51 protein-coding genes (1 of these 51 running past the window's edge) are annotated in these 57,245 nt (G+C 58.6%); 32 read left to right on the forward strand and 19 right to left on the reverse strand.

Translation table 11 applies throughout. The features are described from left to right. The first annotated feature begins 136 nt into the window (after nt 1-136). From MF6394_RS24465 to MF6394_RS24515, 11 genes are all read left to right on the forward strand, one after another. Nucleotides 137-1,570 (forward strand): ATP-binding protein, encoded by a 1,434-nt coding sequence (locus MF6394_RS24465; RefSeq protein ID WP_078467725.1) that lies wholly within the window; start codon nt 137-139, stop codon nt 1,568-1,570. A gap of 220 nt (nt 1,571-1,790) precedes the next feature. Further along, nucleotides 1,791-2,429, forward strand: coding sequence for a DUF1120 domain-containing protein (locus tag MF6394_RS35250; protein ID WP_078467726.1), 639 nt, complete (start codon nt 1,791-1,793; stop codon nt 2,427-2,429). A gap of 163 nt (nt 2,430-2,592) precedes the next feature. Then, on the forward strand, nt 2,593-3,306 hold the full coding sequence (locus tag MF6394_RS24475; protein ID WP_238597312.1) for a fimbria/pilus chaperone family protein: 714 nt from the start codon (nt 2,593-2,595) through the stop codon (nt 3,304-3,306). A 30-nt stretch (nt 3,307-3,336) separates the two neighbouring features. Further along, nucleotides 3,337-5,907, forward strand: a complete 2,571-nt coding sequence (locus tag MF6394_RS24480) for a fimbrial biogenesis usher protein (RefSeq protein ID WP_078467727.1) — start codon at nt 3,337-3,339, stop codon at nt 5,905-5,907. A 32-nt stretch (nt 5,908-5,939) separates the two neighbouring features. Continuing rightward, entirely contained in the window at nt 5,940-6,512 is a 573-nt protein-coding gene (locus MF6394_RS24485) for a hypothetical protein (RefSeq protein WP_153046036.1), read from the forward strand. A gap of 190 nt (nt 6,513-6,702) precedes the next feature. Further along, nucleotides 6,703-9,579 carry an autotransporter outer membrane beta-barrel domain-containing protein gene (locus MF6394_RS24490; RefSeq protein ID WP_161952180.1) on the forward strand — a complete coding sequence of 959 codons (2,877 nt, stop codon included), beginning with the start codon at nt 6,703-6,705 and terminating at the stop codon, nt 9,577-9,579. Nucleotides 9,580-9,761: 182 nt separating this feature from the next. Beyond that, nucleotides 9,762-10,967, forward strand: coding sequence for an EAL domain-containing response regulator (locus tag MF6394_RS24495; protein WP_078467730.1), 1,206 nt, complete (start codon nt 9,762-9,764; stop codon nt 10,965-10,967). Further along, the gene (locus tag MF6394_RS24500) at nt 10,964-11,425 is read left to right on the forward strand and encodes a hypothetical protein (RefSeq protein WP_003190409.1); all 462 of its coding nucleotides are present in this window, start codon (nt 10,964-10,966) and stop codon (nt 11,423-11,425) included. The genes MF6394_RS24495 and MF6394_RS24500 overlap by 4 nt, the downstream gene beginning before the upstream one ends. A 56-nt stretch (nt 11,426-11,481) precedes the next feature. Next, nucleotides 11,482-12,177, forward strand: coding sequence for an outer membrane protein (locus tag MF6394_RS24505; RefSeq protein WP_078467731.1), 696 nt, complete (start codon nt 11,482-11,484; stop codon nt 12,175-12,177). A gap of 70 nt (nt 12,178-12,247) precedes the next feature. Then, the gene (locus MF6394_RS24510) at nt 12,248-12,739 is read left to right on the forward strand and encodes a DUF3757 domain-containing protein (protein WP_078467732.1); all 492 of its coding nucleotides are present in this window, start codon (nt 12,248-12,250) and stop codon (nt 12,737-12,739) included. Nucleotides 12,740-12,943: 204 nt separating this feature from the next. Then, entirely contained in the window at nt 12,944-14,653 is a 1,710-nt protein-coding gene (locus MF6394_RS24515) for a polyurethane esterase (RefSeq protein WP_078467733.1), read from the forward strand. Nucleotides 14,654-15,026: 373 nt separating this feature from the next. On the opposite strand, the gene MF6394_RS24525 is transcribed toward MF6394_RS24515, so the two are convergent. Then, nucleotides 15,027-16,301: a glycoside hydrolase family 68 protein gene (locus MF6394_RS24525; RefSeq protein WP_078467735.1), complete on the reverse strand. Its 1,275-nt coding sequence runs from the start codon at nt 16,299-16,301 to the stop codon at nt 15,027-15,029. 288 nt (nt 16,302-16,589) lie between these two features. On the opposite strand from MF6394_RS24525, the gene MF6394_RS24530 reads away from it, so the two are divergent. Both MF6394_RS24530 and MF6394_RS24535 read left to right on the forward strand, forming a co-directional pair. Continuing rightward, a complete protein-coding gene (locus MF6394_RS24530; RefSeq protein ID WP_078467736.1) occupies nt 16,590-16,811 on the forward strand; it encodes a PLDc N-terminal domain-containing protein in 222 nt (73 codons plus the stop codon). A 14-nt stretch (nt 16,812-16,825) separates the two neighbouring features. Beyond that, nucleotides 16,826-17,341 (forward strand): hypothetical protein, encoded by a 516-nt coding sequence (locus tag MF6394_RS24535; RefSeq protein WP_069558960.1) that lies wholly within the window; start codon nt 16,826-16,828, stop codon nt 17,339-17,341. 15 nt (nt 17,342-17,356) lie between these two features. Here the strand turns inward: MF6394_RS24535 and MF6394_RS24540 are convergent, their stop codons facing one another. Continuing rightward, the gene (locus MF6394_RS24540; protein ID WP_078467737.1) at nt 17,357-21,502 is read right to left on the reverse strand and encodes a CheR family methyltransferase; all 4,146 of its coding nucleotides are present in this window, start codon (nt 21,500-21,502) and stop codon (nt 17,357-17,359) included. A 308-nt stretch (nt 21,503-21,810) separates the two neighbouring features. Between MF6394_RS24540 and MF6394_RS24545 the strand changes: the two genes are divergently transcribed. After that, nucleotides 21,811-22,668 (forward strand): SDR family oxidoreductase, encoded by an 858-nt coding sequence (locus MF6394_RS24545; protein ID WP_069558962.1) that lies wholly within the window; start codon nt 21,811-21,813, stop codon nt 22,666-22,668. Between the two features lie 706 nt (nt 22,669-23,374). Here the strand turns inward: MF6394_RS24545 and MF6394_RS24555 are convergent. The 6 genes from MF6394_RS24555 to MF6394_RS24585 all read right to left on the reverse strand — a co-directional run bounded on the left by MF6394_RS24555 (nt 23,375) and on the right by MF6394_RS24585 (nt 27,455). Then, nucleotides 23,375-23,614: a hypothetical protein gene (locus tag MF6394_RS24555; RefSeq protein ID WP_078467738.1), complete on the reverse strand. Its 240-nt coding sequence runs from the start codon at nt 23,612-23,614 to the stop codon at nt 23,375-23,377. Beyond that, a complete protein-coding gene (locus tag MF6394_RS24560) occupies nt 23,611-23,868 on the reverse strand; it encodes a DUF6555 family protein (RefSeq protein WP_003190423.1) in 258 nt (85 codons plus the stop codon). Before MF6394_RS24560 ends, MF6394_RS24555 begins: the two co-directional genes overlap by 4 nt. A gap of 102 nt (nt 23,869-23,970) precedes the next feature. Then, nucleotides 23,971-24,252, reverse strand: coding sequence for a hypothetical protein (locus tag MF6394_RS24565; RefSeq protein ID WP_044273258.1), 282 nt, complete (start codon nt 24,250-24,252; stop codon nt 23,971-23,973). A 171-nt stretch (nt 24,253-24,423) separates the two neighbouring features. Continuing rightward, entirely contained in the window at nt 24,424-25,713 is a 1,290-nt protein-coding gene (locus MF6394_RS24570) for an SDR family oxidoreductase (protein WP_078467768.1), read from the reverse strand. 80 nt (nt 25,714-25,793) lie between these two features. Next, nucleotides 25,794-26,546 (reverse strand): OBAP family protein, encoded by a 753-nt coding sequence (locus MF6394_RS24575; protein WP_078467739.1) that lies wholly within the window; start codon nt 26,544-26,546, stop codon nt 25,794-25,796. 501 nt (nt 26,547-27,047) lie between these two features. Next, nucleotides 27,048-27,455, reverse strand: a complete 408-nt coding sequence (locus MF6394_RS24585) for a low affinity iron permease family protein (RefSeq protein WP_069558776.1) — start codon at nt 27,453-27,455, stop codon at nt 27,048-27,050. 122 nt (nt 27,456-27,577) lie between these two features. On the opposite strand from MF6394_RS24585, the gene MF6394_RS24590 reads away from it, so the two are divergent. Next, nucleotides 27,578-28,078 carry a CinA family protein gene (locus tag MF6394_RS24590; protein ID WP_078467740.1) on the forward strand — a complete coding sequence of 167 codons (501 nt, stop codon included), beginning with the start codon at nt 27,578-27,580 and terminating at the stop codon, nt 28,076-28,078. Nucleotides 28,079-28,095: 17 nt separating this feature from the next. Here MF6394_RS24590 and MF6394_RS24595 read toward each other — a convergent pair whose 3' ends face one another. Together MF6394_RS24595 and MF6394_RS24600 are read right to left on the reverse strand one after the other, a co-directional pair. Further along, the gene (locus MF6394_RS24595; RefSeq protein WP_078467741.1) at nt 28,096-28,374 is read right to left on the reverse strand and encodes a hypothetical protein; all 279 of its coding nucleotides are present in this window, start codon (nt 28,372-28,374) and stop codon (nt 28,096-28,098) included. A 5-nt stretch (nt 28,375-28,379) separates the two neighbouring features. Then, a complete protein-coding gene (locus MF6394_RS24600; protein WP_003190434.1) occupies nt 28,380-28,634 on the reverse strand; it encodes a hypothetical protein in 255 nt (84 codons plus the stop codon). Nucleotides 28,635-28,870: 236 nt separating this feature from the next. On the opposite strand from MF6394_RS24600, the gene MF6394_RS24605 reads away from it, so the two are divergent. The 11 genes from MF6394_RS24605 to MF6394_RS24660 all read left to right on the forward strand — a co-directional run bounded on the left by MF6394_RS24605 (nt 28,871) and on the right by MF6394_RS24660 (nt 44,560). Beyond that, complete coding sequence (locus tag MF6394_RS24605) at nt 28,871-30,085, forward strand: EAL domain-containing response regulator (protein ID WP_078467742.1); 1,215 nt, start codon at nt 28,871-28,873, stop codon at nt 30,083-30,085. A gap of 20 nt (nt 30,086-30,105) precedes the next feature. Continuing rightward, entirely contained in the window at nt 30,106-30,528 is a 423-nt protein-coding gene (locus tag MF6394_RS24610; protein WP_044273265.1) for a hypothetical protein, read from the forward strand. 137 nt (nt 30,529-30,665) lie between these two features. Continuing rightward, the gene (locus MF6394_RS24615) at nt 30,666-32,000 is read left to right on the forward strand and encodes an EAL domain-containing protein (RefSeq protein ID WP_078467743.1); all 1,335 of its coding nucleotides are present in this window, start codon (nt 30,666-30,668) and stop codon (nt 31,998-32,000) included. 324 nt (nt 32,001-32,324) lie between these two features. Further along, the gene (locus tag MF6394_RS24620; protein WP_032892352.1) at nt 32,325-32,990 is read left to right on the forward strand and encodes a response regulator transcription factor; all 666 of its coding nucleotides are present in this window, start codon (nt 32,325-32,327) and stop codon (nt 32,988-32,990) included. A 151-nt stretch (nt 32,991-33,141) separates the two neighbouring features. Further along, nucleotides 33,142-33,807: a response regulator transcription factor gene (locus tag MF6394_RS24625; protein ID WP_044273267.1), complete on the forward strand. Its 666-nt coding sequence runs from the start codon at nt 33,142-33,144 to the stop codon at nt 33,805-33,807. A gap of 29 nt (nt 33,808-33,836) precedes the next feature. Beyond that, nucleotides 33,837-36,197, forward strand: coding sequence for an ATP-binding protein (locus tag MF6394_RS24630; RefSeq protein WP_078467744.1), 2,361 nt, complete (start codon nt 33,837-33,839; stop codon nt 36,195-36,197). Then, nucleotides 36,194-38,530: an ATP-binding protein gene (locus MF6394_RS24635; RefSeq protein ID WP_078467745.1), complete on the forward strand. Its 2,337-nt coding sequence runs from the start codon at nt 36,194-36,196 to the stop codon at nt 38,528-38,530. Before MF6394_RS24630 ends, MF6394_RS24635 begins: the two co-directional genes overlap by 4 nt. Nucleotides 38,531-39,441: 911 nt before the next feature. After that, complete coding sequence (locus MF6394_RS24645; RefSeq protein WP_003190448.1) at nt 39,442-39,990, forward strand: fimbrial protein; 549 nt, start codon at nt 39,442-39,444, stop codon at nt 39,988-39,990. A gap of 71 nt (nt 39,991-40,061) precedes the next feature. Then, nucleotides 40,062-40,808, forward strand: a complete 747-nt coding sequence (locus MF6394_RS24650; protein WP_032892349.1) for a fimbrial biogenesis chaperone — start codon at nt 40,062-40,064, stop codon at nt 40,806-40,808. Between the two features lie 33 nt (nt 40,809-40,841). Next, nucleotides 40,842-43,439 (forward strand): fimbria/pilus outer membrane usher protein, encoded by a 2,598-nt coding sequence (locus MF6394_RS24655; protein WP_078467747.1) that lies wholly within the window; start codon nt 40,842-40,844, stop codon nt 43,437-43,439. After that, entirely contained in the window at nt 43,436-44,560 is a 1,125-nt protein-coding gene (locus MF6394_RS24660) for a fimbrial protein (RefSeq protein WP_032892348.1), read from the forward strand. The genes MF6394_RS24655 and MF6394_RS24660 overlap by 4 nt, the downstream gene beginning before the upstream one ends. A 68-nt stretch (nt 44,561-44,628) precedes the next feature. On the opposite strand, the gene MF6394_RS24665 is transcribed toward MF6394_RS24660, so the two are convergent. Continuing rightward, nucleotides 44,629-44,811 carry a general stress protein gene (locus MF6394_RS24665; RefSeq protein WP_003190457.1) on the reverse strand — a complete coding sequence of 61 codons (183 nt, stop codon included), beginning with the start codon at nt 44,809-44,811 and terminating at the stop codon, nt 44,629-44,631. A gap of 319 nt (nt 44,812-45,130) precedes the next feature. On the opposite strand from MF6394_RS24665, the gene MF6394_RS24670 reads away from it, so the two are divergent. The 3 genes from MF6394_RS24670 to MF6394_RS24680 all read left to right on the forward strand — a co-directional run bounded on the left by MF6394_RS24670 (nt 45,131) and on the right by MF6394_RS24680 (nt 48,101). After that, complete coding sequence (locus tag MF6394_RS24670; protein ID WP_003190458.1) at nt 45,131-45,361, forward strand: hypothetical protein; 231 nt, start codon at nt 45,131-45,133, stop codon at nt 45,359-45,361. Nucleotides 45,362-45,527: 166 nt separating this feature from the next. Then, nucleotides 45,528-46,412, forward strand: coding sequence for a manganese catalase family protein (locus MF6394_RS24675; RefSeq protein WP_078467748.1), 885 nt, complete (start codon nt 45,528-45,530; stop codon nt 46,410-46,412). A 111-nt stretch (nt 46,413-46,523) separates the two neighbouring features. After that, nucleotides 46,524-48,101 carry a histidine kinase famiy protein gene (locus MF6394_RS24680; protein WP_177345154.1) on the forward strand — a complete coding sequence of 526 codons (1,578 nt, stop codon included), beginning with the start codon at nt 46,524-46,526 and terminating at the stop codon, nt 48,099-48,101. A 220-nt stretch (nt 48,102-48,321) separates the two neighbouring features. Here the strand turns inward: MF6394_RS24680 and cyoD are convergent, their stop codons facing one another. Genes cyoD through cyoA form a run of 4 tightly spaced genes read right to left on the reverse strand, consistent with a single transcriptional unit; the run spans nt 48,322 to nt 52,179 of the window. Then, nucleotides 48,322-48,660, reverse strand: coding sequence for a cytochrome o ubiquinol oxidase subunit IV (cyoD, locus tag MF6394_RS24685; protein WP_047710578.1), 339 nt, complete (start codon nt 48,658-48,660; stop codon nt 48,322-48,324). A 1-nt stretch (nt 48,661) separates the two neighbouring features. Continuing rightward, the gene (cyoC, locus tag MF6394_RS24690) at nt 48,662-49,276 is read right to left on the reverse strand and encodes a cytochrome o ubiquinol oxidase subunit III (RefSeq protein WP_020303216.1); all 615 of its coding nucleotides are present in this window, start codon (nt 49,274-49,276) and stop codon (nt 48,662-48,664) included. 3 nt (nt 49,277-49,279) lie between these two features. After that, nucleotides 49,280-51,253, reverse strand: a complete 1,974-nt coding sequence (cyoB, locus tag MF6394_RS24695; protein WP_078467750.1) for a cytochrome o ubiquinol oxidase subunit I — start codon at nt 51,251-51,253, stop codon at nt 49,280-49,282. Nucleotides 51,254-51,255: 2 nt separating this feature from the next. Beyond that, nucleotides 51,256-52,179 carry a ubiquinol oxidase subunit II gene (gene cyoA / locus MF6394_RS24700; protein WP_078467751.1) on the reverse strand — a complete coding sequence of 308 codons (924 nt, stop codon included), beginning with the start codon at nt 52,177-52,179 and terminating at the stop codon, nt 51,256-51,258. Nucleotides 52,180-52,576: 397 nt separating this feature from the next. On the opposite strand from cyoA, the gene MF6394_RS24705 reads away from it, so the two are divergent. Together MF6394_RS24705 and MF6394_RS24715 are read left to right on the forward strand one after the other, a co-directional pair. Continuing rightward, nucleotides 52,577-52,891 carry a hypothetical protein gene (locus tag MF6394_RS24705; RefSeq protein WP_047710581.1) on the forward strand — a complete coding sequence of 105 codons (315 nt, stop codon included), beginning with the start codon at nt 52,577-52,579 and terminating at the stop codon, nt 52,889-52,891. Between the two features lie 827 nt (nt 52,892-53,718). Next, nucleotides 53,719-53,988 carry a DUF6555 family protein gene (locus MF6394_RS24715; protein ID WP_003190473.1) on the forward strand — a complete coding sequence of 90 codons (270 nt, stop codon included), beginning with the start codon at nt 53,719-53,721 and terminating at the stop codon, nt 53,986-53,988. A gap of 55 nt (nt 53,989-54,043) precedes the next feature. Here the strand turns inward: MF6394_RS24715 and MF6394_RS24720 are convergent, their stop codons facing one another. From MF6394_RS24720 to MF6394_RS24735, 4 genes are all read right to left on the reverse strand, one after another. After that, nucleotides 54,044-54,253, reverse strand: coding sequence for a hypothetical protein (locus MF6394_RS24720; protein WP_078467752.1), 210 nt, complete (start codon nt 54,251-54,253; stop codon nt 54,044-54,046). Between the two features lie 220 nt (nt 54,254-54,473). Continuing rightward, on the reverse strand, nt 54,474-55,025 hold the full coding sequence (locus tag MF6394_RS24725) for an ATP-dependent Clp protease proteolytic subunit (protein WP_019821492.1): 552 nt from the start codon (nt 55,023-55,025) through the stop codon (nt 54,474-54,476). A 53-nt stretch (nt 55,026-55,078) separates the two neighbouring features. After that, a complete protein-coding gene (locus tag MF6394_RS24730; protein ID WP_078467753.1) occupies nt 55,079-55,363 on the reverse strand; it encodes a general stress protein in 285 nt (94 codons plus the stop codon). Between the two features lie 328 nt (nt 55,364-55,691). After that, nucleotides 55,692-55,868, reverse strand: coding sequence for a general stress protein (locus tag MF6394_RS24735; RefSeq protein WP_003190478.1), 177 nt, complete (start codon nt 55,866-55,868; stop codon nt 55,692-55,694). Nucleotides 55,869-56,284: 416 nt separating this feature from the next. Here MF6394_RS24735 and MF6394_RS24740 point away from each other — a divergent pair, with 416 nt between their 5' ends. After that, a protein-coding gene (locus MF6394_RS24740) for a sensor domain-containing diguanylate cyclase (protein WP_078467754.1) crosses the window boundary here: on the forward strand, nt 56,285-57,245 show its 5' portion. Its footprint extends 575 nt past the window's final position; the window shows 961 of its 1,536 coding nt (coding positions 1-961); it begins with the start codon at nt 56,285-56,287; its stop codon lies beyond the right edge, outside the window.

Below are 57,245 nucleotides of genomic sequence, written 5' to 3' on the forward strand. Positions count from 1 at the left end.
TACCATTTTAGCATCATCAGGTTGCAATGGTTTCGCATGTCTTCTACGTCTGGACAAGCATAGTAACTGGTCAGAACACGCCCAGAGCGGCACGTCATATTTTCTTCAAATACCTCCACTCATTGCGGTGATCGGCATGCTGGAACTGGCCCTGAAAAAATCCGAGCAGGGTGTGCTCGATCGTTTCGCGATCGAAGTTGCGTCGGGGGCTGCTCACGGTCTGCTCGACCTGATCGGCGACATTCTCGACATCTCCCGGATCGAGTCCGGCAAGCTGTCGTTGACCCCTGGTCGGGCCAATCTCAGCGAGTTGGTCAGGTCAGTGGCGCGGATCTTCGAAGGTTTGGCGCAGCAAAAACACCTGAAGCTGGAGCTGGTGCTGGATGACCGCGCAGATTGTGATGTGTCGATTGATCCGCTGCGCTTCAAGCAAGTCATTTCCAACCTGCTCAGTAACGCGATCAAGTTCACCACTGAGGGCGAGGTTCGCCTGCTGGTCGAAGTGCTGGCGGATACACCGGGCGAACCATTGTCGGTCCGCGTGCGGGTGGAGGACAGCGGCCAGGGCATCTCTGACGAAGATCAGCAACGTCTGTTCTCACCCTTCACCCAGGCCAGCAACAATAATCAGTCGGGTCGCAGTGGCTCGGGCCTGGGGCTGGTTATCAGCCGCACACTCTGCGAAATGATGGGGGGCCAGCTGCACTTGAACAGTGTGCTGGGAGAGGGCACACAGGTTGAAGTGTTGCTGCAAGTGCCCGTACTCGAGCCAGCGCCGATTGAAGAGGGCGACACGCTTGAGTCAAGCCAGCGGCGCCTGAAGATATTGGTGGTCGACGACTACCCGGCCAATCGTCTGCTGCTGTCCAAGCAGTTGAGCTACCTGGGCCATGAAATGGCGGAGGCCCAGGACGGTGCTCATGGGTTGCGTGCCTGGCGCAAGCAGCGTTTCGATGTCGTCATCACCGACTGCAACATGCCCATCCTGGACGGCTACGCGTTGTCTCGTGCCATTCGCGCCGGCGAAGCGGAGCAAGGGTTGGAGCGCTGCCTGATCATCGGTTTTACCGCCAACGCGCAACCGGATGAAAAGGCCCGTTGCCTGGAGGCGGGGATGGACGACTGCCTGTTCAAACCGATCAGCCTGGAGTCGCTGAAGAAACGCCTGGACAGCTTCGAGGGCGGCGACGTGGAGTTGCCGGCAGAGCAGCAAGCACCTTCACAGTCTGACGACATCGACTTTTCCTCCCTGGACAAACTGGTACGCGGCGATCACGCGGCGCTGCGCGAGTTGCTCAATGATCTGGCCATCAGCAATGAGCAGGATATGGCCCGGTTATCGGAGGAGGGGGCTGGGCAGGACTGGCAAGGGCTGTCGAACCTGGCGCATAAGATCAAAGGCGGAGCACGTATCGTCAAAGCAAGAAAGCTGATCGCCGCGTGTGAGCAAGTCGAAGCTGTGTGTGAAGCGAAGGACAATGAGCAGGTGCTGGCTCAGGCGGTTGCCGGGTTAGAACTGGAGATGTCCAAGTTAGCACTATCTTTGAAACAGTACTCATTAAACGCGTGAGGGCTGTCCGGCAGCAGCCGAAAGGCACAGTCTCCAGACCTTACATGGGGAAGATTGGGTTTGTAGGAAAATCCCTACACGGTCTTGGGCAGCTGTCACTGTTTCGACTACGGCCACCTATTTATCCTAGTTGCAGGTGAACGGGTATAAGGTAAAGCACGATCAACCTTGACCTCAATAACCTTTTCTTTGGATGCAAGTTTATTTATAGGTGGTATTGATGAGCTTTTCTAGAAAATTGCTGTTGGGTTCATTGTTGGCGGTCAGTGCTAATAGTGCGTTTGCTGTGGACACGGCTGAGTTGCGTGTCATCGGTACTATTGCACCCACGGCATGTACTCCAAACTTTGCAGGTGGTGGTGTTATCGACTATGGCGTCATCCCTACTGCATCGCTTAGTCCTACTGTTGCAACGCCTCTTCAAGTTCGCACCATGTCGTATACCATCACCTGCGATGCGCCTATCGCTATTGGTACGTCCTGGCAGGATAGTCGGGTCAGCAGCGCAGTCGGTGGTGGGCCTACTGGTTTTGGCCTTGGCCTTCAAGGTACCGCCAGCATTGGGCGTTACACCCTTGCCCAGCGACCTGGCAGCGGTGCCACTGGTGACGGAGCGCCTGTAGACCTCATCTCCCGGAATGGCACTGCTCCATGGATCGCGGTCGTAGCGGGGGGGCAGAATAATGCTGGTGCCGTTGTTCAGGCATATGCTGCGCCTGGCACGTTGATTCCAGCAGCCTACTCAATTTACACGGGGACCTTTGAAGTGGCCCCTAGTATCTCCCCCACAAGCACTCTGGATATGAGCAACTCTATTACTCTGGATGGCTTGGCTACCATGACCGTTCGCTACTTGTAACTGTCAGGGATCGCTATTGCGCACGTTCATCGTGCGCAATATTTAAAGTGGGTTGTTTTTTATGTGTGTTTTGCATGCAGGGCGTAGCTTTGCCTGTTTTTTTTGAAGTTTGTATGTTGGATTTGTTTTTTTTTTTTTGATTTTAATGAGTGGAGTGTTCGATATGAATATTTTAAATAAATTAATCTTGCTGGCGCTTTCTATTCTGTTGATGGCTTTTCTTAGTCCGACGTCCCAGGCCGCCGGTATGCTCCCAGAGACTTCCGTGGTGTTGGTTAATGTCGCTGAAGGTGAAGGCACCATGAATGTGACCAATACCGATAACCAAGCGGCACTGTTGTACACCTCACTGGAAAATGTGCCGGAGGATAAAGAAAGCCTTTTGGTGGTGAGCCCACCAGTTGCGCGGGTTGAGGCCGGTGAAAAGCAACTGGTGCGGTTTATCGTTCAATCGCAACGCCCTATCACCACCCAGCGGCTTAAGCGGGTAACGTTTGAGGGCATCCCGCAAAAAGACCCCAACGCTCAAGCGAAAATTGGTGTGACGGTGCGCCAGGATCTGCCGGTGCTGATCAGCCCGGCCGATTTGCCGGCCAAGACCGATCCCTGGACCTTGCTGGAGTGGAGCCTCACTGGCCGTGATCTGACGGTGAAGAATGACAGCCGGTACGTAGTGCGGCTTAACCAGGCGTTCAACGTCATGCCGGCCAACCTCACGCTGGAGCTGCCTGCCAGCTACATCCTGCCGGGCAAGACTCATCACTTCGAGCTGCCTGCAGGCACCACCTTGGGGGCTGATGCCTCGGTGCGCCTCTATCCGGTCACCCTCTACGGCTTCGCCACCCAGCCTTTTGACGCCCCACTGAAGAAGCACTGATCCCGTCCCAACTCTCCAAGTGGTGTGCCCATGATTGCTCAACCAACGATGGTGTATTCCCCTCCAGGGAATACGCGCGAACTCCCTTTGCCGATGCCAGCCTGGCGGGTCAAGTCGTTGCTGGCGATGATCGCCGGCCTGATCGCCTGTGACATGCAGATGGTCAACGCCGCCTCGCCTGTCGCAACCCGCGGCACGGCACTCCAGGATGCGCCGGCCCTGGCGTCCTTTGATCTGGACATGCTGAAAAGCCGCAGCCTCGATCCGAAGGTGGCGGAGTACTTCAGCCAGGCACCCCGGTTTTCCGAGGGGCGCCGCCGGGTGGGTTTGCAGGTCAACGGCAGCAATCGCGGCAGCGTTGAAGCGCAGTTCGATGCGCAGGGCTCTTTGTGTTTCGACCGGGCGCTGCTGGACCAGGCCAACCTGCGGGTTCCCGCGGACAAGTTTCGGTTGAACAATGATCAAGCGTCGACGGATGGCTGCTACGACTTTGCCGCAGCCTACCCACAGACCGAAGTGCAACTGCGCCCGAACCGCGAAGAAGTCGCCTTGCTGGTCAGCGGGGATGCCCTTCGCCCGGCCAGCGAAGACCTGGGCATTTATCAAGGCGGCGGTAGCGCCGGGCTGTTCAACTATGAAGTGCTGGGGCAGAACAACCAGTTCTCAGGTGGGCAGAGCAGCTATTACGCGACCAATACCGAACTGGGTTTCAACGCCGGTGACTGGATCGTGCGCAGCCGTCAGGCGTACTCGATGCAGAACGAAGTCAGCCGCTTCCAGTCGCTCTATACCTATGCGCAAAAAACCTTCGTGCCGCTTAAATCCACACTGCAGGCGGGGCAGATCAACATCCGCAACTCGGTGTTCCAGGGCGCGGCAATCACCGGTGTGCAGGTTATCCCCGAGGCAGCATTGCAAGGGCGCGGGCTGGGTGGTGCGACTGTCGAGGGCATTGCCCAGAGTGCGGCGCGGGTAGAGGTGCGCCAGGCCGGTGCGCTGATTCATACCAGCCTGGTACCTGCGGGCCCGTTCAAACTGCCGAATGTCCAGCTGTTGAACGGTCGTACAGACCTGGACGTGCGAGTGATCGAAGCGGACGGCTCCCAGCGCAGCTTTACTATTGCCGCAGCGTCGCTGGCCCAGGTTGCGCTCAGCGAGCCAGGCTATTCAGTGGCTGCCGGTAAGGTGCGTACCTTCGATGCCCGAGACATGCAATCGCCGATGGTTGTCACGGGCTCGGGTGGCTGGCTGTTGAATCAGAGCAATAAAGTGTCCACGGGGCTGATGCTCAGCGACAACGACTACCGTGCCGCGGCCTGGACCCTGGATTCGAGCCTGACCCCCACTACTTCGTTGAATGTGCAGAACACGTTTGCCAACGCTGGTCAGGAAGGCAAGAGCGGCGCCCAGGCGAGTATCTCGCTGAACACCAGCCTGACTCCGAGGATCAGTGCGGGCGTCAATGCCACCCGGCAGACTGCGGGTTATCGCGATCTGCTCGACACTGCGCGTAAACACACCCCAGGTTATCTCGAAGGGCTTACCCGTGAGCAGTACGGTATGTCCTTGGGCTGGAACGATGATGTCCTGGGGGGATTGACCGCCAGTTACTCCACCGGCACCACGTTCGACGGGCAAAACACCCGGCACCTGAATGCGTCCTGGACGAAGACCTTCAAGCAGGCGACGGTCAGCCTGAACGTCGAGCGCTCTCTGGGTGGCAATCGTGAGGAGGCGCTTTTCGGCGGGCGGCGCTCTTCCAGCGACGACGGCAATGCCATGTACCTGACCGTCAGTGTGCCCCTGGGTGGCAAGCGCAATGTGCGGGCGTACGCTAACAAACGCGATGGCAGTACCCGTTTTGGTACCACCTACGATGACAATAGCAATGATTTTGCGACCTATCGTCTGAGCGCGGAGCGTGATACCGAACGCAAACAACAGGACTTCTCCGGCAACGTCAACCTGAAGCCACGTTATGCACAGGTCAACCTGGGTTACGCGCGCAATGGTGCCGACAGCACCAGCTATAGCGGCCAATTGCGTGGCGGCATGGCGTTGCATGAAAACGGCGTGACGCTGTCGCCCTACGCGTTGACCGATACCTTCGGCGTGGTCAAGGTCGGCGATGTTGGCGGCGTCAAATTGACCACGCCAAGTGGCCCAGTATGGACCGACCCGTGGGGCAATGCAGTGATCCCGCAACTCAATGCCTACCAGAACACCCGGGTGGAAATCGAGACCAAGAGTCTGCCGCGCAACGTTGATATCCAGAACGGTTTCAAGTCGGTTTCGGCCGGCCGTGGTTCGGTACAGAAGCTCGACTTTTCGGTGGTCAAATCACGTCGGGCCTTGTTGCGGGTGGTCGATGTCAGCGGCAAACCGATGGGCAAAGGCCTGGCCGTGTTCGATGCCAAGGGCCATTTCGTCACCACGGTGGTGGATGACGGCCAGGTGTTCTTGACCAACGGGCAGTTGAGTGAGGCCCTGAACATTCACACCACCGATAGCACGTCCTGCGCGCTTGAGTTCAGCCTTGCGCAAGAGCCGGATCTGAACGTCTATTTTGAAACAGCCAACGCCACGTGCGCGGCCGGCTGATGGTCGACCCCGTGTCGGGGCGAGGAACGCTTATGAAAACGTCTATGTTGGGCCTTAAAGCACTCTCTCTCGGTGTACTGCTGATGGGGGGCGCGGCAATGAGCGGGCAGGCTTTGGCCGATGACTGCAAGATCAACCTGAGCCAGTCGCAGATGGATTTCGGGCAGGTCATAGCGCCCAACGCCAATGCTGCCTTGAATGCCGGCAACCAGCACAACCTGGGCAATCGGGTCATCAGCCTCAACGCCAGTTGCCCACAGCCCTCGAAGTTGCTGTTGGTGCTGCACGGCGAGCAGCTTGGAGCGAACTTCAAGTTCGCCAAGCAGGGGCAGACTCGCGTGGCCTTGAGCAACGCCTTGCTCGATGGGCGCAGCGTTGACCTGGCCCAGGTCAAGTCGCTTGGTGCGGTGGCCGGTGCCTACAGCTCGGTAGTCAACGTGGTGCCGGGGGACATGATCATTCCGGTGAGCGGTGGTGTGCCGGCGACGGGTTCGGTGTTATCGGTGCAGGTGGACGTCCAGCCGATAGTGCCGGTCGCCGAATTGCGTACCCGCGACGCCAAGACCCTGGAGGCCAATCTTTCCTTTCAGGTAAGGACCTACTGAGCGGAGTACAGACCGCTCGGTTTCACGGCGAATAAGCACCAGGAACTGATGCGGTGGTTTCAAGCGTGAGGAACAGCCTTCGGGGCTAATCCTTGTTTCTAAGAAGAAGGGCAAAAGTCTGAACGAGCGTTGCAATCCAAGTATTGCGATGCGGGTTCGTGCGAGCTTAAAAAAATAAGGGATGTGTTTTATGCCTGCTAAACCGAAGTATCGCCTGGTCTGTGTTGTAGGGGGCGTGGCGCTGGAAGTCATGGGCATGGGGAGCGCGCATGCCATAGCCGCGCCTGGCCTGGTACTGGATGGCGCGACCATCACCGTGAGCGGGAACAACTTGCCCGGTGTGCGTGATGGCGGGAATGATTTCCCGATCAACATCCGTGACAGCGTCATTACCGCCAATGGGCAGTTCAGCCATGGGGTGCTGCTGACGGGTACCCACAGCTCTGTGCAGGCCAGTGATTCACGGGTATCGACCCTGGGTGAGGCGAGCCATGGTTTTAGTTTTGCCGGCGTGAATCAGACGGGCATGTTGGACCAAACGCAGGTGAGCACGGTGGGCGAGAGCGCCTTTGCCTTGAACCTGAGGCAGGGCGCACAGGTGCAGGTTATCGGCGTGAGCCTGGAGACGCAGGGGCGGTTCTCCTCGGCCGCTGATTTGGCGGGTGCCAGCCTGCTCAGTGCCAGCAGCAGTCGTTTCCAGACCTCTGGCGACAATGCTCACGGGCTGTATCTGCTGGGTGCCGACGCCGGTCAACGGGCGCGGGCTAATCTCACCGACAGTGACATCCTCACCACGGGCGACAACGCTATCGGGGTCAACGTCAATCGCAACGCCATCGCGCCCCTGGATGACACTCGAATTTCTACCCGCGGCGCGAACGCCTTTGGCGTCTGGGTGCCGGATGCAGACAGTCAACTGCTGGCAAACAACCTCAGCATCGACACCCAGGGTGATGGCGCCATCGGCGTCTTTACCCAGTTGGGCGGCAAAGCCAGCATCGACGGTGGCAGCGTGCACACCCAGGGCAACCAGGCCTATGGCCTGTATGCTGGCAACGTGTCGTCCATGGAGGCGCGCCATTTGTCGTTACAGGTCGGGGCCAACAGTGTCGGAGCTTTTGCCAGCGATCGTTCACTCATCACTCTTGAGAACATCGACCTGAGCAGCGACCAGACGGCAATCGGCCTGGCGGCCTATTCCGGCTCGACCATCGAGGCTGCCGATTCGTCGATCACCCTCAGTGGCAATGGCGCGCGGGCGGCCCAGGCCAACAACGGTGGGACCTTGCGCCTCGACAGCCTGAACATCCAGGCCGCAGGATCCGACAGCATGGGCCTGCAATCGCTGGCCAGTGCTGGCGTCAGTAATACATTCGAGGTGAACAACACCCAGCTTGACGTCGCCAATGGCCGCGCCATCAGCGTCCAGGGCGGCAGTGCGCAGATCGATCTAAGTGGCTCGACGCTGAGCGCGGACACTCTGTTGGCGGTGGATCAACGTACCCTCGCCGATGGTCGCGTGATCGACAGTGAAGATGTACTGGTCAAGGCCAGCCAATCGAGCCTGAGCGGCACCGTCCAGGCCAACGCGCACAACGCACAATTGCTGCTGGAGGAGGGATCCCACCTGTCTGGCACGGCCCATGGTTTGAATGTGCTGACAGTCAATCAAAGCACCTGGGACATGACGGGCAGTTCGCAGATCGGGCAGTTGAACCTTGATCGAGGGTCGGTGCGTTTCAGCAATCCTTCGCGCAGTGTGTTGGCCATTGATGGCAACCTCACCGGTAGCGGCACCTTCATGATGAGCACCGACCTTGCCAGCGAGCAGGGCGACCTGATTACGGTTGGCGGTTCGATCGAAGGCGCCCACACCCTGGTGGTGGAAGACTCCGGCCATGAACCGGCGGCGGCCAACGGTAAGCTGATGCTGGTGGATGGCAATGGTGGCGCGGGGGGCTTCAACCTGTATGGCGAGCATGTGGACGCCGGCGCCTTCCGCTACACCCTTGAGCAGCAGGCGGACGACTGGTACCTGGTCAACACCGCAGGTGTCACGCCCGTTGATCCTCCGGTTGACCCCGTTGATCCCCCAGTGAATCCGGTCAGTCCGATTGATCCCCCCGTCACTCCATTGAACCCGGCGCCAGCGCATCTCTCTGCGGGTGCCAACGCTGCGATTGCCTCGCAGACCGCTGCTGCCACCTTGTGGAATGCTCAGATGAACACCCTGGTCAAACGCTTGGGTGAGCTGCGTCTGGGCAAGGACGAAGGCGGTGTCTGGACCCGGGCCATCGGCAGTCGCTACAACGTTGCCGAGCACTCCAGTCGGGCCTTCAGCCAGAACAACAGCGGGATCGAGATCGGCGCGGACAAGGCGATCGGCCTGGCCAGTGGCAAGGTATATGTCGGCGGCATGTTCGGTACCGCCAAGTCCGAGCTGAACTTTGGCGAGGGCGCATCCGGGCAGATCGACAGCCGGATGCTGGGGGCCTATGCCACCTACCTGAACGACAATGGCGTGTACGTCGACAGCGTTATCAAGTACAGCCGTTTCGACAATGACCTCAAGCTGCCAACCAACCTGGGCAACGCGGTCAAAGGGTCTTACAGCGCTAACGGTTATGGCATGGATGTGGAGGTAGGCAAGCACATCAAGCTCAAGGATGGCTGGTTCGTCGAGCCGCAGGTTGAACTCAGTGCCACCCGCACCACGGGCGCGCGTTACACCGCTAGCAACGGCTTGCGGGTCGAATCGGCGGCTGTGGATTCACTGCAAAGCCGCGTCGGCTCGTTGTTCGGTCGCAACTTGGCGCTGAGCAATGGCATGCAGGCCCAACCTTATGCCAAGGCGTCCTTCATCGCCGAACATGCCGGTGACAGCCATGTACAGGTCAATGGCTACAAGCTCAAGTCCGAGTTGCCGGGCAATAGGGTCGAGTTGGGTTTTGGCGCAATCGTGCAAGTCAGCGAGCGCAGCAAGCTCTCCCTCGATACGGAGTTCGCCAAGGGCAATGACGTTGAACAGCCATGGGGCGTGACACTTGGCTATCGCTATACCTGGTAATTTCTGACTTCCCTCCTTTGCCCAGCGTTTGCTGGGTTTTTTTTGCCCGGCATTTTTAGTTCCGCTCCTTTTTCCATGAGCCAGCCCTTGGGAAATTTCATACAAAAACTAAGGCATCTGTACCGGTTGTTTACCGGGTCGCTGAAGCAAGATGAGTGACAGTACTTCTCATGGGGGTCCACATGACCGTTTCTCCGTTGCGCGTCATCGTTCTTGAAGATCATTCGTTCCAGCGTGCCATTGCTGTCAGCATGTTGCAGCAATTGGGCTGCACAGAGGTGTTTCAGGCGGCGGACGGGGCAGAGGCTCTGACGGTGTTGGCGAGGGTTGGTCCGGTGGATATCGCATTGTGTGACCTGCGCATGGAGGGCATGGACGGCCTTGAGTTTTTACAGGCGGTCGGCCATGCAGGGCTGGTGGGTTCGGTGATCATCAGCAGTTCGCTGTCCGAGCAATTGCGTCGCACCGTGCGGCAGATCATTTCCCTGTTGGACTTGGAGTTGCTTGGCGATATCGGCAAACCACTGCACTACGAAACCCTGGAGCGCTTGCTAAAAAAGCAGCGCAGTCTGCCGCGTACTGGAGCACCGCCAGAGCCACAGGAGGTCTTGCCGGATGAGGCCCAGGTTCGGCAGGCGTTGGTGGCGCACGAGCTGTGTGGTTTTTTTCAACCGAAATTCATCCTGGAAACCGGAGAAATCACGGGCGTCGAAGTGCTGGCGCGCTGGCGCCACGCGTCCGGAAAAACCTTGCCCCCCACTAGCTTTTTGCCAGTCCTGGAGCGTTGCGGCTTGCTTGATGAGTTGCTGTGCCAGCAATTGCACGAGGGACTTGCACTGCAACGGCAATTGCGGGGGCAGGGGCATGACCTTGATTTCGCCTTCAATCTTCACGCTGTGCAGTTGGCCAATAGCAGTTTTGCGTCGCATATCGGCACGTTGCTCAGTGAGTACGACGCGCGGGGTTCGAGCCTGACCTTCGAGTTGACCGAGAGCGGCTTGCTGCAAGCGCCGCAAACCAGTCTGGAGTGTCTGTTTCGCTTACAGATGATGGGGTGCCGATTGTCGATCGACGATTTCGGTACCGGTTTTTCTTCACTTCAACGTTTGTTCCAACTGCCTTTCAATGAGATCAAGCTGGACGCCGGGTTTATCCAGGCATTGGCGCAAGAGCCGCGTTGCCACGCAGTGATCAGCAGCACTCTGGCGCTGGGGGAGTCGCTGGGGATGACAGTGGTGGCGGAGGGCATCGAAACCGACGAGCAGCACCAATATCTACTGAACATGGGCTGCACCCAAGGGCAGGGTTACTGGTTTGCCAAGCCCATGAGTGGTGGCGACCTGCTGCGCTGGTTTCAGGGCGAGCAACAGCGGAGCCAGCGCGCATGACCAACAAAGCCCTGCGCATCCTGATCGCCGATGCTCGTCACGAGCAATGGCTGCACATCGAGAAATTGCTCAATCGCCTTGGCTATCACCGTATCGCGCCGATCGCCAGCTTCGACGAACTGGAGTTGCTCACCAGCGACCCGCAGCAACCGTTCGATCTGTTGATCGTCAGCAAGGCCTTGGTCGTGCCGGATGGTACGGATATCCAACAGTTCTGCAGCGTCCGTTCGCACATTCGTCATGTGCTGTTCTATGACAGCCCGGCACCGTCGTTGGAGCTGACTTGGCGCAGTCCTCAGCAGCTGGTCCGGTTGAGCCTCGCCGAGATACCGCAAGCCGACTCGTTGAGCAGGCTGATGAATTTCATTGATCCAGACATGAACTGCGCGATGACCCAGGGCTACGGCAGGGACTATCCGGTGGCCGACGACGCAACAGCGCAATCACACAGGCATTGAGTACGTCACTCAGCTCAAGCGTGATGCTTTCCATTTAAACCGTAAGAGAAAAAATAATGCATATGTTCAAGAGCGTTCCCTTATTGCTGCTTGCCAGTTCGACCCTCTACATGTCACACGCTGTTGCCGCCCCGGCCGACGAGGAGGGCTACTACGGGGTGGTCCGTGTGATCAGCGCTGAACGCAAAGCCCGCAACATGGATTCCAGTGCCCGTCCCGGTATTGGTTCGTTCGTGTCCGGTGACGACAGTCAGAAGGACATGACGGGGTCTGTGGGCGTGGGTTACCGATTCGGCAATGGCTGGCGTGTGGAGGGCGAGTTGACCCTGCCGCAACGGGATAAATTCACCAGTGGCTCGACCACCTTCCCAACCAGTCTCAATGAGCACCATATTGACTCCAAGCGTGTGATGCTCAATGCCTATCGCGACTGGCGTATCAGCGAGAAGGTATCGATTTATGGTTCGGCCGGCCTGGGTCTGGCTCGCCTTGAGTCGAAGGGCTGGCAGGGCAACGAGTCGCGCCAGTATGGCGCCTCCACCCAAACCAATCTGGCGTGGTCGGTCGGCGCAGGCGTCGCCTACGACGTAACGGATCGCCTGGCCTTGGACCTGGGCTATCGCTACGTTGACATGGGCGATACCGAAAGTGGCTGGAACAACTTCCCGAATGCCCGTGGACTGCAGGATGAAAAGATGAAGGCTCACCTGGTCTCAAGCGAGTTCTCGCTGGGTATGCGTTGGTTTTTCTAAGGTGTTGCAGCTAGGCACGGGGCTGCGCAATTACCTGTAGATAGATGTTTGTGCACATAACGGTTCCTGCATGAAGTCCAGAGGTAGCGGTGTGATTGTTTTTATTCGTTGGGGGGTTCTGTGCGCGCAGATACTTATGTTTGCTCATGCAGAAGCGAGTTATTTTGACGCTCCTGAATCGTCCAATTCTTCAGAGTCATGCCCGCTACCTATGGATATTGAAAACAAAGACGGCGTTTTCATGTCTGCCGCAAAAAGAACTGGAGTGGCCTGGGTTGGGGTTGTAGTGGGCGCTGCTGTGGAGGAGGTCATACGGTTTAATAAAGCTATTTTTGTTTTGACTAATAGCGCAATTGATCGTGAGGGGTTCATCAGTGGGTGTGTTTATAGCCTTTCGGGCGGTCGGTTTCTGAGTTTGCGGCTCGCGTCTGTTGATGGCCGTGAGCACGTGATGTCTGTCGGAGCGTTCCCATCATGGCGGGTATCGCTGGATTATTATTCGCCAGCGCTTCTTGAGTGTAACGATCAGTTTAGAGATGCGTGTAGCGTCATCTTGAAGTGAGTAAACAGTTCCTGCGGGAGGCTCTAAGACAATACGGTGTTGAAGGCAATACCGATGTGCCCTGCCTACGTGCAGACGCTCGGTTAAACGAGCACTATTGAATTTCTAGGTAACCCTTGACACTCCCCCGCGCCACGCACTCAATCGACCCCGGTCGTGCGAGCTGATGGCCATCTGATAGTCATTTAAAAGGGGACCAAGGATATGGGCGTTTTCGATTACAAGAGCATGAAGGGCGAGCACGCCAAGGCGCTGCTGAACAATGCCTTGGTTTTATCCGAGTACGCGTATGACTCCACTGGCAAACCCCTGGCGACGGGTGGCTGGGCGCCTATTGGGGCGCAGGCACTGGGCGTGACGCAGAAGGTCGACACGCAAGGCACCTTTTGGGGCGAGACCGCCTTGGCCCCATCAGCCAACGTTGAGATTCTCGGGCAGTACGATGGGGGCGGCAGGCTGATTGTCATGGGCATCGCCTTTCGCGGCACGTCCTTTGGCTTGACCTGGGATGGCGCGGGTGATGTGGCCAGCGACCTGGCGGCCGCAGCACTGCCTGGATACGCCGCCAATTACGCCAAGTTCGCCTTCAGCGCCCTGCTCGAAAACGTCGCTCGTTACGCCGCGAGCCAGGGCTTGAGCGGCAAGGACATCCTGGTCACCGGCCATAGCCTCGGCGCACTGGGCGCCAACAGCGTGGCGACTTTGAGCCACGATCACTGGGGCGGTTTTTATCAGGACGCCAACTACGTAACCTTTGCCTCACCCACTCAACGTTCGGGTGACGCCCAGGTGTTGAATATCGGCTACGAGAACGACCCGGTGTTCAAAGCCATTGATGGCAAAGGCATCAATACCTCGGCACTCTTCTGGGGTAACGACCGGGGCTGGGATTCGGCCGCCAACAACCTCGTCATCTTTACGGATAATTACGCGTCGTTCTCGGCACATTTACCCAATACGCTGAATTGGGGCGTTGCCAAGGCTCACTCCTTGAGCGGTTATATCGAAGGCTTGGGGCGTATCGCGTCCTCCGAGTTCTACGACCTGACGAGCAAGGATTCGACCATCGTGGTCTCCAGCCTCACAGAGGCTGCGCGTGAAACCACCTGGGTAGAAGACCTGAACCGCTACGCTGAAAAACACACCGGTAACACCTTTATCCTCGGCACCGAGGGCAACGACCTGCTCAAGGGCGGAGCCGGCAATGACTTCCTGGAAGGCGGCGGCGGCAATGATCGTTTTCGCGATGATGGCGGCTACAACATCCTGCTGGGCGGGCAGGGCGATAACGTCTTCGAACTGCACAAACCACTGGCCAGCTTCGGCTTTGCCAACGATGGCGATGGCACGCTCTATATCAACGACGCCTATGGCGGCATCAGTATGACCCGGGATATTGGTGCGCTGGTGAGCCAAGAGAAGTCCTACATATTGTGGAATTCAGTCCCCTGGAGCACCTACGACGTCACCTATAACGTAACCGGCCAAGGCCTGCTGGCCGGCACAGCCTTGACGCCCTACACGGCCTCTGCCAACGGCGATGCGCAGGACAATATCCTCACCGCTCATGCTGCTGGGGAATGGTTATTCGGTTTGGGCGGTGACGATCATTTGATCGGTGGCCAGGGCAATAATGTGTTCGTCGGCGGGGAGGGCAATGACCTGATGGTGTCGGGTGGTGGCAGCAATACTTTGCTGTTCAACGGCCTCTTTGGTAATGACCGGGTCGAGGGGTACCAGGCCAGCGATAAGCTGGTGTTCATGGGTATTCCTGACTTGGGACAGCAATACGATTATCGCTCCCATGTCTCGATGGTCGAGGACAACGCGCTGCTGTCCTTCGGGGACAATTCTGTGACGTTGGTTGGCGTGAATATGACTGAGTTGAATGGGGCGGGGATTTATATTTCCTGAATCTCCAAGCAACGGTGATGTGACGCTGGACCTATGGCGAGGGAGCTTGCTCCCGTGACGGCTTGTCAGCCTAGGCGTATCTACCTGACTCCCCGCAGTACAAATGTGGGAGCTGGCTTGCCTGCGAAGACGGCCTGGCAGCCCACTGGCAGGTTGAATCAGACCGCGTGCCTATCCGTTATTCAGGTAAGGGTGTCGGCTGTCAGACCGCTACGGTAGCAAGCTCCCTCGCCACAGGCACAGCGCGCACCCACCTCACTGGCTACATCCTTAAAGCCAGTGAGGTGGGGTAAGTTGCATCAGACGGGATATCTCGATGCTATCCACTACGGGTTTGTCATCGAATTCAAACCCGTTGTCTTACAGCCTCCGTTTACTTGAGCGTAACGTCGAGCATCGGCGGGATGTAGCCGTAGTCATACTCGGCGACCACGAACGTTTGCTGCCCTTTGATCTTGATGCCCACCGTCGGTGCTTCGGTGCCACCGATACGGATCTGCGTGCCGGTGTCGTCGGTCGGTACGCTGTCGATGAAGGAGGTCACCAGGCCGTTGGGCATGACGCAGTGCGAGTAGGTCTGGAACGGTTGGGAAGACGGGTTGCCCAGTACCAACCCAGAGCCGTTCAACGGCACATACGGGCCGAACAGCGAATCGGCGACGAAGCCGTACACGCCGTCCGGGCCGGTTACGCCGTCGGCGTAGGTGAAGGTGTGGCTGATGGTGAACAGGTAGTACTTGCCGTCCTGGAACACGAAGTGCGGGCGTTCGGTCTGGTCGTTGACGCCGACCGCAGTCAGCAGCGGTGGCAGCATTTCCCAGTCGTCGCCGTCTTCGTCACGGGCCACGGCGATACCGACGCAGGCGGTCTGAAAGCGCGAATTACCGACGTCTTCATAGCCTGGCGGCACGTCGCCGATTTCGGCTTTACCGACCCTGTGCGAGCCGCGTTCGCCGGCCACGTTGCCTTCGAACAGCATGTACAGCTTGCCGTCTTTCGGGTCGCGGAATGGCCATGGATCGCGAAAGCCCCAGAAGGCGTTTTGCGCTTCGGTCTGGTACATCTTGCCGTCCGCCTCGAACAGCGGCTTGACCTTCTCAAAGCCCACCAGGCTGACGCCATGCTCGGTGGTCACCACGCGACCACGCACCTTGACGATGGTCGCGCCGGGCGTGACGGCGGTGTAGTACAGGTCTACGTCGCCTTGCTCATTCAACAGGATCGGCGTGCCGGCCCATTCGCGCACGGTGGGCGAAACTCCTTCGGCCATTACCCGGCCGCCGAGCTTCCAGTCTTTGCCGGTGCGGGAGAACCAGTAGTACATCTTTGCCCGGCCATGGCGATCATTCCAGTCGCGGATGACGTCGTAGTTGCCATTCTGATCGAGGTATTGCGGGTCGTTCGGGTGGCGATCCGCGGTGAGGGTGAAGATCACCGACCAGCCGTCGACGGAGGTGATGTTGCCGTCGATATCACGCAGCGGCATGGTGTCCCAGATAAACACCTCGTCACTCAATACCGGGAAGTTTGCGCTGACCAGTGGCTGGGTGGTGGTGGGGTCGTCTGCGTGCACTTTGAGCGCATCGGCGCGGGTCCACAGGCTGGGTTGATGGGGTGTTTTACCAAATGTCGAAGGGGTGCTTTTCATAGTAAGCCTCGTCCATGAAGGGAGTCAAAATACTGTATTCATATACAGTGATTTGACTTTAGAAGACTCGATTCCCGAGGTCAAGGCAAAAAATGCATTTGTGCATAATTAGGCTTTCTCTTTGAGCTGAGACGTTTCAGCTCGTCTTGTTCGCAGATGTTTGTTCATAAACAGATCGGCGAAATTACCTGCATGATGGCGGCAAAGCAGGTTCCAGGCAGAGAGCCTAAAAATAATGAACCCTGCCCGCACCCGCGCACCAAAAGTTACATAACCTGGAGGTGCATCATGCAAACCACTTACTTCTGGATAGGCCTGGCAGTGATCCTCGTACTGCTCGACGCGTGGGTCATCAACAGCATTTGGCGCAGCGATAACGCCTCGGCCAGCAAGGCGGGCTGGAGCGCGGTAGTCGTGGTGCTGCCGTTTCTGGGCGCTGCGATATGGGCGATTGCCGGCCCACGGGGTGTCACCAAGGGGCCGTCTTCTCCCGAGCACAGCAAGGGTTGAGTCCGGGCCCCGCTATGAACAACCCCGACCCTGACGACTTACACAGCCGCAATTATCCGGTGCAGGAAAACATGGCCTTGCAGCGCAAGGTCTGGCGCTTTGAGCGGGTGGGTTGGTACGCGCTGCTGGCGCTGATCGGCTTGAGCTTGGCAGGCTTGTTTTCCAGCGGGCCGCTGAGCACCCGCGAGGTGCGCAGTGCCGATGGGCAGTTGCGCGTGGAGTACCAACGCTTTTTGCGCAATGGCGCCTCCGATGGGCTGGTGATTCATGTGCAAGGTAAGGCCCAGGAACCCCTGGAGGTCGAGTTGAGCGGTGAGCTGCTACGCGGTTTCAATATCGAGATGCTGCAGCCTCAGCCGCTCAAGGCCAGGGCGGCCGGGGAGGGTGTAAGCGTCTGGATGCTGAGTGACAGCGCCGGCCAGGCCGTGTTGTACCTGACCTTGCGCAGCGACACGGTGGGCAGCGTGGATACCCAGGTGTCGCGACCCACAGGGGCGTCCGTGCGCTTCTCTCAGTTCATCTACCCTTGACCGTCAGCCCAAACCCTAACGGCGTGAGCGGCACAGTTTTTCGATCAAGGAGATCAACGAGTCATGGCCCACGGGTTTGCTGACATGCGCATTAAAGCCCGATTCAGTCGCCTTTTTCTGGTCATTGCCAGCGCCATAGCCCGTTAAGGCGATGGCGGGAGCCTGTCGAAGGTGGCTTACTTTGCGCAGCTTCTGCATCAGCTCATGGCCATTCATTTTCGGCATGCCGATGTCCGAAATAATCACGTCGTACTGGGCATCCCGGGCTGTTTCAAGTGCGCTTAAAGGGTCGCTGAAGGCGCTCACTTGGGCGCCTTCCATTTCCAGCAGCATGTTCAGTACCTCGAGCACCTCCGCTGAATCATCGACCAGTAATACCTTGAGGCCATTGAGGCGCTGATCTTCGTTCTGGGTAGCGCCGCTATCCAGCAGATAGTCCTGTTGTTCGCACAGCGGCAACCAGATCGAAAAGGTGCAACCGAAGCCCAGCCCTCGCGAATACACGCTTACCGAACCGCCGTGGGCCTCCACCAGCTGCCGCACCAACGACAAACCAATCCCCAGGCCTTCGCGCTGGTGAGTCTGGTGCTGGTTTTCCGCTTGCCCGAACAGGTCGAAGATTTCTTCCAGGCTGTCTGCGGCCAGGCCTGCGCCGCTGTCGATGACGTCCAGTTGCGCACGCCCGTCCGAGCGGCTGACCACCAACTGCACCTGGCCGTCCTCGGGGGTGAATTTCAGGGCGTTGTTGACCAGGTTCCAGATCACTTGCTCGATGCGCGTGGGGTCTACGTCAACGATCAGTGGGCCCGGCACCGAAGGAGTTTGAAGGCTGACCTGGCGACGGTGGCCGTCGGCGAGCACCACGCTATGAATGTCCTTGAGGGTGCGAATCAGGTCGATCGGTTGCTTTTTCAGCTTCAGCTTGCCCGTGCGAACCCGGGCGACGTCCAGCAGGTCGTCAATGATCCGCGCCTGGCTGGACACCGCTTCGCAGATGGTATTGACCGCCTTGATGGCCGGGCCCGCAACCTTGGTGGCGGGCAAGCGCCGCAACAGTTCGGCGTTCAGCTGGATCAGGTTCAACGGATGCTTGAGTTCGTGGGACATCACGGCGAAGAACTCATCCTTGAGGTGGCTGTTGGTCTGGGTTTCCTTCAAGCGCTGATTCTGTTCATCCTGGGTGCGCTTGTGGCCGGTAAGGTCGCGGGCAATCTTGACGTAGCCGCGCAAACTGTTGCTCTTGAGCTGGGTGACCTCGCCACTGCAATAGAAGCGGCTGCCGTCCTTGCGCACGTGCCAGCGTTCATCTTCGCCACGCCCATGTTCGCGGGCGGTGCGCAGTTCGCTCTCCGGCACGCCAGCGGAGCGGTCTTCCGGGGAGAAAATCAGGTCGTAATAAGCGCCCAGCACCTCGTCCTTGGTGTAGCCGAAGATCAGTTCGGCACCGGTGTTCCAGTCGGTGATGGCGCCATGATCATCGAGGATGATGATGGCAAAGTCATGGGTGCTCTCGGCGACCAGGCGCATGCGTTCCTCGCCCAGGCGCAGTTCCTCTTCGGCCTGGCGCCGCTTGGTGATATCAATGAAGGTCAGCACGGTGCCGTCAATGTGATCTTCGCTGGAGCGGTACGGCAGTAACCGCGCAATGTACCAGCGGTCGTCGTTGCTGCTGATTTCCCGCTCGATCATGCTCAGCGACTCAAACACGGTGGTGGCGTCTTCGGTCATTTGCGGGTAATCGAGGCGGTGGGTGATGTCCAGCAGCGAACGCCCGGTGTCCACGGGCAGCATGCTGAAAATATCCGTGGCCCGCGGCGTGAACCAGCGAATGCGCATGTTGCGGTCGACGAAGACCGTGGCGATGTCCGTGGACGCGATCAGGTTGGTCAGGTAGTCGTTGACCTTGTCCGTCTCTTCCACCTTGGTCTTGAGCTCGAAATTGACGGTCAGCAGTTCTTCGTTGATCGACTGCAGTTCTTCCTTGCTGGTTTCCAGTTCCTCGGTGGCCGAGCGCAGTTCTTCGTTGACGGCCTGCATTTCTTCGTTGGAGGCCTTGAGTTCCTCGCTGGAGACTTCCGCCTGTTCGATGGTGTCCTGCAGGTGCAACTTGGTGCGTTGCAGCTCGCGCTCCAGGTTGCTCATGATCGCGTTTTCGGCCTGGCTGACGGCGTCGATGTCGGGCAGCAACGGGTCGACGGCGGTTTCCTGGAAGATCACCAGCACGTAGTCGTTTTCGGTCGCTTCATCGCGGTAGGGGCGGGCGCTGATGTCCACCAGGAAGGGGCCTTGCTCGCGTTGGATGCGGATCTTGCGCGAAGACACCGGGTTATTCGATTGCTGGACCTGGAACAGCGTGGTGCGAATATCCAGGCGCAAATCGGGGTGCACCAGCGTCAGCAGGTTGTGCGTCACCTCGCCGGCCACGTAGCGCAGGAATCGCCCGGCGCCTTCGCTCATGTGCAGGATATCGGCCTGCATATTCACGATGACGCTGGGCGGCGCGGCTTTTTCCAGGGCGCGCAGGTGGATATCCGCGAACGAGACCTTGTTGGGCGCCTTGGTTTCAATCGTCAGCGTCGTGGTGCTGGGGCGCAGGTAGCCGCCACGTGGCATGGTCGGGGCGCGGCGTACGGCGGATGAGCCGGCACGCACCCTGAAAATGCGGTTGCGCTTGTCCACCGGTACGAACAGGTCCAGGCAGCCGTCGGCCGACTCCGAAGAGCCGAGGAACAGGTAGCCACCGGGGCGCAACGCGAAGTGGAACATTTGCAGGATGTCGCGCTGCACTTCGCGGTCCAGGTAGATCAACAGGTTGCGGCACACGATCAGGTCGATCTGCGAGAACGGTGGGTCGGCCAGCAGGCTGTGTTTGGCGAACAGCACCTTCTCGCGAATTTCCTTGCGCACCCGGTAGTGCTGATTCTTCTCCTTGGCAAAGTACTGGCGCAACCGTTGAGGCGGTACGTCGGTGATGATCGCTTCGGGGTACACACCATTGCGGCCATGGGTAATGGCCCGCTCATCAATATCGGTGGCAAACACCTGCATCTTTGCGCCGCTGGCATCCAGCGCCAGTTGCTCGGCCACCAGCATCGCCAGGCTGTAGGCCTCCTCGCCGGTTGAGCAACCCGCCGACCAGATACGCACCTCCTCACGGTGCGGCACGCTGTCTTCCAGTGACTTCACCAGGTTGGGGATCACGTCTCGCTCAAGCGCTTCGAAGGCCTCGCGGTCGCGGAAGAAGTTGGTCACGCCAATCAGCATGTCGCCCAGCAACGCCTTGGTTTCGTCCGGGTTGGCCTGGAGGAAGTTGTAATAGGTGGCCAGGTCGGGTTGAGCGGTGACCTGCAAGCGCCGCTCGATACGCCGTAACACCGTGGCGCGTTTGTAATGCTTGAAGTCATGCCCGGTACTGGCGCGCAGCTGGATCAAAATATCCAGCAACAGCTGCTCGGCCACGGCGGCATCGCGTTCGGAGCTGGGTGGGGTGGTCTTGATCTCCGGGTCGTTGGCGGTGGGCAGCACAATCGACTGGGCATTGCGCCACAGTTCCAGCAGCTTCTGCGGCATTTCCACCACAGGCAACACCAGGTCGACCATCTGGGTTTCGATGGCCGCCAGCGGCATGCCGTCGTACTCGGCGTCTTCCGGCGCTTGCACCAGCGTGATGCCGCCTTGCTCTTTGATCCGTGACAGCCCCACCGCGCCGTCTGAGCCGGTACCGGACAGGATCAGGCAAAACGCGCGTTCTTTATGGGTGTCTGCCAGGTCGCGAAAAAACAGGTCGATAGCAATGTGCGATCCACCATCGCGCACGGCAGGCGAGACCGCGAGGTAGCCATCGTTCATCTTCAACAACTGCGCCGGTGAGATGACGTACACGTGGTTCTTTTCGATGGGCGTGGCGTCATTGACCTGCGACACCGGCATGCGGGTCGTTTCCTGCATGATCTTGTCTGCCACGCTTTGATGGTCGGGCGAAAGATGCAGGACCACCACGAAGGCCATGCCGCAGTCTTTGGGCATGTGCTCAAAAAACGCTTTGACGGCCTGCAGCCCGCCCGCCGACGCACCGATACCCACCACCGGGAAACTCAGGTTACTGGGGGTCAGATCTTTGCGTTGCGGTACGTTGGGGGACCGCGGGGGGGCAGACTTCATAAATACCAACCTTGGTTAACGGCGCACAGGAAGACGGGGTGTAGAGGGAAGAACTTGAACAACGAGGGCGAGGGCTGAACCGACGATGAAATATAGCTGAAAACCTGCTGCCAACAAAAATGCCTTGAGGCCACCCGGTCATTCGACGGACCACTACGCCCCGGTTGAGACGCGTAACCGTCGGAAGGTTTAATCAAACTGACGAGTGGCCAACGTCGGTGCACGGTTATCCGATTTTCTGAAAATCCGTCTGAACTTCGCTTGCTGGCAAACCCTCGCAAAGAGAAACCCACCCAGGAGAAGCTCTGATGAACAGCTATCCAAAACCACCGTTCCAACCCCAGCAACAGTCCGTACCCGGTGAGCAGCGCAAGATGGACCCGATGCCCGATTGCGGTGAGCAGTCGTACCAAGGCTCGGGCCGGCTCGCGAATAAAATCGCCTTGATCACCGGCGCCGACAGCGGCATCGGGCGGGCCGTGGCCATTGCCTTCGCACGTGAAGGCGCAGACGTGGCGGTGTCGTATCTGGATGAACATGAAGACGCCAAGGAAACCGCACGCTGGGTCGAGGCGGCGGGCCGTCAATGCCTGTTACTGCCCGGCGACCTGGGCAATGCGGATCACTGCACGGCAATCGTCAACGACACCGTGGAGAAGTTCGGCCGCATCGATGTGCTGGTCAACAACGCAGCGTTCCAGATGACCTATCAATCGCTGGAAGACATCCCCGACGAGGACTGGGTGAAAACCTTCAACGTCAACATCACCGCGATGTTCCGCATCTGCAAGGCCGCGCTGCCGCACATGGCCGAGGGCAGTTCGATCATCAATACCAGCTCGGTCAACTCCGACATGCCCAACCCTAGCCTGTTGCCCTATGCGGCCACCAAAGGCGCGATTGCCAACTTCACCGCCGGCCTGGCGCAGATGCTCGGCGAGCGCGGTATTCGCGTCAACAGCGTGGCGCCCGGGCCCATCTGGACACCGTTGATCGTCTCGACGATGACGCCGGACATGGTGAAAAACTTTGGCGGCAACACCCCACTGGGACGCCCCGGCCAGCCGGTGGAAGTGGCGCCGATCTATGTGCTGCTGGCGTCGGATGAAGGTAGCTATATTTCCGGCGAACGCTACGGTGTGACGGGTGGTAAGCCGATACTTTGATCAGTGAGGAAGGAGGGGGATATGAGCGAAGCCTCGAAGCGCCACGAACCGAATCCTTCTGAGCGCAAGGTGCGCCCGCCGGCGGCTAAGCGAAACGATAAATCGCAGGCACCGGCAGGCGGACAACACGGGAAGGAGCAAGGCGGTGTCGCCCCTGGAGGGCCTTCGAAAGATCCCGAGTCAGGGGCATGAACGCGAGGGGTATTCGCCGGGCCTGACATCCTGAGCGGCTGTCAGGCCGCTATCGCAGCATAGGTATCGACACAATTTTTAGCTTGTAGCAGCACCCAACGGTAACCACGATGCGAAGCGAGCCGCTCTTGATCTTGATCTGCTTGTGATCTTGATCTCAGGCGCCCCGTTAAACCACGCTGGCCGAACGCAGGCTTGAATTCGTGGGTAACCCGGCAGGACGCCGGGTTAGCCGCCCCGCGCCATGGATGGCGCGTGGCGGCGGCCCACGGATTCAAGCCTGCGTTCGGGCACACCGAGCCCAAGCGAGGTGCCGAGTGGTGGGGCAAGAGCGTTTTGCTTACTTTTGCGCTGTTCAAAAGTGAGCCGCCGTCAGGGCGGAACCCTAAGTGGCCGTGACCTCAATAACGGATATGTACCCGGCCCAACTGTGTTGACTGTTAGGCCGCCATCGCAGGCAAGCCAGCTCCCACATTTGGATCGTGGAGTGTCAGGTCATGCGTGCCCGCTGACGTTATTTTCGCTTGGCGCGATGAATCCGCATCCACTCCCGATAAGCCACCGTACGCTGCGCATCCGCACGTTTCTTCGCCTCGGTAAAGCGCGCCCACGTCTGCGCATCGCCGCTGTAGGACTCGATAATCTCGTACGCCAAGGCATCCAATCGATCCGCTTCAAAAAACATCTCGGCGTTTCGCGCGACCTCATCGTCCCGCCTGTTTGTCGTTGTGTAACCAAGAGTCTGGCTGTTCATCCTCTGAGGCCCTCCGCCCATTGAATCTGTGCTGCGCCACTCCAGCGCACCTGGGTAATGCCGTATTTCTCCGCCATCGGTTTGGACACACGCTTGAAGGTGTGTTGCCCAAATTTGGGGATCACCGCCACACCAGCGTCACAACTGGCCCAATGCCAAGCCTCGGCATTGTCCATGCGCGGCGCGCGCACGATAAAAGACTTGGGCTCGCCGTGCAGCTGGTACTCGATAGTGAATAGGTCGTTGTGTTTCATGAGGCCTCCTTGATACTCATGAACTACAGATATTTGACGTCAAAAATAATTCAAATAAGTTGTCCGACAATTCGATGACTGGGCGCAGGGCGTGGATGAGGCTTAATCATCTACCGTAAAGGTGACCCATCCAGGGCCATTCGCTGGGCGTTCCAGCTCGGCGATGACACCGCTGACGGAGGAACCGTCGGGCAAATTGACGGTGATAAAGTTGGGATTGCCAGGCCAATCCATTGGCGTGTCAAAGTCCAAGCGCGCGATGGTCGGTTTACCGCTACTGGTCATTTGGATGTTTTTTGATTCGTTGAGGCGCTCATCTGAGGGTGTTCCAAGATGGCGCGAGGCAGTGATGACACTGGCAATACCTTGGTAGTCGTAAGACATGCTGGGTTACCTCATAAAGGGGGGACAACGAAGATCAAATGTGGGAGCGGGCTTGCTCGCGAAAGCGGTGGATCAGTCACATCAATGTTTAATGGACCGACGCCTTCGCGAGCAAGCCCGATCCCACAGAGGCGCTGCGCTTGACTGGCTGGCATTCGGGATTTGCCGTGTTCATTTGTGACGAGCTGAATATTTGCGCGCAACGACAACACCGCCCACTAGCAGCGCTGCGCCTATTGCAACCATCCCATAAGGCGTACGGCGGGTTTGCCGCCAGCCGCCTTCGACACGACGTTCGCCGCTTGCCGGGGTGTAGAGGTTGCCCGCAGAGGTCGCGGCGCGCTGGCTGCGCTCCAGGCCGAGGCGGGTGAGCCAGCCGGATAACCGGGCAAAGCCAGGCAGCAGAAAATGCGCGACACGGGCCACGGTGGCAGCGCTGCCTACCGTGGTGCTGTCCCTGGGTTGCAGCGCACAAGCCACCATTGCCTGCGCGACTTTATGCGGGTCGTAGACCGGTGGCGGTGGCGTCAACTCGTGGCCGGTAAAATTGCCACCATCGCGAAAGCCCGGTGTGTCCATCACGGCGGGGTAGATGTCGCACACATGAATATCCGGGTAATCAGTCAGCTCGCCACGCAGGGCTTCAGTCAGGCCGCGCAGGCCGTATTTACTGGCTGAGTACGCGACCGCATAGGGCTGGGCTACCCAACTGCCCAGCGACAAGGTGTTGATCAGGATCCCGCTGTTCTGGGCTTTGAAATAGGGCCACACCACGTGGGCGCCGCGCAGGTACCCGAGCAGGTCGGTTTGCAGCACTTGTTCGTGGGCTTCCAGGGGCGTGTTCTCGAAACTGCCGACCGCGCCAACACCAGCGTTATTGATCCAGATATCGATGCGGCCATTGCCGAAGGCCGCTGCCTGTTCGGCCAATGCGCGCATCTGGTCGCTCTGGGTCACATCGGTTTTAACGGGGACGGCCTCGGCGCCACGCGCAGCGCATTCCTCGACGACCTCTTCCAAGGCTTTTTCATCTCGGGCCGCCAATACCAAGCGGGTACTTTGCTCGGCAAAGGCGTGAGCAGCCGCGCGGCCAATGCCACTGGAGGCGCCGGTGATCACCACGGTTTTGCCGTGCAGTTTCCCTTTGGCCTGCACGACGCCAGGCGAATCCTCGGGCGCGTGGACGGGCACCGGGTGCAGTTGTAGGCGGGCGCCGTCAGTCAGTATCAGGGTCAAGTTTTCGAGGGTGCCAGCGACGCGGTCGGGAAACACCGGTTCGCCTGTGGCATCGAGCTCATCGTAGATAAACGTCTGGCCCTCAAGCCATCCGACTGCCGTCATCAGTTCAGGGCCCAGGTAGTACTTTCCGTCCAGGAAAAACCCGCTGAAGTTCGGTGTGCGCTCCAGGTTTTCCACGGCGTATCGCTCGCCAGGCCTCATTCCGGTTGCGGTATCAATCATCATGACATCCTCCTTTGGCTGGTCTTGGGTAGAGAAGGGCCCGCAAATGATCGTTCAATCCAAATGACTGAATGGCGGCGTCAGTGCCGGTGGGCCTTTTGGGTTGGGTCGGCGATCTGGATAACCGTGCCCTGGCGCCACGCGTCTGCACCGGGTGCGATGGGCGGCGCGGGGATATCGGCGCGAGCCTTTTTCTTTTCGGTACTGTCGATGCCCAGGCGTTTATCTCGCTCGGCGACCATACGCGGGTCGGCCTGGCCGTCAGCGGTGAACCCCATCATCAACTGCGAGACACCCAGCGGCAGGCGTTTATCCAGATCGGTATGCCAGGTGTGCCAGGTCTTGCCATAGGTGTGCACCAGCTTCTCCATCAGTGCATGCTCCGCCACCTCTGGGATCCCCGGAGCCACCAGTTGCCCTGACTTCACTTCATGCACATGGCTATGCCACAGCGCCTTCTCCGGCGCGGGCAGCGTGTTGAATTGCGCCTCGCTGATGATGTACTCCACGCCCATCAACTTGGCATCCTTGCGGTTGCCGTCGTAGATCACGCACTGGATAACCTCTTCATTGAGGATTGCGCAGTAGTGATGGGCTTCCATTTGTACATCGGGATGGCCGTTGTAGAAGTGAAAGCCGTCCAGGTAAGCGTTCAGTGCGTCAATCGGTGGGCGAGATTGAAGCAGGGCGGCGCCGGCTTCCAGCGTTCGGGTCGAGGGCTTCGTGGGTTTTCCGGGGGCCTCGACATTCGAGGGTGAGTTGTTGCCAGCGCAGGCGCTGAGCAGGGCCAGCATCGCTACTGCGGCTAAGGGTTGGGTGGGGTTGTCAGTCATGGTCGGCTGCCTCCTGTTGCCGGTGTGTTCACGCTCGAGGATCAAAGCCAGGTTTAATCCTGTTCTCGTTGGAAAGACGAGCGTGCGGAGCGTTCAAAATGCTTTGAGTTGAACACTCACGCATGTGGCTTGCCGGCGATGACGGCCTCACCGCCGGCCCCTATCTATCTGATGCCCCGCGATCAAACTGTGGGAGCTGGCTTGCCTGCGATGACGGCCTCCCAGCCGGCCCCTATCTACCTGATGCCCCACGATCAAATTGTGGGAGCGGGCTTGCTCGCGAAGGCGGCCTGGCAGGCGACAAAGTTGGATTGTGTGCATATCCATTGCTGCGGTAACGGCCACTTAGGGTTCCGCCCTGACGGCGGCCCACGGATTCAAGCCTGCGTTCGGCCAGCGTGGTTTAACGGGGCGCCTGAGATCAAAAGCAGAGCAAGATCAAGAGCGGCTCGCTTCGCATCGTGGTTACCATCGATCGCTGCACGCAGACCCATGTAGGCCTCAGATTGGGCCACTAGAAGCACCGGAAGAATCCGCCTCCCGCCCGCTGTCATCAACCGCGTTAGGCTGCCCCAACTTGCTGTATTGCTCGCGCAATTTCTGCAGCTCTCGCGACCCGAGCTTATCCAGGCTCAACGCCGCATTGTGGGCTTCTTTGGTGGCACGAATCAGCTCGTCCAGTTTCAGATGAAGAATATCGTTGTCGCGGTTCTGGGTATTCTGGATCAGGAACACCATCAGGAAGGTGATGATGGTGGTGGAGGTGTTGATGATTAACTGCCAGGTGTCGTTGTATTGAAAATAAGGCCCGGTGAGCGCCCAAACAGCAATCAAGCTGACGGCTGTCAGAAAGGTTTTTGAGCTGCCCGCCTGGTTGGAGAGTTTTTGGCAGAATTTCGCGAACTTCATGGTGCTGTCTCCTGGGGGATGTTCCTCTGTAGACCCCAGCAGATTTTCGAAATTCTTTTTTACAAATCGATTTTTTTGACAAAAATCAATCAGCAACACCCCTCTGTACAGGAGCGTTCAGCATGTCGGTCGCTGCTTCTATCGTTGAATACCTCAAGCACCATCAATTGGTCATCACGACGGCGGAGTCGTGTACCGCAGGCAAGATCATCACCTTGCTTTCACAGGTCGACGGCAGCGGTTCATGGATCGAAAGCGGGTACGTGGTGTATTCGCCAGAGGCGAAACAGCGCCTGTTAAACGTACGCCCTTACACCATCGAAACGTTCAACCTCACCAGTTGTGAGGTCGCCCAGGAAATGGCCCAAGGCGCGCTGTGCGACAGCCCCGCTGATGTGGCGGTCGCCACCACTGGCCTGCTGGGGCCGGATGGGATGGACGGCATTCCTCCAGGCACTGTCTGTTTTGCCTGGGCTTATCGAAACGGCGGGGCACTGAGTGTGTTCAGCCGCAAGGAACGCTTCATGGGCTCTCGTGAGCAGGTGCAGTTGGCCGCGTCTCTTCATGCATTGAAATGGCTGCCGCATTTTCACCAACGGGCGATGGCGGGTGAACGCGCCTAGTGCTGCCAAGTGCGCGTTTACGGCTGCGGTTCGATGTCCATCAGCAAGTCGCCGTTGGTCAAGGATTCAGCCGCCTGCACCACGCCACGATAGGCCTGACCGTTCCATTCAAAGCTAATCCTGTGGGCCTTCAGCAATTGCGCGGGCCATGGCGGCGCAAGCCGCAACTGCACACCGGGCGCAGCGCGCACAAGCTGCGCCATGCACTCGCTGGCGAGCGTGTTCACACCGAACAGCGTGTCTTGCAGGTATTCAATGTTGACTGGTTGCAGCGTTGCGTCAGTAGCGTCTGGCATATCTGTTACCCCACCGATGACAGCCAGAAAGACTGCCTGGCGATGACCATTTCTTCACGTATTTCCCGCACAAGCCGGTTGATCCCCGAAACACCGTGGTAGTGGGCGCGGTTGATGTTGGCGATGGTGAATTGGTCCATACCGTGCGCCGTTACAGTGACTGAAAGGCTGCCGTCCGGGTTGAGCGCGCACTTGACCGCGCACTTGGGAAGGCGAGCGGAAAGGGCCGTTTCGATTTCGGCTTTCGTTAACGTATCCATGAGTTCACCGCATAAAGGACTCAGCGCGTTAAGGCTAGCTCAGAATCAGTTGGCGTAAATACTGGCAAGGTAATGGCTGCTTGGAGGCCGGTGTTTTACCTTGTCCCGATGAGCTCGCATTGCTTTAGCTTTCGATAATGCCGTACAGATTTCTGGCCCTTTCTAGGAGCGTTCCTAAATACGCCGGCTGAAGGTCTGCCGATAATTCGCACATCCCCACTTATGTGTGCTCTGCCATGTCCTTCCTACCTATTCGTGTTCTGGTCATCGAAGAACACCCGTTCAAGCGGCTTGTTGCCACCCAGGTGTTTCGGGAGGTCGGGTGTGAAGAGGTGGCCGCCGTTGCCGATGTCGCGGCGGCCGTTGAGTTGCTCGAGCGTACCGGGCCTGTCGATATCGCCTTGTGCAACTTGAAGGACGAGGGCGCACACGGCTTGAGGGCCATCGAAGTGCTCGGCCGTGGCCACTTGGCTAAAGCGCTCATTATGTTCAGCGCCCATGGCACGGACCTGCACGATGCAATTGATCGCATGGCAGGCCTGTTGGGCATCAGTGTATTGGGTTATGTGGACTTCCCGGTGCCAGCAAGCGCCATTGCGCCTATGCTCAGCCGCTACCTGGAAAGGATTGGGGCGCCGACAAAGCAGGCGCGCCGAAGCAGCCGGTCTGGGTTCTTGAGCAAGGCGTGCGTGGCTGGGGGTTTTTCAAGGCATGAGTTCAAGGCGTTTTTCCAGCCCAAGTTCAATTTGAGCACGGGGCAGGTGCGCGGTTTTGAAGTGCTGGCGCGTTGGCAACATCCACAATACGGCCTGTTGTATCCGGCAGATTTTTTGCCGCTGCTCGCTCAAGTTGGCGCGTTGGATGAACTGTTCTTCGCGCTGTTGCAACAAGGCCTTGAGTTCTTGCAGCAGTTGGCAGAGCAGGAGCAGTTCCTATCGCTGGCGTTTAACCTGGAGTCCGACCAGCTCGGTCATGGCTTATTACTGCCGCGTCTTTGCGACTCACTCCAATCCCACGCCATTGCTGCGTGTCGTCTGACGTTTGAAATCACTGAATGCGGCCTGCTGGAAGTTTCTCCCGCCGTGCTCGACACCCTGATACGACTGCGCATGATGGGTGCCGGCCTGTCGATTGATGACTTCGGCACCGGCTATTCCTCGCTGGAGCGCCTGTGCCAGTTGCCGTTTACCGAAATCAAACTGGACGCCGCATTTACCCGCGATCTTCAAAGCAGTGCGCGCAACCGTGCCGTGGTCAGTAGCACATTGGCACTGGGCGAGGCACTGGGCATGCGAGTGGTGGTGGAGGGCGTCGAGAACGAAAACCAGCGCCTGGGATTACTGAAGCTGGGATGCAACGAGGCCCAGGGCTATCTATGTGCTCGTCCCATGAACGCTGCGCGCGCGTTGGCCTGGCTGGCGACCCAGTTGAACTCGCGCAGCAATATTTGATGTCAATCAGGAGGGCTTTTATGTCCAATCCACGTTTGCGGATCGCGTTGGTAGATAGCGATGCCACCCGGCGAATGAGTATTGAAAAAGACCTTGGCCATTTGGGATACCACCGCGTTGTGCCTGTCGATTCCCTCAAGGTGTTGATTACGTTATTGGATAACGCAAGAGATGTATTCGATCTGTTGGTGATCAATGAAGAAACCGTGCACGCGGCGGGCGCACAGTTTAAGCAAATGCTTGAGGAGTACGCGTGTGTCAGGCATTCATTGATTTATCAGGGCGTGACCCTGCAAGCGTTTCCCGATAATCCAGTCACGGCGCAACGCTGCGGCTTTATTGCCTCCGGTGTTCCGGACCGATCGATTCTGGCGCGCGTCATGAACCGGGTGGATGTGCAAATAAAACAGCGCTCGGGCAGACCGTTGCTGGAATCCAATTAATCCTGATGTGAGCTATTGCACGCTTTTCGCGGGACCCGCCACCGCCTCAGTTTTATGCTTTTAGTCCCATTCCTATTTGCTTCTTTTTAGGCACTGATAAGCTTTTTCGCTGAAACAATCTCGGGAAATTCTTTGTCATGATCTTAAATGCCGCCGTGCCTAACGAGTTCAGCGCCCTGCGCGTGATCACGTTGGCAACCGACCCTGCGTGTGTCTTGCGCCTCGCCTCTGCGTTGGGTGGCATGGGGGTCACGCCGCTGGCCACGGTCGCCTCACTGGAGGCGCTGCAGGCGTGGTTAAGCGAGCACCGCGTGGACATCATTGTGTGCGAAATCCGCTCCGAGTGTGGCGATGGCTTGATGTTGCCAAGTGTGCTCAAAGCACTGCATGACGCGGGTACGTTAATGCAGTTTCCGAGTATTTTCTGGACCGGCGAAACCACCCTGAATGTGCAGGAAAATTTGATCGAAGCAACAGTTACACCGGCGTGCGAAGCGCCCGCTAAGCAATTGTGGGTCAAGCACATGGGCGGCGTAGCCGTCAGCGCACTGGAATCCCATTCGCGCCTGGCGCAGTCGGCGGGAATCAGCGTGCAGATCTTGCGTGACGGTGGCCCGCTGGAGCTGGGCGATGCCTTGCGCACGGTGCTGCTGACCCTCGCTCAACCGGACCCCAAGCTGCAGGCCATGACGTTTGAGTCGCTGGCTGAGGATGAAGTCATCAACGCCCTGACCACCGGCGAGGGATTGCGCTTTGTCTTTCAGCCACAGTTCGAGTTGCTGAGCCGGCGCATCGTCGGCGCTGAGGCGTTGGTGCGCTGGAAGCACCCGCGCTTTGGTGAAATTCCGCCTGCGGTGTTGATGCCGCTGGTCAACCGTCTCGGCCTGGACCTGTTGCTGTTCAGCCTGGTGGAGATGTGGACTCTGCGCGTGATGCTAGCGTTAAAGCGCGAAAACATTACGATCCCTATCGCGGTGAATGCGTCGGCCAAGACCCTGTGCACCCCCAATTTTGCCGAGCGCCTGGCCTTGCGCATGCGCCAGGCAGATCTGCCGAGCCGCTTGCTGAAAGTCGAACTGACCGAAGATGTGCAGGAGCCGGATGAGCTGCATCTTTCGGCGTCATTGACGACTATTCGCGCCAAGGGTTTTCAGGTTTCGCTGGATGACTTCGGCAGCGGCGCAGCCACTTTCAAGCTGTTGGCGAACCTGTCGTTTGATGAAATGAAAATCGACGGCTCGTTTGTGCGCGGTGTCGAGCAGCACGCCTCGTCACGCAAGGTGATCGCAGGCATTGTGAACTGGGCAGGTCTGCTTAACCTGAGCCTGGTGGCGGAGGGGATCGAGGACGAGTCCACGATCCCCCTGCTGCACCGCCTGGGTTGCCGGGTAGGGCAGGGCTATGCGCTGGCGCGCCCGATGGAAATAGACGCCTTCTTGAACTTTGTGATTGAGCGGGAAAAGAACGGCTGAGGCTGTAAAGTTTGGCGGGCAGGTAAGTATTGGAACTTGATGTGTGTAGGTCAGCTCTTGGTTTTTAGGAGTTTTCTTATATTAAGTTTTTCGCAGATCTATTAAGTTTTATACCGTTGTTATTGTGAAGAATTGGCGCATTTTTTAACTGCGATGGTGAGCCTGTGCGCGTTAAGTTATAGGGAGTGAGCGTGTGGCGTGTGATGTTCAGTTGCACGGATGTAATTGATGAAATGGATGAGTCTGAGAGGACCTTAACTTATTCAGAGTGAGGCAGCGCTGTTGTCCATTTTTTTGCACGCTATACAGAGTGTTCCGTCATTTATGAAACGCCTACAAATTGCTTTGCTGGATGATCATGCAATCGTGCGGCATGGTTTGGTCAATCGGTTGGTACAGGAACCTGATTTTGAAGTGGTGGGGGTCTACGCTCGCAGTCGTGAGTTGATGGCCGGCCTGCTGACACACCCGGCCGAGGTGTTGTTGCTCGATTTTGTGCTCGGCCCTCATGAGCTGGATGGCATCCTGCTGATCCGTGCTCTGCGGGTAAAGTACCCGGGCTGCCGAATCCTGGTGTTTTCCACTCACCATGACGCGGCCACGGTGATTCTTGCCCTGCGCGTCGGTGCCCGTGGGTTTATCGGCAAGGGTGAAGACATGAGCCAATTGATCAGCGCAGTGCGGCTGGTGGCCTCGGGCGCTGTCTACCTGAGTGCTGACATGGCCTATCGGGTGGCCGAAGCCACGGCGGTCAACTATGACGGTGAGGAGCAATCACGCGATGACGCGATGCGTTTTGTCAGCTTGTCTGCGCGGGAGCAAGAGGTGATCCGCTGTTACCTGTCGGGCATGACCATCACCGAAATTGCTGAAAAATTCAGCCGCAGTATCAAGACCATCAGTTCGCAAAAGGCCTCGGCTTTTCGCAAGTTGGGCGTGATGTCCAACAACGAGCTGTTTCGGATCAAGCACATCATCGAGAGTGTTTAGCGCTAAACGCAGGCCACGCCGACGCGCGCAAAAACAGCGGTAGGCGGGCGTGCCCTTTGGCGGTTGTTGCATATACTCTTTGAAGTGCCGTAATAGCTGTCCCTGTTGTTTGACCGCGCCACCTAAGCGGGGCCAAGTGGGTTCGAATACGATGAAACCTGTACGCATTGCTCTATTGGACGACCACGCTGTTGTTCGGCATGGGCTCGCCAACACCTTGGCGGCCGAGGCCAACTTTGACGTGGTTGGCATTTATGAAAAAAGCCGCGACTTGCTCGCCGGCCTGGTCAGCGCTCCGGCTGACCTGCTGCTGCTGGATTTCTCCCTGAGCCCCGACGAGATGGATGGCGTATCGCTGATCCGCGCCTTGCGGGTCAAGTTTCCCAGTTGCCAGATCCTGGTGTTGTCCGCCCATCATGACCCGGCTACCGTGGCTCTGGCCATGCGGGTCGGTGCCCGTGGCTTTGTTGGCAAGGGCGAGGACATGACGCAAGTGGTCAGGGCCATTCGCAAGGTGGTCTCCGGCGCGGTGTACCTGAGCACCGACATGACATATCGCCTGGCGGAAACCGTCACCAGCGAGACGCGCAAAGACCCCAGCGAAGCCTCGGATGCCCTGGTCCAGGCCGAGCTGACCAGCCGTGAGCAGGAGGTGATCCGCTGCTATCTGGCGGGCATGACCGTGAGTGAAATCGCAGAAAAATTCAATCGCAGCATCAAGACCATCAGCACCCAGAAAACCTCAGCGTTTCGCAAATTGGGGGTCACCTCGAACAATGAACTGTTCAAGCTCAATAAAATCATCGGCTCACCATGAGGCGATGGCGACCGGGTGCCCTCTTATTCATGTTGCTGATGCTGGATGCCGCGCTTGCCTGTGCGGCGCCGGTTGAGCTGACGGAGCAGGAGCGGCTGTGGATAGCGCAGCATCCGGTCCTTCGAGTGGGGGTGATGGAAAACCTGGTCCCCTTCGAGTACATGAGTAATGGCGTGCTGCAGGGGCGGCCGGTGCAGTACCTGCAATATGTGCGCGATGCCACGGGGCTTGAGTTCACCTATGTGCCGGTCAAGACCCGGGCTGCACGTGAGCGCATGCTGTTGGATGGCCAGGTAGACCTGCTGTCTTCGCACTTTCGCTTTCGTGACGAGCCGCCTATCGAGGATCTTACCGCGCTGGTCTACGACACTACCGTGCCGATCATCGTGACCCGTGTCGACGACGCCGATATTTTTGACCTTGACCAGCTACAAGATAAAACGGTCGTGATCCCCGATGTGGAGTATTACGAGCAGTTGCTCAGAAAAAGGGCACCCCGAGCCACTCTGATCAAAAGCCCCCAGGCCTTGGCCATGCTGAACACCCTCCGGGACGGTGGTGCCGATGCAGTCGTGGCCTCCGAAGCCTTCTTGATGCCCTATTTGTATCGACAGTTTCAGGGCGTGCTGGAAATTTCTGGCGTGGTGGGCAGCAGCATGTTGGATGTGAACATGGCGGTGCGCACCGATAACGCCATGCTGGCCTCGATCATTGGCAAAGCCCTAGGCTCGATCAGCCCCTCACAACAGAATGCGATGTACGAGCATTGGTACCGGGACCTGGAGGTAGATGCGCCGACCCTGTGGGACATCGCCAGCCATTACTTGCATCTTTTGATCCTGGGCATGTTGGCGTTGATTGGCTTGTGTGTGCTGGTCTATCGCGGTTACCGCCAGCAGCGGCAGGCCGAGCGGAACGAGCAGGAAAAAACCATGTTCCTGGCGGTGATGGGTCACGAAATACGCTCGCCAATGAACGCCGTGCTGGCGGCCATGGAGCTGCTGTGGCACACCCGACTCAATGACCAGCAGCGCCACTTCGCGCACTTGGCCAACAGCGGCGCCAATATGCTGGTGCGCTTGCTCGATGATGTGCTGCACCGGCCGGATTCAGGGGCCAAGGCGTTACGTCTGACACTTGAGGCGACGGATGTCATCGCGCTGGTGCATGGCGTAGTGGGCTTGCATCGCCTGCGTGCGGGGGAAAAACACTTGAGTCTGAATGTGAGCGTGCAGACACCCCTGCCGTCGTTGTGGCTTGACCGTTCGCGGCTGACGCAGGTGTTTCATAACCTGTTGTCTAACGCCATCAAGTTCACCGATACCGGCACTGTTGACATCACCCTGCGCCTGGAAGACTTGCTGGACGGTAAGCATCAGTTGCAGGTTGAAGTCCGCGACACCGGCATCGGTATGGGCGAAGCGGTGCAGGCCTCTTTGTTCCGGCCTTATGCCCAGGCGAGTCAGTCCTACAAGCGTGCGGGAGGCAGCGGCCTGGGGCTGATGATATGTCGGCAATTGGTCGATTTGATGCAAGGCTCGCTGACCCTGCGCAGCGAGCCGGGAGTGGGGACGTGTATCAACCTGTACTTGCCCGCAACCCTTGCCCCTGAGGCCGCTGAACCGACGCGAGCCCCGGCCCCAATGCCTTTGCATGTCACCGGTGGTTTGCAGCTGCTGGTGGTGGAAGACACCCTGGCCAACCAGGAAGTGCTGCGGGCGCAAATCAGCGGATTTGGCTGTGTACCAGTGATTGCCGCCGATGCGGCCCAGGCCCGCGTGCGGTTCGCTGAGAGCGCTTACGCGTTGGTGCTGATGGACTGCGACTTGCCGGATCAGGACGGCTACAGCCTGGTCTGCGAACTGCGGGCGCTCGAACAGCAATGGGGGCGGGCGCGCTGCCCGATCATTGCCATTTCCGCCTTGACCGGCGAGCAGCACCTTCAACGCTGCCTGGCGGCGGGCATGGATGGGGCGTTGAGCAAGCCCATACGCTTGGGGCAGTTGAGTGACGTGATTGAGCAGTGGTGCGGCGTCACGTTGGCGGCACCGCGCGCCAGCTTAATGGCCCCGAGACTTGATCAGGCCGCGATCAACCGTGAGATGGCGGCCGACCTGGGCAGCCTGCTCAGGGCGATGGCGCTCTGTGATCGCCCTTCGGCCATCCATGTTGCCCATCGGTTACACGGCGCGGCACTGATCATCGAATGGCCGGCCCTGGCCCAGGCGGCCGCGCACCTGGAGAACCTGTTGCGGGCAGAGGAGGGCTGGCGCAACCCGGTTTACGTGCACACGCTTCAGGCGTTGGTTCAGCACTGGCGTGCCGTGAGCGAGGAGACCCCGCTGGACATGCTGGCCATGGTCGCGCCGCCGCCGATGACGCAACCATGAGGGTTGCACGGTTGCGCCTGCTGCTGGGGTGGTTGCTGCTGGCAAGCGCGGGCCTGGCCGATGCGCAGGCCGACCCGCCGTCGATGACCTTGACCCAGCAAGAGCGTGACTGGATCGCCGCCAACCCCGTGCTGCGTGTCGGTGTGTTCGACAACCTGCTGCCCTTCGAGTACATCAGCGACGGCCAGTTGCGTGGGCTATCGGCCAAGTACCTGGGTTTGATTGCGGCGCGTACCGGCCTGCATTTCCAGTCGGTGGTCACCGGCAATCGTAGCGCCCGCAAGGACATGCTGATCAGCGGCGAGGTGGATATCTTGCCGACCCGGCGCCGCGACGACGATCCGGTCAAGGACCTGGGCATGCGCTATACGACGCCCTACAACACCAGTTCCACCATCCTCGTCAGCCGCTTTGGCCAACAGCCATTCGTGGACCTGGAACAACTTGCCGGCAAACGCTTGGTGATGTTGGGGCGCGAGGGGTATCAGGCGTTTTTGCAGCAGAAAGTCCCCGGCATAACGGTGATCTCCGGCCAGAACGCTGTCGACATCATGGCGATGGTCAAGGACGGTCGGGCGGATGCCGCCATCGCCTCTGAATGGTTACTGATCCCCTATCTTTCCCGGCAGTATCAGGGGGTGTTGCAAGTATCCGGGGTGGTGCCGCAATTGCACACCGGCGTGAGCATGGCGGTGCGTGACAGCGACGAGATCCTGTTGTCGATCCTGGAGAAAGTGCTGGGGTCCATCAGCAACGATGAACGCAAAGCGATCTATGACGCCTGGTTCGATGACATGAACCTGGATATTCCGACGATCAAGGACATCGCCGAGCATTTCCAGGGTGAGTTGTGGCTGTTGCTGTCGGTGGTGCTGCTGTTGATCGCGTTCGCCTGGCAAAGCCGTCGTCAGCGCCGCCAGGCCGTGCAGAGCGAGCGGGAAAAGGCGATGTTTTTGGCGGTGGTCAGCCATGAAGTGCGTTCGCCGATGAACGCGGTGCTGGCGGCTATCGAGTTGTTGGAGCACACACCGCTGGACGAACAGCAGCGCCACTTCACTCAATTGGCCAACAGCGGCGCCAATACCTTGCTGCGGCTGGTGGATGACGTGCTGGACATTTCCAGGATGGAGGCCGGGCAACTGAGCCTGACCCTGGAGCCTGTGGACCTCTGGGCCTTGGTCGAGCAGGTGGTGGAGGAGTATCGCGCCGGCGCCGAAGAAAAAGGCCTGCTGCTGACATTGAGTGGTGAACGCCCCAGCGGCCCCTTGATGCTGGAGGGCATGCGCTTGAGTCAGGTGCTGCGCAACCTGATCTCCAATGCGGTCAAGTTCACTGAGGTAGGCGGGGTGGAGGTGCAGCTCAAGGTGGTTGAATGGCCAGAGGTTCCTGTGCCGCACGTGCTGATCCGCATCATCGACAGCGGCATTGGCTTGTCACAGCAGGCGCAGGCCAGCCTGTTTCGGCCCTATGCACGGGCCAAGCACTCTTACAAACGTACCGGTGGTAGCGGGCTTGGCCTGGTGATTTGCCGTCGCCTCGTGAGGCTGATGTCGGGTGAGCTGACCCTCAACAGCACCCAAGGCGTGGGTACTGAGGTTGAAGTCAAACTGTCTGTCGAGTGGGCCAAGACCCTGGATATACCCCAGGCTGAAGCGGCGCAGGCCCAAGTGGAGGGTAACGGTGTACACGTGTTGGTGGTGCAGGCGCCTGTGACCGGCCAAAAGACACTGCCTGCACACCTGCAAGCGCTGGGTTGTAGGGTGTTGCTGGCGGTTGATGGCGCCCAAGGGTTGACGCTATTCAATGTGCGACGGGTCGATATGGTATTGATCGATTGCGACTTGCCAAACAGTGAAATCGAGCCGCTGGCGGGCGCCTTTCGTGAGTTGGAGCAGGTGCTGCAGCGTGCCCATTGTCCGCTTGTAGCTGTCGCGGGCTTCAGCGATAACGAGCACCTAGAGCGTTGTTTTGATGCGGGGCTCGACGGGGTGCTGGTCAAGCCGGTTACCCCGGCCAAGTTGCAGCAGATGATCGAGCTTTGGTGTGACATGCCGCAAGGTCCGCTGCCGGCTATGCCCAAGGAAGAGCCAGAGGAGGAGTCGCATATCCTGCGCACGTCCTTTAACGACTTGATCGAGGCACTGGCCTTGCGCGAGCGAAGCCAAGCGTTGCAGGCAGTTCAGCGTCTGCACGGGGCGGCGCTGGGGCTGGAGCGGGACGACTTGGTGGGCACTGTCGACAGCCTGGAACGGTTATTGCGCGATGAGCGTGACTGGCCCGCGCAGCAGATTGCCGAACGCCTTAGCGTGCTGCTGGGCAAAGGCCTGCGCTAGCATAGCCTCGCTGTTGTACCCGGTCGTTCAGTTTGAACACCGCTTCACAGGTGGGGCTTGCCTGCGATAGCCATAGCTATCTACACAACTCTGTAGCGATCGACGGTAACCACGATGCGAAGCGAGTAGCTCTTGCTCTTGATCTGCCCTTGATCTTGATCTCAAGCGCCCCGTTAAACCACGCTGGCCGGAATTCGACAGGGATTTGGGGGGTAAACCGGCAGGGATGCCGGTTTAGCCGCCCCGCGCCATGGATGGCGCGTGGCGGCGGCCCCCCAAATCACTGGCGGATTACGGGCACACCGAGCCTAAGCGAGGTGCCGAGTGGTGGGGCAAGAGCGTTTTGCTTACTTTTGCGCTTTTCAAAAGTGAGCCGCCGTCAGGGCGGAACCCTAGGTGGCCGTTACCGCAGGAACGGATATGTACCCAATCCAACTGTGTTGACTGTCAGGCCGCCTTCGCAGGCAAGCCAGCTCCCACATTTGGACTGCGGCGCGCCAGGTAGATAAGCGTCGGCTGTCAGGCCGCCACGGGTCCAGCCTAACCTCGAAGTTGTGTAGATGCTTAGGCTGCGATAACGGTGGGTCAGTCAACATCTGATGATCAGAATAACGATGACCCATTATATAAGCTGGATTTAAATATACCGTTCAGGCGCGCTTTTAGGACCACTCCTATAGACGCTTTGTCTGTTGGCTTATTAAAGCCAGCCCACTATGGTGGGGGACTTTGTTTGTTGATTTTAATCGCCTGTTTATAAGGTAATTTGCCCGGGTTATTTGTTTTTCAGAGCACTCCTATTTTGAAAGTTAAGTGCGCTGCTTACACTTCACTTCGCAACAACGCAGAAGTATTTCCCGTCCAGGGAACTTCAAAACTTAATCAAGTCTATCGTGCTCTCGGAGTTACTCATGAATTACAAAGCTCGCGCCCTCGCTGTACTGGTCGCTGCCACCGTCTCTTCTGCTGCCATGGCTTCGGACGGCAAAATTGATTTCAACGGTGAGCTGAAAGCCGAAACCTGCCAAGTGGCCGTCAATGGTGCAGCAGCTTCCGGCGCGACCACCGTCACCTTGCCAACCATTTCCACCGCTTCCTTGGCTTCCGCCGGGCAAGTAGCTGGCCAGACCGGTTTCAACATCGAACTGAGCAAGTGCTCTGCTGCGATCAAAACCGCGGCGGCGTTCTTTGAGTCGGGCGGTGGCGTGGATCCGGCCAGCGGTAATGTGAAGAACATCAGCGGTTCAGCCACCAAGGTCCAACTGCAGTTGGTGGATGCCACCAATGGCAACGCGATCAAGGCCGGCAACACGTCTCAGGTTACCTCCACCAGCCGCGTAACTGTTGACCCAACTGCCCTGACCGCTGTGCTGCCGTACGCCGTTCAGTACTACGCCCAGTCGGCTACCACGCCGGGCACCGTTGTGGGCTCCGTGACTTACTCCATCAATTATCAGTAAGTCGCAGGCTTTGGACACACGCCCTGCTCGGTATTGAAGGGCGTGCATCCAGACGGTAAAGGGATTGCTCTATGTCGTGCACACGTGCATTCAAACCACTGCTGCTGATCGGCCTGGCCACACTGATGTGTTCCCATGCATTCGCTGCAGTGGTGATTACCGGTACGCGCCTGGTCTATCCGGCGGACCAGAAAGAAATCACCGTAAAACTGAACAATAACGGCACGTTGCCCGCACTGGTCCAATCATGGATCGACACCGGCAGCGTCGAATCGACACCCACCAGCTCCAAGGCGCCGTTCCTGCTGTCGCCCCCGGTGGCGCGCATTGACCCGACCAAGGGCCAAAGCTTGCGAGTGCTCTTTACCGGCGCGCCTTTGGCGCAGGACAAAGAGTCGGTGTTCTGGCTCAACGTTCTCGAAATCCCGCCCAAACCCGAGGCGGGTGCAGACCTCAATACGCTGCAAATGGCTTTCCGTTCGCGCATCAAGCTGTTCTATCGCCCGGTTGGCTTGCCTGGAAATCCCAATGAGGCGGTTGAGCAGGTGCAGTGGCAATTGGTTACGGCACGCGATGGCCAAGGCCTGGCGCTGAAGGCGTACAACCCGTCGGCGTTCCACGTCTCGCTGATCGAGTTGGACCTGGTGGCGGGTAACCAACGCTATCGCAGTGAGGACGGCATGGTCGGCCCTGGGGAAACCCGGCAGTTCGCGCTGCCCACGCTCAAGGCCATGCCGTCGAGCCAGGCACAAGTGGAGTTCAGCGCCATCAACGATTACGGCGCGTTGGTCCCGACCCGCAACACGCTGCAGCCCTGATCCATTCCTGACGTTTTTACCCGCGAGTCATCTATGTCGACCTTTTCTTGCTCCAGGCTTTTTCTGCGGGCGCGGCCTCGCTTCGCCTTGAATCCGCTCACTGCCCTGATCCTCAAGGCATTGGCCATTGCTCCAGGCGTGTGGAGCATGCAAGGCGCGTTGGCGCAAGAAGTGCAGTTCAATGACGCCTTCCTGCCCGAAGACTCGCGCAATCTTGACCTGAGTGCCTACCAGGCCGGCAACCCGGTGATGCCAGGCCAATACCGAGCCGACATCATCCTCAACGGGCAACTGAACAACCGGCAGGATATTCGCATTGACGCCCAGGCCGACGGCAGCAAGCCGGTGGTGTGTATGAATCGTGGCTTGCTTGAGCGCCAGGGGGTGCAAATGGCCAGCCTTACGCTCGAGGCCAGCACGATGCTCGACAGTCAGGCGTGCCCGGCAGTGTGGCAGGTAATCCCTGGCGCTACCGCGAACTTCTCCCCAGAGAACCAGGCGCTGGACCTGAGCATTCCCCAGGTGGCGCTCAAGCGTAATGCGCGGGGTTACGTCAGCCCGCAGTTGTGGGACCGTGGCGTGACGGCCGCCATGCTCAGCTACAACTTCAACGCCAATCGTAACCGCACCCGCAGTGGCAACTCCGATTCGGCGTTCATGGGCCTCAACGCGGGCCTGAACCTGGGGGACTGGCGCCTGCGCCACAACGCGTCCATGAGCTGGCAGTCACGTTTGGGCAGCCGGTATCAGGCTCTGGACACATACGCTCAGCGTGATATCACCGCGTTGAAAAGCCAACTGACGGTGGGTGAGTCCAACACCACCGGCGAGATCTTCGACACCTTGTCCTACCGTGGCGTGCAACTGTCCACTGACGACCGCATGCTGCCTGATTCGATGCGCGGGTATGCGCCGGTCATCCGGGGTATTGCCCGCACCAATGCGCGGGTAACCATTCGCCAGGCCGGCAATATCTTGCTGGAAACCACCGTGGCGCCCGGCGCGTTTGTGATCGATGACCTGTACTCCACCGGCTATGGTGGCGACCTCAGCGTGAGCGTGGCCGAAGCCGACGGCACTGAGCAGAACTTTATCGTGCCCTACGCCTCGGTCAGCCAGTTGCTACGCCCCGGCACCTCGCGGTTCAGCCTCACCGCGGGTGAAACCCGCAACAACTTCGTCGACGATCAGGCGCGCCTGCTGCAAGGGACTGTGCAGTACGGCTTGAACAATACCTTCACCGGTTTTGCCGGCCTGCAATCGAGCGATGACTACACGGCGGTGCTCACCGGCCTGGCGTTCGGCACACCCATCGGTGCGATGGCCGTGGACATCACGCACGCCCAGACCGACCTGGCCGGCGGCGCTGCCAAGGGCCAGAGCATGCGGGTGTCGTACAGCAAGAATGTGCTCAGTACCGGCAGTAACTTCTCGCTGGCAGCCTATCGGTTTTCCACTCAGGACTACCTGGATTTCAGCAACGCCATCCAACTGCTGGATGCCGAGAAAAATGGCTGGGATTCGAGCATGTTCGGTCGCCCGCGCAGTCGTTTTTCGGTGACCGCCGACCAGAACCTTGGGGCTTGGGGGCAAGTCTCCATCAGCGGTTATGCGCAAAACTACTGGAATCAGCCGGGCAGTGATGTGCAGTACCAGTTCAGCTACAGCAAGCAGTTCAACCGCGTCAGCTTCAGTGTGAATGCCAACCGCAGCCGCATGGGGCTGGGCGACATGGAGAACAGCTTTTTGCTGACCATGAGCATGCCCCTGGATTTCGGCGCGTCGGGTAACACTCCGCAAATAACCGCGCAGGTGGGCCGCGATACCCAAGGCAATTACAGTGAGCAGGCCGGTATCAGCGGCACCGCCGGCCAAGACCGTCAATATGGCTATAGCGCCAATTTCGGCCATGACGGCGCCAACCACAGCAAGAGCGCCGCGCTTAACGGTCAGTACACGGGTGGGCGAGCCATGCTCAGTGCGGCACTGGGGCGTGGCGATGGCTATACCAGTGCCTCGATGGGCGCCAGCGGCACCGTGGTGGCCCACGCCGAGGGTGTGACCATGACGCCGTACCGCGGCGAAACCATGGCGGTGGTCAGTGCGCCGGGTGCCGCGGGCGCCAAGGTTTCGGGATACCCCGGCCTCACGCTCGACAGTCGCGGCAATGCCGTGGTGCCGTACCTACGGCCTTATGAGCTGAACGAGGTGGCCATCGACCCGATTGGCAGTTCGCTGGATGTCGAACTCAACGAGACCAGCCAACAAGTCGCCCCACGCGCCGGTGCCGTGGTGCATCTTAAATACACCACTAATCAGGGCCGTGCGGTGCTGCTCAATGTGCGCCTGGACGATGGCAGCAGCTTGCCATTTGGCGCAGGCGTGACCGACGGCGAAGGCGCCTCGGTGGGGATGGTCGGGCAGGGCGGTCTGCTCTATGCCCGGATCAAGCCAGAAACCCGCCAGTTGTTGATCAACTGGGGCAGCAAGACCCATCAACAGTGTGCCCTGATGATTCCTCCCGGCCCCGGCGAGGGCCAGCAATTGCAGCAGGTGGACGCTATTTGCGCCGCCGGCAAACAGGTCGCGGGCAGCACGCCGCCCAACAACATGCAAAAGGTACCGTTATGAACATGGGCGCTTTGATCAAACCCAGCCTAGCGCTGGCGGCACTTTGGGCGATGGCCGATACGGCCATGGCAGTGACCTGTACATATAACAACGGTATCCAGGCCGCAGTGGGCAACATGCCATTGCAGGTCTCGGCGATTACCGTCGGACGTGATGTGCCGGTGGGCGCCGAAGTCTATCGACAGCGCTTCAGCATGGCCTTGGGCCAGGCACCCGAGCTGGACTGCCGGTTTGCTCCGTTTCAACAGTGGACCGAGTTGACGGTCGAGGCGACTTCTGGCTTAGCCAATTGGTCCAGCGGCCCCTATGCCAACAAGGTCTACAGAACCCGAATTCCAGGGCTGGGGGTGGTTATCAATAGTCTCGGCGGCGTGCTGCCCAGGCAAACCAACAAATCCTGGACTGCCTGCACATCGGGCTCTCGCTGCCTGATTCCGTTTGATGGACCTTCGAACTTCGAATTGATACTGATCAAACTAGGGGAAGTAACGCCAGGTGTATTGGCGGGCAGCTCATTGCCGGTCGTGAGCCTGTTTGGCAACTTCGGCGATGCCAGGATGCAGGGTTTCAGGATGGGCATCTCCGGCAGTATCCAGATTGTCTCGCGCACCTGCAGTACGCCGGATGTTTCAGTGCCGATGGGGACGCACTTGACCAATAAGTTCACCGGGCTTAACAGCGCCACAGGGTGGACAGATTTTTCCATCAACTTGAATGATTGCCCGGCGTTCCATGGCACCTATTCCACCACCGGACCTGGCTGGCTTTCGCAAAGTGGTAATTCACCCACCGGCGTTGGCTCCGGCGGAACCCTAGCGGGTAACACCCTGCAATTTCGCATCGACTCCTCGCGCCCGGCGATCAATGCCAGTACGGGCGTGCTGAGCATTGATCCCACAGGCACAGGTAATTCGCCTGCCGCAAGCGGAGTCGGCATCCAAGTAGCGACACTAGACAGTACCCCGGTACCCCTGGGGATGAATCGGGCCAGCGGTATTAACCCACTGTCCTTCGAGTCCAGCTACAACATCCGCTTGCGTGCCCGTTATCTGCAAACCGCCAACCGAGTCACGCCAGGCCCGGCCAATGCGTCGGCGACGTTTACGATTATTTATCAGTGATGAATATGTCACTTATGTTCTGCGCGTTTGGTTTGAAGGGGCAGCCAGGCTGCCCCTCCCACCGTTACTCAAGAACCCGACTTCCGACCGCCGCCATGGCTGTGCTGCCCACCTTTACGGCCGGCTTCCGAGGCTTTTTCACGGTCGTTGGCGAAGTTGCCGCCCGACGCCTGGCCGCCTTTTTTACCCGCTTCGGAGGCTTTTTCGCGATCATTGGCAAAGTTGCCCGGGTTTTTATTACCTGTAGTCATGATAGTTCTCCAATCGCTAAGTTAGCGTTTCGTTAGTTGGCCGTTTCGCAACGGACACTTATTCCGATATTGGCTGTTTGGGAAATGTTTTACCGATTTTTCTAACCGGCGACGAACGGTAATTTCGCTGAAAAAGTTATACAGGAACTTGGTTGATACGCCGCTTCGTATAACTTTTATGGCCGGTCAGCGCTTCGGTATTAATAAGATCGAAACTGCTGGCTTAGTTAACGGTCCCGCCATTCGTCTTTTTCGTCGCACTCCAAAAAAAGGCGTCGTTCCAACGAGTTCCTAACCTGTGAACGGGAGCATTTCAGCCATGAAGCACAACCCATCCAACCCACAGTACCGGCCGCTTGAGCAACCAGACGCACCCAATGAAGACGGTTGCGTGATTGGCACTGCCGGGCGCGACGAAGACCCCAACGCGACCACCGATTGGGACCATCCCGACAGCGCCGCGACACCCGCTGACGCCAGCATCAAACCCGCCAGCGGTACGCCCGGCATCGACGTCGTGCCCGAGTCGGAAAACCACGGTGCCGACTGAGAAAACTGCGCGGCAAACGCCGTTTCGCTTGGCCTGCAGCGCATTACCGCTGGTCATGAAGCGCCGGTTTATTTTGAAATTTTTAAAGCGCAGGCCACTTCCCATGCAAGGTAGGCGCGTATTCCAGCAGGGGCGCCTTTTTCCGTAAGCCTGAGGAGATTTGTTCATGTTTCTACATAACAAGCGACTTCAATACACCGTCCGTGTCGCCGAGCCCAACCCGGGCCTGGCCAACCTTTTGCTCGAGCAGTTTGGCGGCGCTCAAGGTGAGTTGGCCGCCGCGTCCCGTTACTTCACCCAAGCCTTGGCGGAAGACGACCCGGGGCGCAAAGATTTGCTGATGGACATCGCCACCGAAGAACTCAGCCATCTGGAGATCGTCGGCTCCATCATCGTGATGCTCAACAAGGGCGCCAAGGGGCGGATGGCCGAAGGCGTGGAAGAGGAGGGCGAGTTGTATCGTGCCCTCAATGGCGCCGGCAATGACTCGCACATCACCAGCCTGCTGTACGGGGCGGGCTCGCCGCTGACCAACTCTGCCGGTGTGCCGTGGACTGCCGCCTACATCGACACCATTGGTGAACCCACCGCAGACATGCGCTCGAACATCGCCGCCGAAGCCCGGGCCAAAATCGTCTATGAGCGGCTGATGAACGTCACCGATGACCCGGGAGTAAAAGATGCGCTGGGGTTTTTGATGACGCGGGAAATCGCTCACCAGATATCCTTCGAAAAAGCGCTGCATGCCATTCAACCGAATTTCCCCCAAGGCAAGTTGCCGGGCAAGCCGGAGTTCACCCAGGTGTACTTCAACATGTCCCAAGGTGCGGAAAACCTGCGCGGGCCCTGGAACCAAGGTGATGGTTGGGCGTTCGTGGAAAACCCACAACCGGCGGTCGATGGCGGTGACGGCACCGCCAGCGTGCAGTTGGACGCCGACGAGGAAGCGGTGCTGAGCGCGATGAAAATCCGCACGCTCTCGGACCCCACCAGCGACCCCACCACCGGCGCTGACCTGGGCAGGGGGCTGCAGCCAAAACCTGAGCCATGACCCAGGCTGTACGGTCGCGCGGCGCCCAATCACGGGCGCCGCGCCCTTTGATGGCACTGCGCAGCATTTTCACGGTCCATGGAACACATACCACGTATCTGGAGGTGAACCTTGGCGACAAAGAAGAAGCCTGTGGTCGAGGGTATGGAATTGGCGATGCTGTCTGCCAGCCGCAAAGACCTGTTCTTTGCGGCCATGCAAGCCAGCCACAGCGCAATGATCGTGACCGACCCCGCCGGGCCGGATAACCCGATCATCTTTGCCAACCAGGCGTTCCTGACCCTGACAGGCTTTGAGCTGGACGAAGTGATTGGCCGCAATTGCCGGTTCCTGCAGGGGCCCCAAACCGACAAAAACGCGCTGCACCAGGTGCAACGCGCAGTTGAGCGGCACCATGAGGCCTGTGTCGAGGTGCTCAATTACCGCAAGGACGGCTCGACCTTCTGGAACGAGCTGTTCATTTCGCCGTTGTTCAACGAACGTGGGCAACTGGTGTATTTTTTCGCCTCGCAGCTGGACGTGAGCCGGCGCCACGACGCTGAGCAGCGCGTGCGTCGCGCACAAGACTTGGAAGCGCTGGGGCAACTGACCGGTGGCATCGCTCATGACTTCAATAACCTGCTGCAAGTGATGATGGGTTATCTCGACTTGATCCAGCAGAGCGCCAAGCGCCCCGGCAGCGATCCGCAGCGCATCGTCAACAGTGCCAGCCGTGCCAGGGCGGCGGCGGAAAAAGCGCAAACCCTGACCCAGCAGTTGCTGGCGTTTTCGCGCAAGCAGCGGCTCGACAGCCGGGTGATCAACTTGAACAGCTTGCTCGGCCGCCCGGACTTCATGGCCCGTGCGCTGCGGGGCGTCGCGTTGCAGGTGGAGCTTGCCGACGATTTGTGGAACTGCCGCATCGACCCGGTCCAGGCGGAGCTGGCGGTGCAGCATTTATTGTCGAATGCCCAGGACGCTTTGCTCGGGCGTGCTGATCCGTCGGTCACCGTCAAGACCTGCAACGTCCAAGTGCCCGGCGATATCGATGCCGAGCGTGAGGGGTTGGCCGAGGGCTGTTACGTGAGCATTTCGGTCTCGGATAACGGCAACGGTATCGACGCAGGCATTCAGGACAAAGTCATGCAGCCGTTCTTCACCACCAAGGAAGAAGGCCAGGGCTCGGGCCTGGGGTTGTCGATGGTGTACGGCTTCGTCAAGCAATCGGGCGGCACGGCGCGGATTCATTCCGACCCGGGTATCGGTACGACGATACGCTTGTACTTTCCGGCCGATGACAGCCAGCTGTGGGTTGAGCAGACACCCACGGCCACCTCACCGCAAGGTAGCGAGCGCATCCTGATCGTGGAAGACCGGCCCGAGGTGGCCGAGTTGGCGCAGGTGATTCTCTCTGACTACGGTTACCACACGGCCATCGCCCACAATGCCGCCGAGGCATTGGGCATGCTCAAGCAGGCGACGTATGACCTGGTGTTCAGTGACTTGATCATGCCCGGCGTGATGAATGGCGCGGCACTGGCGCGGGAGGTGTCGCGCTTGTATCCGCACATCAGGATCCTGCTGACCACCGGCTATGCGAAAGACGCGCTGGCGCGCGCGGATATACAGGTGCAGGAATTCGAGCTGATTCCCAAGCCGTATCAACCCGCTGACCTGCCGCGCAAAATCCGGGCGGTGCTCGATGCCTGATCGAGCAGGCCAATGCGCTCCAAATGTGGGAGCGGGCTTGCCCGCGAAGGCGGTGTGTCAGTCAATGCATCTGTTACAGCACGACCGCTTTCGCAGGCAAGCCAGCTCCCACATTGGATCTTCGTCGCTTTGAGCATTGCGTTCGCTTAGCCGAGTGGCATTAGGGCTTGCCCCCGATCATAATCGTGCATTCCCCGAGCGCCCTCCCACACAGTGTGCTTCAGTGCGCCAGCATGTTGTGATGAATACTGTCCATGATCCATAACGAAAGCCCTACCAACAGAAGAATGATGACCGCCGAGAAAATCAGCGCAATCAGGTTCCAGCGTTGTTCTTCGGCCGTGTCCAGGTGCAGGAAGAACTTGAGGTGGACCATGATTTGTATCGCGCCCAACGCCACTACCAACCAGGCGGTGACGGTGCGGGGCAGTGAGGGGAACATCACCAGGCCGAACGGGACCAGGGTGAGCAGGACCGATACCAGGAACCCGACCAGGTAGGAGCGGCTGCTGCCATGGCTGGTACCGGCACTGCTGTGAAGCGAGCTTTGCTTGTACATGTCACACCACCCCCAACAGATAGACCACGGTAAAGACGCAGATCCACACCACGTCCAAAAAGTGCCAGAACAGGCTCAGGCAACTGAGCCGGGTGGCGTTGGTGCTGGTCAGGCCGCGTTGCTTGACCTGGACCATCAGCACCGCCATCCAGATCAGCCCAGTCAACACGTGCGCGCCGTGGGTGCCGACGAGGGTGAAGAAGGCCGTCAGGAAGGCACTGCGGTCCGGCCCGTAGCCTTCTGCGATCAAGTGGTGGAATTCGTTGATCTCCATGGCGATAAAGCCCGCGCCCAGCACGAACGTGAGCCCCAGCCAGCGCAACACATCGCGTTGTTTGCCGTGGTTCATGGCGAGCATGGCGTAGCCGTAGGTGATACTGCTCAACAGCAGCAGCATGGTTTCGGCCAGCACATAGGGCAGTTCGAAAATATCCATGCTCGACGGCCCGCCCGCCACGCTGTCGCGCAACACGGCGTAGCCGGCGAACAAGGTCGCGAACAGGATGCAGTCGGTCATCAGGTAGATCCAGAACCCGAACAGGCTCAGGGAACCGGCGTCTTCATGCCCTTGTTCGTGGGTGTGAGCGATGTCTTTTTCCATAACGATATTGGACATGGGTCAAGCCTCTGCCAGGTCTTTGAGACGTGCCGTTTCGATACGCGCGACTTCCTGCGCGGGCACGAAGTAATCGGTGTCTTCGTCGTAGCTGCGCACCACGAACGCCACCACCGAGGCCACCAGGCCGAACGCCGCCATCCACCAGATGTGCCACACCAACGCAAAGCTGCAGACCAGCGCAAACAGGCTGATCACCAGGCCCGACGCGGTATTGCGCGGCATGTGGATGCTGCGATAGTCGGTGTGGCTGAGGGTGCTGACGCCGCGCTCCTTCATGCCCCAGTACGCGTCCAGGTCATTGACCTTGGGCTGCTCGGCGAAGTTGTACAGCGGCGGCGGGGACGCGGTGGCCCATTCCAGGGTGCGCCCGTCCCATGGGTCGCCGGTGAGGTCGCGGTATTGATGACGGTTGCGGATGCTCACCAACAGTTGCAGGGCCTGCGTCGCCACACCGCAGAGGATGATTGCCACCCCCACCAACTCCAGCAGCAGCCAGGGCCGCCACTCCGGGTTGTCGAAATGATTGAGGCGACGCGTCATGCCCATGAAGCCCAGCACGTAAGAGGGCATGAACGCGAAATAAAAGCCCACCAGCCAGCACCAGAAGGCGATGCGCCCCAGCTTGTCGTTCAAGCGGAAACCGAACGCCTTGGGGAACCAATACGTCAGGCCGGCCATGTAGCCGAACACCGCGCCGCCGATGATCACGTTGTGAAAGTGCGCGATCAGAAACAGGCTGTTGTGCAAAAGGAAGTCGGCCCCCGGCACCGCCAGCAGCACCCCGGTCATGCCGCCGATGCTGAAGGTCACGATAAAGCCCAGGGTCCATAGCATGGGCGTTTCGAAACGCACGCGGCCACGGTACATGGTGAACAACCAGGTGAAGATTTTCACCCCGGTGGGCACCGCGATGATCATGGTCATGATGCCGAAAAACGCGTTGACGTTGCCGCCCGCGCCCATGGTGAAAAAGTGATGCAGCCACACGATGAACGACAACACGGTGATCGCGATCGTCGCCCACACCAGCGACACGTAGCCGAACAACCGTTTGCTGCTGAACGTGGCCGCGATCTCCGAGAACACCCCGAACGCCGGCAGGATCAGGATGTACACCTCCGGATGCCCCCAGGTCCAGATGAGGTTCACGTACATCATCGGGTTGCCGCCGGCCTCGTTGGTAAAGAAATGCATGCCCAGGTAACGGTCCAGGGTCAGCATCAGCAGGGTGGCGGTGAGGATCGGGAAGGCCGCCAGAATCAGCACCGAGGTGCACAGCGCGTTCCAGGTGAACACCGGCATCTTGAACAGCGTCATGCCTTCGGTGCGCATCTTCAGGATGGTGACGAAGAAATTCACCCCCGTGAGCAGCGTGCCGATGCCGGATATCTGCAATGACCAGATGTAGTAATCCACGCCGACACCGGGGCTGTACCCCAGCTCGGATAACGGCGGATAAGCCACCCAACCGGTGCGCGCGAACTCACCCACCCCCAGCGAAATGTTCACCAGCGCTGCACCCACCACGAACAGCCAGAAACTCAGGGCGTTGAGAAACGGATAGGCCACATCGCGAGCGCCGATCTGCAACGGCACGACGATGTTCATCAAGCCGACCACGAAGGGCATGGCCATGAAGAAGATCATGATCACACCGTGGGCGGTGAAGATCTGGTCGTAATGTTCCGGCGGCAGGTAACCCGGCCCGCCGCTGGCGGCCATGGCTTGCTGGGTGCGCATCATGATCGCATCGGAGAACCCGCGCAGCAGCATCACCAACGCGACGATGATGTACATGCAACCGATCTTCTTGTGGTCTACCGAGGTGAACCACTCGCGCCACAAATAGCCCCACTTGCGTTTCCAGGTGATCGAGCCCACCAGCGCCACCCCGATCAGGCCGACGATGGCCAGGGTGTACATCACAATGGGTTCAGTGGTTGGGATCGCGTCCCACGACAGTTTTCCGAACATGGTTACCGCTCCTCAGCCAGCAGACTTGGGTGTTGATCGGTGCGTTGTGCCGCGTCGCTCAAGGGCGAGCGCCGGGGTTTATTGGCCTTGTTCATGCCCTCGTATTTATCGACGATGTCCAGGAACAAGCGCTCCTGTACCGCCGAGTAATAGGTCACCGGGTGCTTGAGGGTGGGCTTGGCCAATTGCGCGTAAGTGCTGTGGTCCAGAGGCGTGGCCGCGCCCTTGACCTTTGTCACCCAGGTTTGAAAGTCGGCAGTGCTCAGGGACAGCGTGGTGAAATGCATGTCGGAAAAACCGGGGCCGTTGTAGTTGGCGGCAATCCCTCTGAACTCACCGGTTTCGTTGGCGATCAGGTGCAACTTGGTCTGCATGCCGGCCATGGCGTAGATCTGCCCGCCGAGGGCCGGAATAAAAAACGAGGTCATGGCCGCGTCGGAGGTGACGGTGAAACTCACCGGCGTGTGCACCGGCAGGGCCAGCTCGTTGACGCTGGCGATGCCCAGGTCAGGGTAGATAAACAGCCATTTCCAGTCGGTGGCCACCACCTGCACGTTGATGGGCGCAGTGTCTGACTCCAGCGGGCGATAGGGATCGAGTGCGTGGGTGGTCTTCCAGGTCACCCACCCCAGGACGATGATGATCAGCAGGGGAACGCCCCATACCACCGCCTCGATTTTGTGCGAGCTGGCCCAGCGGGGGGAGTAGCGGGCTTTTTTATTGGTGGCGCGGTAGCGGTAGGCGAAGACAAACATCATCACAATCACCGGAACGACCACCAGCAGCATCAGGCCCGTAGCGAGAATAATCAGGTCGCGCTCATCGGTTGCTACTTGCCCCTTGGGGTTGAAGACCACCAGGTTGCAACTGGTGAGTAAGAAGAGGCTGGTGATAGTGACTAGGCAATAACCCATCGCTCGTTTCATGCCTTGCTCCTGTGTTGGAAACTTGCGTTTTGCTGTGCCGAATCAGTGCTCAAGTGTTAACTAAGCGAAGCGCTTATTAACACCAAGGGCCGTCAGGTGATAAACATTCGGCAATAAGATGCCGTCAGTAGATAAAGTGCTTCTACTGTCCGGTTCTATTGGCTTTTGCTGCCGCTCTGCAGGGCGCTTTTCACCGCGCTCCCGAACATTTTGAATAAAGTCCTGTGGGTTGGTTTAACAATTTGTTTCCTCGCCTGACGAACGGTTTAACAGGCGAAGCGGTAAAGGGTTTTTATCGGTGCATGATGGAGGTGGCCTTGGAAAAAGTCTGAATTCTGGTTAAGAAGTTCAGTCGTTAGTTGATGGCGAACCCCACTAACGGTTTTGGAGAAGAGCTATGTTCATGCGTGGCAAAACCTATGAGGCCTGGGCCGCCAAGGCACTAGACGAAGAGTGCTTTACCCAGGAGGTTGAAAACGGCTGCCATATCGAAGTCAGGGCCCGGGAGCGGGAAGATAGCGATATTGAAGTGCTGCTGTGCGTCTACACCGCGACGGGGCAATGCGTGGTTGAACGTACCAAGCAATTGCCGGGTGCCGAATGGACGGTGCGCGACGCGCTCAAACGCGGCATTGATCAGGCGGAACGGATTGCCGGGGGGGAGTCCGGTCGACTGCCCTGTGCTGATGCTCACTTGCACGACGACGATTGAGTGGCGCGGCGGCAGTCGAGACCTACCTGACGCCCCGCGCTGCCAATGTGGGGGCTGGCTTGCCAGCCGACGCCTCTGCACCTGGCGCCCCGCGATCCAAATGTGGGAGCGGGCTTGCTCGCGAAGGCGGCCTTACAGCCGACGCCTATCTACCTGACGCCCGCAATCTATAGGTGGGAGCTGGCTTGCCTGCGATGACGGCCTAACAGTCAACACAGTTGGATTGTGTACATATCCATTGCTGCGGTAACGGCTACTTAGGGTTCCGCCTGACGGCGGGTCACTTTGGAAAAGAGCCCCAAAGTAACCAAAGGGCTCTTGCCCCACCACTCGGCACCTCGCTTGGGCTCGGTGTGCCCGAACACAGGCTTGAATCCGTGGGCCGCCGCCACGCGCCATCCATGGCGCGGGGCGGCTAACCCGGCGTCCTGCCGGGTTACCCACGAATTCAAGCCTGCGTTCGGCCAGCGTGGTTTAACGGGGCGCTTCAGATCAAAAGCAGATCAAGAGCAAGATCAAGAGCGGCTCGCTTCGCATCGTGGTTACTGTCGGTCGCTACTTCGCGGGAGCAAGCTCCCTCGCCACAGGGTGTAGCGCCGCGGCAAAAAAAGCCCGCACGGAGTGCGGGCAAGACAGGAGTTTTTACCAAGAGCCTGGAGTGAGCAGACTCACTATTAAGAAGCAAAAGATGCATGAACCGTTTTATTTTTTTTATGCGAGGCCGACGAACGGTAGTGCAACGGCAAGTGCATGTTTGTCGTCACTCAAACATTAAAAATTCTGAACCTTCGTTCTGAGCAAATAACAAAAAATCAGAAGGAGAGGTTATGAAAAATTCTTTATATGTCATCGAATACGAATACCACCACGAGCCTAAGTCTTTCATTATAAGAGCGGAGGTAATGAATAATGCAGAGGCCTGGCATTGGGCCTGTTGCGATGCAGGTATAGGCATTATTCCTAGATCGCGTAATGAAAAGATCAAGCGCATCAGTAAGCCGCTGGCCGAACGCTACGGTCTTGAGAATGTAAGGTGGCGTCCGTCTGGCAGTATTCCCTTTATTGCGAAACCTTATGTACCACCGCCACCCGAATGAATGTGTTTTTGATAGATGATGTGCATTCGGGTAGCGTTAGGAGCGAGGCAAGTGCCTACTGTTTTTTGCGTCGCGCCTGCAACATGCACAACTTTTGCACGCTGCGTTGCAGCGCCGCTTTCATGATGTCAGCTGCATACTGTTGCTTGCACGCCGGGCACAGCATGTCTGACGCTGACGACATCAGGTAGTCCGGGTCATCCAGCGGTGACTCGTAAGGTTGTTTGCAGTGCAGGCAACGTCGGTTCGCTTGTAGATGCGTCACATCGATTCCTCCCTGAATGGAACGGCCACTCTCAATTAAGAAGTGGGCGTTTTCAACTGCTAAAAAGGAAGAATTCAAACAAGCGCTTAGTTGATGTTTTATTGCCAGTATTTTGTGGTGATAGCTGGGTAGTTGCGGGCGCGTGCGCCCGCTCGGTTCGTGGTTCAGGTTCTTGCCGTTCCGCTGCGTACTTTTTGTGCAATTTTTTGCTTGATAAGCTCTAGGAATGAATGAAGCTGCTCACGAATTCCGCCTTGATTACCGGAAGTTCGATCCCATGGATCAAGCCGGCGGTCAGCGCTTGTTGCGGGTCTAGAATGCGTGGCGCGGCGATCAGGTACTTTTCGGTCTCCAGTTTTTCGACGGCATCGGCGGTGCGCTCGGCCACGATGCGTGCGTACAACTGCAAGTCGTAATCGAGGCTCATCGCGTATTCGGACATACGTGAGTGGTCAACCGCGCCTTGCACATGCCAGTGGAAGGGGTGGAACAGGAATTTACTGTGTTTGCAGGCGGTCCTGCGCTCACCGGCCAGGAAGATGATATTGCCCATGGATTCCACGGTGCCGAGGTTATGGGTATGCACCGGGATCGGCAGGGACAATAAAAAGTTGTACATCGTAAAGCCGTAGCTGCATTCACCACCCATGGTGGCGATATTCAATACCAGGCCTTGGGCATCTTGTTGTACGGCCAACGAAGCTTTTTCAATCAGTTGGCTGCACGTAGAAGCGGTGACCGGTGCGGTGAAGTTGATAATGTGTAAAGGCATGGTGTCCCTCATCAATGAAAGCAGGGGAGCACGGCTCCCCTGCATCAAGCACATCAGCTTTTGCGTCCGCCGCCGTGGCTGTGTTCGCCACCTTTACGCCCGGCTTCGGAAGCTTTTTCACGGTCGTTGGCAAAATTGCCGCCACTGTTCTGGCCGCCTTTGCTGCCGGCTTCAGCGGCGCGCTCGGGATCATTCTTGAAGTTCCCGCCACTGTTTTGGCCGCCTTTGCTGCCGATCTCCTGGTAGAACTCTTTGTCATGGGACGCAGAAGTGGCTTCGCCGCCTTTTTTACCGGCTTCGCTGACGCTCATTTGGCCTTGCTTGTCTTGAGTAGTCATGTTCAGTTACCTCGTCGTTATGTCGTTAATGTAACGTTCACTTCGATTGTGCTGCAAACGTGCACTTAGTCGCGTGCGTCAAGCTGCGCGGTTATAAGTGCCTTTCACACAAGGGTGGCGTTTTAGATGCACTTATCGTTGCTTCGGCGTGTTCAACAAGTTGCTGATGTTCGTAACACGCAGATGTATTAGAACGCAGGCCAGTCCTTGCTTTAGTTTGCACTTCTACAATCGGCCTGCGAGCTGGCTCGCCGCGCTGATTATCAATGGACGCACGCATGATGAATGCCCTTTGTTAACGAACGGAACAGCGGTAGTGCCCGTGTGGTCAGGACTTACGTCCACCACCATGACTGTTCTGGCCGCCTTTACGCCCGGCTTCCGAGGCTTTCTCGCGGTCGTTGGCGAAGTTGCCGCCAGAGGCCTGCCCACCTTTCTTTCCCGCCTGTGATGCTTTTTCGCGATCATTGGCAAAGTTTCCAGGGTTTTTATTGCTCGTCGTCATAACAATACTCCCAGTTTTGAAATGTCGTTTCGCTAGTTACCCGTTTATGCAACGGACATCTTTTCTGATAGGGGCAAGTGCGCAGATGTTTTGAAATTTTTTAAAAAGGGCGATGAACGGTAGAGTGGCAGATGAAACTTGTACAAGTAGGCTCAGGAAGTGCCGCTTCGTCTAAGTTTTTCTGCGTCGATTGATATTGAATTAATGGCGACCTTACGGTTGGTTTAGCATTCAATACCCTGTTTGATAGTGCTCATTAAAGGCGCTGGCTCCGCTGTCCGGCGCTCAGCCGCACACTCTGTTGCTGCAGCCTGCACGGACTGCTTGTATGCTGGCACTCTGGAACCGGTTGCCCCTGTGAGTACCGACGTTCGAATGATGGCTGGATGGAAACCGGACTTCCTTAAGGTGCTGACGTGAAGCGTGATACCCGTCTTGTGATGCTGTTGCTGTTGGTGATCGGCTGTTCCCTGACTTCGTTGACGATTTGGAAAGTCCTGTCTTCCCGTGACCGCGCGCTGGCGGAAGTGGACGTGCATGGCTTGAACCTGACCCAGGCCCTTAACACCTATACCGAAGGCATCGTGCGGCAAAGCTCGTTGCTGTTGCTGGGGCTGGTTGAGCGTTTGGAAACCGAAGGCAGTGGCCCGGTGCAAATCCAGCGAATCAGTACGCTGATCAACCGCCAGCAGCCGCTGATGCCGCAGCTCAGCGGCATCACCATTTATGATCATCAGGGCCGGTGGTTGCTGTCTTCCAATCGCGCGATCCCAGAGGGCGCCAATAGCAGTGATCGGGCCTATTTCATCCACCATCGCGACGATCCGAGTGCTGAACCTTTTATTGGCCCGCCGATTCAGAGCCGTGCCAACCATGAATGGGTGGTGACCATCAGCCGCCGTTTCAACGACGCGGCGGGCAACTTCGCTGGCGTGGTCGCTGTGACCCTGGGAGTGGAAAACTTTCTGCGGGTATTCGGCAAACTCGATGTAGGCCAGGAGGGTGCCATCGGCCTGTCCTACGCCGACGGCACGTTGCTGGTGCGCTACCCCTTCCGCGAGCAGGACATGGGCCGCAACTTTTCCTCCTCGCCTATTTATTCCAAGTACTTGGTCGACCAACCGGTGGGCACTGCGGCCTATACCTCCAGCCTGGACGGGGTAGAGCGGCTCTATGCCTTTCGCAAAAGCGAAACCCTGCCGCTGATCACCACCGTCGCGTTGGGCAAGCACGAAGCCCTCGCGGCGTGGCGTATCGAGGCGGCGCTGTCAGCGGTCGTGGTGGCGGGGCTGTTGGGGCTGACGGGGCTGATCGGCTGGTTTCTGATCCTGGATATCCGCAGGCGTACGGCGGCGGAAGAGGCGTTGCGTGTCGCCC

Source organism: Pseudomonas sp. MF6394, assembly GCF_002018845.1.
Lineage (GTDB): Bacteria > Pseudomonadota > Gammaproteobacteria > Pseudomonadales > Pseudomonadaceae > Aquipseudomonas > Aquipseudomonas lactis.

Excerpts from the sequence above, each read along its gene's own strand:
- MF6394_RS24465 (WP_078467725.1), top strand. The coding sequence starts at position 137 with ATGCTGGAACTGGCCCTGAAAAAATCCGAGCAGGGTGTGCTCGATCGT.
- MF6394_RS35250 (WP_078467726.1), top strand. The coding sequence starts at position 1,791 with ATGAGCTTTTCTAGAAAATTGCTGTTGGGTTCATTGTTGGCGGTCAGT.
- MF6394_RS24475 (WP_238597312.1), top strand. The coding sequence starts at position 2,593 with ATGAATATTTTAAATAAATTAATCTTGCTGGCGCTTTCTATTCTGTTG.
- MF6394_RS24480 (WP_078467727.1), top strand. The coding sequence starts at position 3,337 with ATGATTGCTCAACCAACGATGGTGTATTCCCCTCCAGGGAATACGCGC.
- MF6394_RS24485 (WP_153046036.1), top strand. The coding sequence starts at position 5,940 with ATGAAAACGTCTATGTTGGGCCTTAAAGCACTCTCTCTCGGTGTACTG.
- MF6394_RS24490 (WP_161952180.1), top strand. The coding sequence starts at position 6,703 with ATGCCTGCTAAACCGAAGTATCGCCTGGTCTGTGTTGTAGGGGGCGTG.
- MF6394_RS24495 (WP_078467730.1), top strand. The coding sequence starts at position 9,762 with ATGACCGTTTCTCCGTTGCGCGTCATCGTTCTTGAAGATCATTCGTTC.
- MF6394_RS24500 (WP_003190409.1), top strand. The coding sequence starts at position 10,964 with ATGACCAACAAAGCCCTGCGCATCCTGATCGCCGATGCTCGTCACGAG.
- MF6394_RS24505 (WP_078467731.1), top strand. The coding sequence starts at position 11,482 with ATGCATATGTTCAAGAGCGTTCCCTTATTGCTGCTTGCCAGTTCGACC.
- MF6394_RS24510 (WP_078467732.1), top strand. The coding sequence starts at position 12,248 with ATGAAGTCCAGAGGTAGCGGTGTGATTGTTTTTATTCGTTGGGGGGTT.
- MF6394_RS24515 (WP_078467733.1), top strand. The coding sequence starts at position 12,944 with ATGGGCGTTTTCGATTACAAGAGCATGAAGGGCGAGCACGCCAAGGCG.
- MF6394_RS24525 (WP_078467735.1), bottom strand. The coding sequence starts at position 16,301 with ATGAAAAGCACCCCTTCGACATTTGGTAAAACACCCCATCAACCCAGC.
- MF6394_RS24530 (WP_078467736.1), top strand. The coding sequence starts at position 16,590 with ATGCAAACCACTTACTTCTGGATAGGCCTGGCAGTGATCCTCGTACTG.
- MF6394_RS24535 (WP_069558960.1), top strand. The coding sequence starts at position 16,826 with ATGAACAACCCCGACCCTGACGACTTACACAGCCGCAATTATCCGGTG.
- MF6394_RS24540 (WP_078467737.1), bottom strand. The coding sequence starts at position 21,502 with ATGAAGTCTGCCCCCCCGCGGTCCCCCAACGTACCGCAACGCAAAGAT.
- MF6394_RS24545 (WP_069558962.1), top strand. The coding sequence starts at position 21,811 with ATGAACAGCTATCCAAAACCACCGTTCCAACCCCAGCAACAGTCCGTA.
- MF6394_RS24555 (WP_078467738.1), bottom strand. The coding sequence starts at position 23,614 with ATGAACAGCCAGACTCTTGGTTACACAACGACAAACAGGCGGGACGAT.
- MF6394_RS24560 (WP_003190423.1), bottom strand. The coding sequence starts at position 23,868 with ATGAAACACAACGACCTATTCACTATCGAGTACCAGCTGCACGGCGAG.
- MF6394_RS24565 (WP_044273258.1), bottom strand. The coding sequence starts at position 24,252 with ATGTCTTACGACTACCAAGGTATTGCCAGTGTCATCACTGCCTCGCGC.
- MF6394_RS24570 (WP_078467768.1), bottom strand. The coding sequence starts at position 25,713 with ATGATTGATACCGCAACCGGAATGAGGCCTGGCGAGCGATACGCCGTG.
- MF6394_RS24575 (WP_078467739.1), bottom strand. The coding sequence starts at position 26,546 with ATGACTGACAACCCCACCCAACCCTTAGCCGCAGTAGCGATGCTGGCC.
- MF6394_RS24585 (WP_069558776.1), bottom strand. The coding sequence starts at position 27,455 with ATGAAGTTCGCGAAATTCTGCCAAAAACTCTCCAACCAGGCGGGCAGC.
- MF6394_RS24590 (WP_078467740.1), top strand. The coding sequence starts at position 27,578 with ATGTCGGTCGCTGCTTCTATCGTTGAATACCTCAAGCACCATCAATTG.
- MF6394_RS24595 (WP_078467741.1), bottom strand. The coding sequence starts at position 28,374 with ATGCCAGACGCTACTGACGCAACGCTGCAACCAGTCAACATTGAATAC.
- MF6394_RS24600 (WP_003190434.1), bottom strand. The coding sequence starts at position 28,634 with ATGGATACGTTAACGAAAGCCGAAATCGAAACGGCCCTTTCCGCTCGC.
- MF6394_RS24605 (WP_078467742.1), top strand. The coding sequence starts at position 28,871 with ATGTCCTTCCTACCTATTCGTGTTCTGGTCATCGAAGAACACCCGTTC.
- MF6394_RS24610 (WP_044273265.1), top strand. The coding sequence starts at position 30,106 with ATGTCCAATCCACGTTTGCGGATCGCGTTGGTAGATAGCGATGCCACC.
- MF6394_RS24615 (WP_078467743.1), top strand. The coding sequence starts at position 30,666 with ATGATCTTAAATGCCGCCGTGCCTAACGAGTTCAGCGCCCTGCGCGTG.
- MF6394_RS24620 (WP_032892352.1), top strand. The coding sequence starts at position 32,325 with ATGAAACGCCTACAAATTGCTTTGCTGGATGATCATGCAATCGTGCGG.
- MF6394_RS24625 (WP_044273267.1), top strand. The coding sequence starts at position 33,142 with ATGAAACCTGTACGCATTGCTCTATTGGACGACCACGCTGTTGTTCGG.
- MF6394_RS24630 (WP_078467744.1), top strand. The coding sequence starts at position 33,837 with ATGTTGCTGATGCTGGATGCCGCGCTTGCCTGTGCGGCGCCGGTTGAG.
- MF6394_RS24635 (WP_078467745.1), top strand. The coding sequence starts at position 36,194 with ATGAGGGTTGCACGGTTGCGCCTGCTGCTGGGGTGGTTGCTGCTGGCA.
- MF6394_RS24645 (WP_003190448.1), top strand. The coding sequence starts at position 39,442 with ATGAATTACAAAGCTCGCGCCCTCGCTGTACTGGTCGCTGCCACCGTC.
- MF6394_RS24650 (WP_032892349.1), top strand. The coding sequence starts at position 40,062 with ATGTCGTGCACACGTGCATTCAAACCACTGCTGCTGATCGGCCTGGCC.
- MF6394_RS24655 (WP_078467747.1), top strand. The coding sequence starts at position 40,842 with ATGTCGACCTTTTCTTGCTCCAGGCTTTTTCTGCGGGCGCGGCCTCGC.
- MF6394_RS24660 (WP_032892348.1), top strand. The coding sequence starts at position 43,436 with ATGAACATGGGCGCTTTGATCAAACCCAGCCTAGCGCTGGCGGCACTT.
- MF6394_RS24665 (WP_003190457.1), bottom strand. The coding sequence starts at position 44,811 with ATGACTACAGGTAATAAAAACCCGGGCAACTTTGCCAATGATCGCGAA.
- MF6394_RS24670 (WP_003190458.1), top strand. The coding sequence starts at position 45,131 with ATGAAGCACAACCCATCCAACCCACAGTACCGGCCGCTTGAGCAACCA.
- MF6394_RS24675 (WP_078467748.1), top strand. The coding sequence starts at position 45,528 with ATGTTTCTACATAACAAGCGACTTCAATACACCGTCCGTGTCGCCGAG.
- cyoD (WP_047710578.1), bottom strand. The coding sequence starts at position 48,660 with ATGTACAAGCAAAGCTCGCTTCACAGCAGTGCCGGTACCAGCCATGGC.
- cyoC (WP_020303216.1), bottom strand. The coding sequence starts at position 49,276 with ATGTCCAATATCGTTATGGAAAAAGACATCGCTCACACCCACGAACAA.
- cyoB (WP_078467750.1), bottom strand. The coding sequence starts at position 51,253 with ATGTTCGGAAAACTGTCGTGGGACGCGATCCCAACCACTGAACCCATT.
- cyoA (WP_078467751.1), bottom strand. The coding sequence starts at position 52,179 with ATGAAACGAGCGATGGGTTATTGCCTAGTCACTATCACCAGCCTCTTC.
- MF6394_RS24705 (WP_047710581.1), top strand. The coding sequence starts at position 52,577 with ATGTTCATGCGTGGCAAAACCTATGAGGCCTGGGCCGCCAAGGCACTA.
- MF6394_RS24715 (WP_003190473.1), top strand. The coding sequence starts at position 53,719 with ATGAAAAATTCTTTATATGTCATCGAATACGAATACCACCACGAGCCT.
- MF6394_RS24725 (WP_019821492.1), bottom strand. The coding sequence starts at position 55,025 with ATGCCTTTACACATTATCAACTTCACCGCACCGGTCACCGCTTCTACG.
- MF6394_RS24730 (WP_078467753.1), bottom strand. The coding sequence starts at position 55,363 with ATGACTACTCAAGACAAGCAAGGCCAAATGAGCGTCAGCGAAGCCGGT.
- MF6394_RS24735 (WP_003190478.1), bottom strand. The coding sequence starts at position 55,868 with ATGACGACGAGCAATAAAAACCCTGGAAACTTTGCCAATGATCGCGAA.